The 55875-nt window shown below is 71.0% G+C and carries 53 protein-coding genes, 1 pseudogene and 1 riboswitch (2 of these 55 running past the window's edge); of the genes and pseudogenes, 24 read left to right on the forward strand and 30 right to left on the reverse strand.

Going from position 1 to position 55875, the window contains the following annotated elements:
- On the forward strand, nucleotides 1–85 hold the 3' end of the coding sequence (locus ACZ5L9_RS05900; RefSeq protein ID WP_464534949.1) for a MurR/RpiR family transcriptional regulator. It extends 740 nt beyond the left edge of the window; 85 of the gene's 825 nt are visible here — the last part of the coding sequence; its start codon lies off the left edge, out of view; the stop codon is at nucleotides 83–85.
- A gap of 9 nt (nucleotides 86–94) precedes the next feature.
- Here the strand turns inward: ACZ5L9_RS05900 and ACZ5L9_RS05905 are convergent, their stop codons facing one another.
- From ACZ5L9_RS05905 to ACZ5L9_RS05935, 7 genes are all read right to left on the reverse strand, one after another.
- Complete coding sequence (locus ACZ5L9_RS05905; protein ID WP_464534952.1) at nucleotides 95–706, reverse strand: pyridoxine/pyridoxamine 5'-phosphate oxidase; 612 nt, start codon at nucleotides 704–706, stop codon at nucleotides 95–97.
- Nucleotides 703–1485, reverse strand: a complete 783-nt coding sequence (locus ACZ5L9_RS05910; protein WP_464534955.1) for a creatininase family protein — start codon at nucleotides 1483–1485, stop codon at nucleotides 703–705. The genes ACZ5L9_RS05905 and ACZ5L9_RS05910 overlap by 4 nt, the downstream gene beginning before the upstream one ends.
- Nucleotides 1482–2888, reverse strand: a complete 1407-nt coding sequence (locus tag ACZ5L9_RS05915; protein ID WP_464534958.1) for an FAD-binding oxidoreductase — start codon at nucleotides 2886–2888, stop codon at nucleotides 1482–1484. Before ACZ5L9_RS05915 ends, ACZ5L9_RS05910 begins: the two co-directional genes overlap by 4 nt.
- 82 nt (nucleotides 2889–2970) lie before the next feature.
- Nucleotides 2971–4170: an ABC transporter substrate-binding protein gene (locus ACZ5L9_RS05920; protein ID WP_464534960.1), complete on the reverse strand. Its 1200-nt coding sequence runs from the start codon at nucleotides 4168–4170 to the stop codon at nucleotides 2971–2973.
- 115 nt (nucleotides 4171–4285) lie between these two features.
- Nucleotides 4286–5152 carry an ABC transporter permease gene (locus ACZ5L9_RS05925; protein ID WP_464534962.1) on the reverse strand — a complete coding sequence of 289 codons (867 nt, stop codon included), beginning with the start codon at nucleotides 5150–5152 and terminating at the stop codon, nucleotides 4286–4288.
- Nucleotides 5152–5922: an ABC transporter ATP-binding protein gene (locus ACZ5L9_RS05930; protein ID WP_464534965.1), complete on the reverse strand. Its 771-nt coding sequence runs from the start codon at nucleotides 5920–5922 to the stop codon at nucleotides 5152–5154. Before ACZ5L9_RS05930 ends, ACZ5L9_RS05925 begins: the two co-directional genes overlap by 1 nt.
- A 17-nt stretch (nucleotides 5923–5939) precedes the next feature.
- Nucleotides 5940–7172, reverse strand: coding sequence for an amidohydrolase family protein (locus ACZ5L9_RS05935; RefSeq protein ID WP_464534968.1), 1233 nt, complete (start codon nucleotides 7170–7172; stop codon nucleotides 5940–5942).
- 165 nt (nucleotides 7173–7337) lie between these two features.
- On the opposite strand from ACZ5L9_RS05935, the gene ACZ5L9_RS05940 reads away from it, so the two are divergent.
- Both ACZ5L9_RS05940 and ACZ5L9_RS05945 read left to right on the forward strand, forming a co-directional pair.
- Nucleotides 7338–8279, forward strand: a complete 942-nt coding sequence (locus tag ACZ5L9_RS05940) for a PDR/VanB family oxidoreductase (protein ID WP_464534970.1) — start codon at nucleotides 7338–7340, stop codon at nucleotides 8277–8279.
- 28 nt (nucleotides 8280–8307) lie between these two features.
- Nucleotides 8308–9594: an amidohydrolase family protein gene (locus ACZ5L9_RS05945; RefSeq protein WP_464534972.1), complete on the forward strand. Its 1287-nt coding sequence runs from the start codon at nucleotides 8308–8310 to the stop codon at nucleotides 9592–9594.
- Nucleotides 9595–9612: 18 nt separating this feature from the next.
- Here ACZ5L9_RS05945 and ACZ5L9_RS05950 read toward each other — a convergent pair whose 3' ends face one another.
- The 3 genes from ACZ5L9_RS05950 to ACZ5L9_RS05960 form a co-directional block, all read right to left on the reverse strand.
- Nucleotides 9613–10953, reverse strand: coding sequence for an amidohydrolase family protein (locus ACZ5L9_RS05950; RefSeq protein WP_464534974.1), 1341 nt, complete (start codon nucleotides 10951–10953; stop codon nucleotides 9613–9615).
- A 159-nt stretch (nucleotides 10954–11112) separates the two neighbouring features.
- The gene (locus ACZ5L9_RS05955; protein ID WP_464534977.1) at nucleotides 11113–11322 is read right to left on the reverse strand and encodes a hypothetical protein; all 210 of its coding nucleotides are present in this window, start codon (nucleotides 11320–11322) and stop codon (nucleotides 11113–11115) included.
- 75 nt (nucleotides 11323–11397) lie between these two features.
- Nucleotides 11398–12219 carry a DeoR/GlpR family DNA-binding transcription regulator gene (locus ACZ5L9_RS05960; protein WP_464534979.1) on the reverse strand — a complete coding sequence of 274 codons (822 nt, stop codon included), beginning with the start codon at nucleotides 12217–12219 and terminating at the stop codon, nucleotides 11398–11400.
- Nucleotides 12220–12303: 84 nt separating this feature from the next.
- Between ACZ5L9_RS05960 and galT the strand changes: the two genes are divergently transcribed.
- The 6 genes from galT to ACZ5L9_RS05990 all read left to right on the forward strand — a co-directional run bounded on the left by galT (nucleotide 12304) and on the right by ACZ5L9_RS05990 (nucleotide 17682).
- A complete protein-coding gene (gene galT / locus ACZ5L9_RS05965) occupies nucleotides 12304–13437 on the forward strand; it encodes a galactose-1-phosphate uridylyltransferase (protein WP_464534982.1) in 1134 nt (377 codons plus the stop codon).
- On the forward strand, nucleotides 13434–14621 hold the full coding sequence (gene galK / locus ACZ5L9_RS05970) for a galactokinase (RefSeq protein WP_464534985.1): 1188 nt from the start codon (nucleotides 13434–13436) through the stop codon (nucleotides 14619–14621). Before galT ends, galK begins: the two co-directional genes overlap by 4 nt.
- A 113-nt stretch (nucleotides 14622–14734) precedes the next feature.
- The gene (gene pgm / locus ACZ5L9_RS05975) at nucleotides 14735–16390 is read left to right on the forward strand and encodes a phosphoglucomutase (alpha-D-glucose-1,6-bisphosphate-dependent) (protein ID WP_464534987.1); all 1656 of its coding nucleotides are present in this window, start codon (nucleotides 14735–14737) and stop codon (nucleotides 16388–16390) included.
- A gap of 70 nt (nucleotides 16391–16460) precedes the next feature.
- Nucleotides 16461–16778, forward strand: a complete 318-nt coding sequence (locus tag ACZ5L9_RS05980) for an ArsR/SmtB family transcription factor (protein ID WP_464534989.1) — start codon at nucleotides 16461–16463, stop codon at nucleotides 16776–16778.
- On the forward strand, nucleotides 16775–17308 hold the full coding sequence (locus ACZ5L9_RS05985) for an SRPBCC domain-containing protein (protein ID WP_464534992.1): 534 nt from the start codon (nucleotides 16775–16777) through the stop codon (nucleotides 17306–17308). The genes ACZ5L9_RS05980 and ACZ5L9_RS05985 overlap by 4 nt, the downstream gene beginning before the upstream one ends.
- Entirely contained in the window at nucleotides 17308–17682 is a 375-nt protein-coding gene (locus ACZ5L9_RS05990) for a VOC family protein (RefSeq protein WP_464534994.1), read from the forward strand. Before ACZ5L9_RS05985 ends, ACZ5L9_RS05990 begins: the two co-directional genes overlap by 1 nt.
- Before the next feature lie 40 nt (nucleotides 17683–17722).
- Here ACZ5L9_RS05990 and ACZ5L9_RS05995 read toward each other — a convergent pair whose 3' ends face one another.
- From ACZ5L9_RS05995 to ACZ5L9_RS06025, 7 genes are read right to left on the reverse strand one after another with little or no spacing between them, the layout of a single operon-like run.
- A complete protein-coding gene (locus tag ACZ5L9_RS05995) occupies nucleotides 17723–18856 on the reverse strand; it encodes a sensor histidine kinase (RefSeq protein WP_464534996.1) in 1134 nt (377 codons plus the stop codon).
- Nucleotides 18853–19536, reverse strand: coding sequence for a response regulator transcription factor (locus ACZ5L9_RS06000; protein WP_464534998.1), 684 nt, complete (start codon nucleotides 19534–19536; stop codon nucleotides 18853–18855). Before ACZ5L9_RS06000 ends, ACZ5L9_RS05995 begins: the two co-directional genes overlap by 4 nt.
- Nucleotides 19511–19969 (reverse strand): hypothetical protein, encoded by a 459-nt coding sequence (locus tag ACZ5L9_RS06005; protein ID WP_464535000.1) that lies wholly within the window; start codon nucleotides 19967–19969, stop codon nucleotides 19511–19513. The genes ACZ5L9_RS06000 and ACZ5L9_RS06005 overlap by 26 nt, the downstream gene beginning before the upstream one ends.
- Nucleotides 19969–21147: a molybdopterin-dependent oxidoreductase gene (locus tag ACZ5L9_RS06010; protein ID WP_464535002.1), complete on the reverse strand. Its 1179-nt coding sequence runs from the start codon at nucleotides 21145–21147 to the stop codon at nucleotides 19969–19971. Before ACZ5L9_RS06010 ends, ACZ5L9_RS06005 begins: the two co-directional genes overlap by 1 nt.
- Entirely contained in the window at nucleotides 21147–21815 is a 669-nt protein-coding gene (locus ACZ5L9_RS06015; protein WP_464535006.1) for a methyltransferase domain-containing protein, read from the reverse strand. The genes ACZ5L9_RS06010 and ACZ5L9_RS06015 overlap by 1 nt, the downstream gene beginning before the upstream one ends.
- Nucleotides 21812–22543, reverse strand: coding sequence for a TIGR04282 family arsenosugar biosynthesis glycosyltransferase (locus tag ACZ5L9_RS06020; protein ID WP_464535009.1), 732 nt, complete (start codon nucleotides 22541–22543; stop codon nucleotides 21812–21814). The genes ACZ5L9_RS06015 and ACZ5L9_RS06020 overlap by 4 nt, the downstream gene beginning before the upstream one ends.
- On the reverse strand, nucleotides 22540–23217 hold the full coding sequence (locus ACZ5L9_RS06025; protein WP_464535011.1) for a glycosyltransferase family 2 protein: 678 nt from the start codon (nucleotides 23215–23217) through the stop codon (nucleotides 22540–22542). The genes ACZ5L9_RS06020 and ACZ5L9_RS06025 overlap by 4 nt, the downstream gene beginning before the upstream one ends.
- A gap of 113 nt (nucleotides 23218–23330) precedes the next feature.
- Between ACZ5L9_RS06025 and ACZ5L9_RS06030 the strand changes: the two genes are divergently transcribed.
- Nucleotides 23331–24653, forward strand: a complete 1323-nt coding sequence (locus ACZ5L9_RS06030; RefSeq protein WP_464535013.1) for a hypothetical protein — start codon at nucleotides 23331–23333, stop codon at nucleotides 24651–24653.
- On the opposite strand, the gene ACZ5L9_RS06035 is transcribed toward ACZ5L9_RS06030, so the two are convergent.
- The gene (locus ACZ5L9_RS06035) at nucleotides 24638–25699 is read right to left on the reverse strand and encodes an NAD-dependent epimerase/dehydratase family protein (RefSeq protein ID WP_464535015.1); all 1062 of its coding nucleotides are present in this window, start codon (nucleotides 25697–25699) and stop codon (nucleotides 24638–24640) included. The two genes, ACZ5L9_RS06030 and ACZ5L9_RS06035, sit on opposite strands and share 16 nt — an antisense overlap.
- A complete protein-coding gene (locus tag ACZ5L9_RS06040) occupies nucleotides 25699–26541 on the reverse strand; it encodes an S-methyl-5'-thioadenosine phosphorylase (protein WP_464535018.1) in 843 nt (280 codons plus the stop codon). The genes ACZ5L9_RS06035 and ACZ5L9_RS06040 overlap by 1 nt, the downstream gene beginning before the upstream one ends.
- A 152-nt stretch (nucleotides 26542–26693) precedes the next feature.
- On the opposite strand from ACZ5L9_RS06040, the gene ACZ5L9_RS06045 reads away from it, so the two are divergent.
- Nucleotides 26694–27059, forward strand: a complete 366-nt coding sequence (locus ACZ5L9_RS06045; protein WP_464535021.1) for a VOC family protein — start codon at nucleotides 26694–26696, stop codon at nucleotides 27057–27059.
- A gap of 55 nt (nucleotides 27060–27114) precedes the next feature.
- Here ACZ5L9_RS06045 and ACZ5L9_RS06050 read toward each other — a convergent pair whose 3' ends face one another.
- Genes ACZ5L9_RS06050 through ACZ5L9_RS06060 form a run of 3 tightly spaced genes read right to left on the reverse strand, consistent with a single transcriptional unit; the run spans nucleotide 27115 to nucleotide 31882 of the window.
- Entirely contained in the window at nucleotides 27115–28695 is a 1581-nt protein-coding gene (locus tag ACZ5L9_RS06050; protein ID WP_464535024.1) for a phospholipase D-like domain-containing protein, read from the reverse strand.
- 59 nt (nucleotides 28696–28754) lie between these two features.
- On the reverse strand, nucleotides 28755–30254 hold the full coding sequence (locus tag ACZ5L9_RS06055; protein WP_464535026.1) for an aldehyde dehydrogenase family protein: 1500 nt from the start codon (nucleotides 30252–30254) through the stop codon (nucleotides 28755–28757).
- Entirely contained in the window at nucleotides 30251–31882 is a 1632-nt protein-coding gene (locus ACZ5L9_RS06060; RefSeq protein ID WP_464535029.1) for a GMC family oxidoreductase, read from the reverse strand. Before ACZ5L9_RS06060 ends, ACZ5L9_RS06055 begins: the two co-directional genes overlap by 4 nt.
- A 147-nt stretch (nucleotides 31883–32029) precedes the next feature.
- Here ACZ5L9_RS06060 and ACZ5L9_RS06065 point away from each other — a divergent pair, with 147 nt between their 5' ends.
- From ACZ5L9_RS06065 to ACZ5L9_RS06085, 5 genes are all read left to right on the forward strand, one after another.
- Nucleotides 32030–33292, forward strand: a complete 1263-nt coding sequence (locus ACZ5L9_RS06065; protein ID WP_464535032.1) for a PucR family transcriptional regulator — start codon at nucleotides 32030–32032, stop codon at nucleotides 33290–33292.
- 380 nt (nucleotides 33293–33672) lie between these two features.
- A complete protein-coding gene (locus ACZ5L9_RS06070; RefSeq protein ID WP_464535035.1) occupies nucleotides 33673–34293 on the forward strand; it encodes a superoxide dismutase in 621 nt (206 codons plus the stop codon).
- Nucleotides 34290–34568: a hypothetical protein gene (locus ACZ5L9_RS06075; protein ID WP_464535038.1), complete on the forward strand. Its 279-nt coding sequence runs from the start codon at nucleotides 34290–34292 to the stop codon at nucleotides 34566–34568. Before ACZ5L9_RS06070 ends, ACZ5L9_RS06075 begins: the two co-directional genes overlap by 4 nt.
- 137 nt (nucleotides 34569–34705) lie before the next feature.
- Nucleotides 34706–34924: riboswitch (cobalamin riboswitch) on the forward strand.
- 124 nt (nucleotides 34925–35048) lie between these two features.
- Nucleotides 35049–37526 carry a ribonucleoside-diphosphate reductase subunit alpha gene (locus ACZ5L9_RS06080; protein WP_464535040.1) on the forward strand — a complete coding sequence of 826 codons (2478 nt, stop codon included), beginning with the start codon at nucleotides 35049–35051 and terminating at the stop codon, nucleotides 37524–37526.
- Nucleotides 37523–38560, forward strand: a complete 1038-nt coding sequence (locus ACZ5L9_RS06085) for a ribonucleotide-diphosphate reductase subunit beta (protein ID WP_464535043.1) — start codon at nucleotides 37523–37525, stop codon at nucleotides 38558–38560. Before ACZ5L9_RS06080 ends, ACZ5L9_RS06085 begins: the two co-directional genes overlap by 4 nt.
- A 122-nt stretch (nucleotides 38561–38682) precedes the next feature.
- On the opposite strand, the gene ACZ5L9_RS06090 is transcribed toward ACZ5L9_RS06085, so the two are convergent.
- Together ACZ5L9_RS06090 and ACZ5L9_RS06095 are read right to left on the reverse strand one after the other, a co-directional pair.
- Nucleotides 38683–39498, reverse strand: a complete 816-nt coding sequence (locus ACZ5L9_RS06090) for a HoxN/HupN/NixA family nickel/cobalt transporter (RefSeq protein WP_464536812.1) — start codon at nucleotides 39496–39498, stop codon at nucleotides 38683–38685.
- 5 nt (nucleotides 39499–39503) lie between these two features.
- Complete coding sequence (locus ACZ5L9_RS06095; protein ID WP_464535047.1) at nucleotides 39504–40145, reverse strand: hypothetical protein; 642 nt, start codon at nucleotides 40143–40145, stop codon at nucleotides 39504–39506.
- Nucleotides 40146–40439: 294 nt separating this feature from the next.
- On the opposite strand from ACZ5L9_RS06095, the gene cbiM reads away from it, so the two are divergent.
- The 7 genes and pseudogenes from cbiM (at nucleotide 40440) to ACZ5L9_RS06130 (ending at nucleotide 48144) form a co-directional block, all read left to right on the forward strand.
- Nucleotides 40440–41516, forward strand: coding sequence for a cobalt transporter CbiM (gene cbiM, locus ACZ5L9_RS06100; protein WP_464535050.1), 1077 nt, complete (start codon nucleotides 40440–40442; stop codon nucleotides 41514–41516).
- A 43-nt stretch (nucleotides 41517–41559) separates the two neighbouring features.
- Nucleotides 41560–42435, forward strand: coding sequence for a cobalt ECF transporter T component CbiQ (cbiQ, locus tag ACZ5L9_RS06105; RefSeq protein ID WP_464535053.1), 876 nt, complete (start codon nucleotides 41560–41562; stop codon nucleotides 42433–42435).
- Complete coding sequence (locus ACZ5L9_RS06110) at nucleotides 42432–43334, forward strand: energy-coupling factor ABC transporter ATP-binding protein (protein ID WP_464535056.1); 903 nt, start codon at nucleotides 42432–42434, stop codon at nucleotides 43332–43334. Before cbiQ ends, ACZ5L9_RS06110 begins: the two co-directional genes overlap by 4 nt.
- A gap of 392 nt (nucleotides 43335–43726) precedes the next feature.
- Nucleotides 43727–44071, forward strand: a pseudogene (locus ACZ5L9_RS06115) (relaxase domain-containing protein); the annotation flags it as partial.
- Nucleotides 44072–44180: 109 nt separating this feature from the next.
- Nucleotides 44181–46484 carry an AAA family ATPase gene (locus tag ACZ5L9_RS06120; RefSeq protein WP_464535059.1) on the forward strand — a complete coding sequence of 768 codons (2304 nt, stop codon included), beginning with the start codon at nucleotides 44181–44183 and terminating at the stop codon, nucleotides 46482–46484.
- A gap of 243 nt (nucleotides 46485–46727) precedes the next feature.
- Complete coding sequence (locus ACZ5L9_RS06125; RefSeq protein WP_464535063.1) at nucleotides 46728–46955, forward strand: helix-turn-helix transcriptional regulator; 228 nt, start codon at nucleotides 46728–46730, stop codon at nucleotides 46953–46955.
- Between the two features lie 58 nt (nucleotides 46956–47013).
- Nucleotides 47014–48144, forward strand: a complete 1131-nt coding sequence (locus ACZ5L9_RS06130) for a tyrosine-type recombinase/integrase (protein ID WP_464535066.1) — start codon at nucleotides 47014–47016, stop codon at nucleotides 48142–48144.
- Here the strand turns inward: ACZ5L9_RS06130 and ACZ5L9_RS06135 are convergent.
- On the reverse strand, nucleotides 48115–49878 hold the full coding sequence (locus ACZ5L9_RS06135; protein ID WP_464535068.1) for an ATP-binding protein: 1764 nt from the start codon (nucleotides 49876–49878) through the stop codon (nucleotides 48115–48117). The two genes, ACZ5L9_RS06130 and ACZ5L9_RS06135, sit on opposite strands and share 30 nt — an antisense overlap.
- Before the next feature lie 199 nt (nucleotides 49879–50077).
- Complete coding sequence (locus ACZ5L9_RS06140) at nucleotides 50078–51028, reverse strand: 1,4-dihydroxy-2-naphthoyl-CoA synthase (RefSeq protein WP_464535070.1); 951 nt, start codon at nucleotides 51026–51028, stop codon at nucleotides 50078–50080.
- A 53-nt stretch (nucleotides 51029–51081) separates the two neighbouring features.
- On the opposite strand from ACZ5L9_RS06140, the gene ACZ5L9_RS06145 reads away from it, so the two are divergent.
- On the forward strand, nucleotides 51082–51543 hold the full coding sequence (locus ACZ5L9_RS06145) for a nitroreductase family deazaflavin-dependent oxidoreductase (RefSeq protein ID WP_464535074.1): 462 nt from the start codon (nucleotides 51082–51084) through the stop codon (nucleotides 51541–51543).
- 61 nt (nucleotides 51544–51604) lie between these two features.
- Here the strand turns inward: ACZ5L9_RS06145 and ACZ5L9_RS06150 are convergent, their stop codons facing one another.
- The 4 genes from ACZ5L9_RS06150 to ACZ5L9_RS06165 all read right to left on the reverse strand — a co-directional run.
- Complete coding sequence (locus ACZ5L9_RS06150) at nucleotides 51605–52861, reverse strand: hypothetical protein (RefSeq protein WP_464535077.1); 1257 nt, start codon at nucleotides 52859–52861, stop codon at nucleotides 51605–51607.
- Between the two features lie 55 nt (nucleotides 52862–52916).
- Nucleotides 52917–53528, reverse strand: a complete 612-nt coding sequence (locus ACZ5L9_RS06155; RefSeq protein ID WP_464535081.1) for an ACT domain-containing protein — start codon at nucleotides 53526–53528, stop codon at nucleotides 52917–52919.
- Nucleotides 53529–53620: 92 nt separating this feature from the next.
- Nucleotides 53621–55393, reverse strand: coding sequence for an exodeoxyribonuclease V subunit alpha (gene recD / locus ACZ5L9_RS06160; protein WP_464535084.1), 1773 nt, complete (start codon nucleotides 55391–55393; stop codon nucleotides 53621–53623).
- A protein-coding gene (locus tag ACZ5L9_RS06165) for a UvrD-helicase domain-containing protein (RefSeq protein WP_464536814.1) crosses the window boundary here: on the reverse strand, nucleotides 55390–55875 show its 3' portion. 2823 nt of this gene lie beyond the right edge of the window; only the last 486 of its 3309 coding nucleotides appear in the window; the start codon falls outside the window, past its right edge; the stop codon is at nucleotides 55390–55392. Before ACZ5L9_RS06165 ends, recD begins: the two co-directional genes overlap by 4 nt.

Consider the following 55875-nt stretch of genomic DNA (forward strand, 5'->3'; position numbering starts at 1 on the left):
CGTGCTCGAGCTCAGCGGACGAGCGGGACGCGATCGCGCCTCCGCCATCGCCTCGGCCTACGACCGCATCGGGGAGATCGAGTGAGAGCGGGACTCACCCCGGCCGGCGCTCCACCGACCAGGCGTCGTCCTCCCGGGTGCACAGCAGACGGTTCGACGGACCGTCCACATCGCCTCGCCAGAACGCGATCCGCCGCGGCGTGAGCGTGAAGCCGACCCACGTGGCGGGCGGCTCCAGCCTGGCGTGGGCCCCGGCGAACGCGGCCCAGTCGCGACGCCGCTCCCGCTCGGTGACCCCGGCGGCCGCGGGCTCGTTGAGCCACGCCAGCAGCTGGAGGTAGCGCGAGCGGCGACGGTAGGCATCCACCTGGCCGTCCGCGTCCTGCACGGCCACGTCCCCGCTCACCACGACCTGTCGCGCCCGGCCCGGCCAGATCACCGCCACGCTCGCCCGAGGGTTCGCGGCGAGCTGGGTGACCTTGCGGGAGCGGGCGTCGGTGTGGAAGGCGATGCGGCCCGCGTCGTCGCAGCGGGAGAGCAGCACATGCCTGCTGTCGGGGTAGCCGTCCGCGTCGACGGTGGACAGCGTCATCAGTGGCGTGATGTCGCCGTCGCAGTGTGCGAACCACGCCCGGAGCAGAGCCAGGGGATCGACGACCTCGTCGTCGACCCCCTGGTCGTACCCGAAGGTGTCGTCGGGGTTCACCCCGCCTGCTGATGGGAGAAGCGGGCGATCTCGTGCAGCGACTCGACGGCCTGGGCCACCGAGGCCTCGTACAGCTTCGCGCCGAATGCCGGGGTCGCCTGGGTGGGGTCGCCCACGACGCCGCCGGTGCCGAAGTCGCTGGAGAGCCACCCGAAGCTCACCGGCAGCGCGTTGAAGCCGATGTGACGGAACTCGGCCAGGTGCTCGGGCACCCAGCGCTCGGCGCGGCTGAGGTCCACGAGGTCGGGGCGCATGTGCAGCACGATCGACGTCTCGGCTGCGCCGCCGTGGATCCCGAGGTTGAGCTCGTCGAGTCCCTCGCCGGCGGGAGGCTCGGTGCGGATCAGGGTCGGCATCGAGAACGTCTTGAGGCCGTACACCTTGCGGATCTCGCGCAGCACCACCTGGAGCAGCGCGGTGTTCCCGCCGTGGCCGTTCGCGAAGACCAGCGTGCCCGCGCCCATGGTGTGCACGGCGCGGCCGATCTCCAGGCAGGTCTTGTACATCGTGTCCCAGTCCAGCCAGACCGTGCCGGGGGCCCAGCTGTGCTCGTCGGACTTGGTGTAGGCCAGCGTCGGCAGCCGCCACACGTCCAGCCCGTCGGCGGCGGCCTGCTCGACGGCGGCCTTGCCGATGACGTCGGCCAGCAGGTAGTCGGTGTTCAGCGGAAGGTGCGGACCGTGGTGCTCCACCGCGCCGGTGCCGACCACCACGATCGTGTCGCGGGAGAAGCCGGCGGCGACGTCCGGTCCGGGCAGCTCGACGAGGTCGCGGCTCATGCCATCAGTCCTTCCGCCGCCGTACGGATCGCCTGGTCGTTGACGTGCCCGACGGGCTGGGCCGAGGCGGTGCTGTTGCCGAGCGCCAGATCGTCGGGGGCGCCGAGCTTGCCGGGATTGAGCAGGCCCCGAGGGTCGGTCCGGGCCTTCAGCGCGAGCACGCCCTCGATGTCGTGGTCGACGTACCACTGGTGCGGGCTGTGCACCCGGACGCCGAGCTCCTGAAGCCGGGCGTAGCCGGCGTAGACGTCGGAGGCGCCCGTGTACGGCGCCGCGAGCATGCCGATGGGGAAGAGATGGGCCGCCTCGATGTGCAGCATGCCGCCGGGATAGACCGCGTGGACCTCGTCGATCCGGTCGATCAGCGCCTCGCCGCCGACCTCGACGTGGAACCAGGTCGTCTCCGGGGCGTTGCGCTTCAGCCAGTAGATCGGGTGGTTGTAGGAGAGCATCGAGAGCTTGACCGACTGCTGGGCGCCCTCGCGCACGTCGTGCACCGTGCCGCCGCCCGACGCGACGATGCTCGTCGCGGCCTCCAGCGTGTGCACGTCGAGGATGGCCCGCAGGCTGCAGGCGTCCCCGGGGATGCCCGGGTCGGGGGGCAGCATGGCGCTGATGAAGGCGGGATCGGCCGAGACCAGCCGAGGGGCCGGCTCGAGGGCGCGCAGGGCGCGCAGTGCCGCCTGGGCGCGGTCGAAGGTGGGGAAGGAGGCGTAGAGCGAGCGCCAGTCCTGAGCGGGCTCCAGGCGTACCGACGCCCGGGCGATCACACCGGCGGTGCCGTACGTGTGCACGAACGTCTGGGCATCCTCGCCCTCCACGTGCACCAGGGTCGGCTCGTCACCCGGCAGTGCCACGTCCAGGGCGCTGACGAACCCCATCCAGTTCGACCCGTGGGTGATGGAGCCGGTTCCTCCGGAGCCTCCGGAGAGGAAGCCGCCGATGGTGCTCTGGGCGGTCGAGGGATACATCCACAGTTGCTGGTCGGCCTCGTTGGCCGCCTGCTCCATCGCGATCATGGTGGCGCCGGCCTCGGCCGTGAGGACGCCGTCCGTCACCTCCAGGACGGCGCGCGCCCGGCTGGTGTCGAGCACCAGGCCGCCGTGCATGGGGATGCCCTGGCCGTAGTTGCCGGTGCCCTTGCCGCGCGGCGTGATCGGGATCCCGTGCCGGTACGCCGCCGAGACCACGGCGGCGATCTCCTCGGCGTTCGTGGGCCATGCGACGAGGTCGGCCAGACCGAGCGGAAGCTGCTCGGAGATGATCGGCGACATGGTGGCCTCGTCGACCGAGGCGCGCTCCCGCGTGCGGAGGTCGGCGCTGACGCCGCGCTCGCCGAGCAGCTCGACGAGCTCGGAGTGGAGGGAGGAGAGGGCCCCGGGGGTGACCGCTGGAGTGCTCACTGTGGTCCTTCGGTGTTCGACGTCGTTCGGAAGGGAGCCGGGACCGCCGCACGGGGGGAGAGCGACGGTCCCGGCAGTACGGTCAGAAGCCGAGCGAGATCTTCTGGTCCAGGAACTGGTTGGTGAACAGGTCCTCGGGCTTGAGGCCGGACTTCACGCCGGCGTCCTTGGTCTTGCTGAAGATCGGCACGGCGAGGTCCATGAACTGCTGCACCCGTGCGGTGTCCAGGTCGCCGACATAGCCATCGGAGCCGTCGGAGGCGATCTTGAGCGACTTCATCTGCTCGGCGGCGAACTTGCCGACGTTGGCGTCGTAGGTCCAGCCGTTGTTGTAGGAGTCCACGAGCTTGTCGACGAGGTCGTTGGTCGGCGTCGGGTCCTTGAAGTAGTCGACGTCGGCCTGCTGCATCACCGGGACCAGCTTCTGCAGGCAGGGGCTGAGCTTGTCGAGGTCGCCGGTGCGCACCGACATCGTCTCCGGGTACGGGTTCCAGCCGGTGTCGGCGATGAGCTGGTACTTGACCGGCTTGTCCCAGGCCTTGATCTCGTTCTGGTAGATGTAGGGCTCGGCGGTGGCGAAGCCCTGCTGGCCGGACTTGCCCTGGTCGGTGACGAACTTGGCCGGGGTGCCGTCGTACGAGCCGTCGGTGACGTCCTTGGTCAGGTAGCCGGCGTCGATGAGGTGCTCCATGTAGGCCGCGCCGCTGAAGTAGCGGACCACCCCGCCGGACTTCGCGAGCTCGGCTCCGAGGCCCTTGATGTCGGTGACGTCGGGGTACTTCGCGGGGTCCCACATGACGACCATCGGGGACTTGTCGTTCTCGGCGAAGACGGCCGTGGTGGGCAGCTTCCCGGAGAACTCGACCGCCTCGTCGGTGGAGACGTAGCCGAGCGTGATCGACTTGTCCTGGTACATCTGCGAGCTGACGGTGGAGTAGCCGATGGCCGGACCGCCGGCTCGGATCTCCAGCTTCACGCCAGTGGACTGGCCGTTGGCATAGAGGTCACCGGTGACCGACTTCTTGTTGCTGTCGATCGTCGGGTTCGGGCCGAGCATCTGGTAGAGGTGGCCGTGGTCGGCCTCCGGGTTCCAGTCGGTCTGGACGACCACCGTCGACGGGCACACCCCCGAGAGGTCGACGGCAGCACCGGTCGCGGCCGAGGTGGCGGCGGAGGCGGAGGTGCTGGCGGCGCTGTCGGCGCTGGTGTCGGACGAGCTGTCGCTGCCACAGGCACTGGCAGCGAGAGCGAGAGCGCCGAGAATCGCTCCGGCTGCGGTCATACGCGAAGTGGTGCGCATGGGTTCTCCGTTTCCTAGGGGTGTCGCGGGATGGGGCCGGGGTGGGGCGGGATGTGACGGTTGCGGACGACGTCGGCCGCGGGTGATCGGCGCAGGCTCAGCGGAACGAGTACCAGCGGCCGATCGCGAGCCTCCCGAGAAGCCCGAAGAGCAGGAACACGCCGACGCCGAGGAGCGAGGCGGTGAGGATGGCGGCGTACAGCTCGGGGCCGAGCAGACGCGAGGCGTCGACCTGGATGAGAACCCCGAGCCCCGGGGTGCCGCGCTGGAAGAACTGGTCGCCGACGATGGCGCCGATCACGGAGAGGCCCGCCGCCGTACGCAGGCCGACGAAGATGCTCGGCAGCGCGGCCGGGATCTGGAGCTTCTGCAGCCGCGTGAAGGCATTGGCGCCCTGCAGCTGGAACAGCTCGCGCTGGCCCTGATCGGTGGCCTGCAGGCCGAAGAGGGTGTTCGAGACCATCGGGAACAGCGAGATCATCACGGTGACGATGACGCGCGACTTGAACTCGTAGCCGGCCAGTGCGCCGATCATCGGCACCAGCGCCAGGATCGGGATGCACTGCAGGATGACGGCGTACGGGTAGAGCGCCTGCTCCACCCACTTCGCCTGGGCCATCAGCACGGCCCAGACCACGCCGATGACGATCGCGATCACGAGGCCGGTCAGCGCGACCTCGGTGGAGCGCCACAGCGAGACGAGCAGGTCGTGTCGCGTCTGGGAGTCCAGGAACATGGCGTGGAAGACGTCGTGCGGATACGGCACGAGGTAGGGCAGGCCCTTGTCCGCGTAGTGCTTGGCGGCGCCGTACCAGAGGCCGATGAGGGCGGCGAAGACCAGGAGCACCTTCCACCACGACGCCCGCCCGAGCGAGCCCAGCCCCCTGGCACGCCGGTGCGTCGTCGTCGCGGCCGCGCTGGCCGGCGTCGCCCCGGTCGTCTCCGTTGCTTCGGTCGCGGCCATCAGCGGTGTCCTTCCCTCAGAGCGTGCGAGACCTCGCCGACGAGCTCGGCGAACGCGGGGGTGAAGCGGATGTCCGGGTCGCGGGGCATGTCGAACGGCACGTCGAAGGTGGCGACGACGTTGCCGGGCCGGCCGGACATCACCACGACCTTCGTCGAGAGGTAGACCGCCTCCGAGACCGAGTGGGTGATGAAGAGGCCGGCGAACCGCTGGGCGACGAAGAGTCGCAACAGCTCGTCGTTGAGCCGCTCCCGGGTGATCTCGTCGAGGGCGCCGAACGGCTCGTCGAAGAGGAAGAGCTCCGGGTCGAGGGTGAGCGAGCGGGCCAGCGAGACCCGCATCCGCATGCCCCCGGAGAGCTGCCGCGGCAGGGACCTCTCGAATCCCTGGAGCCCGACGAGCTCGATCGCCCTGGCCGCCTTGGCCGCGCGGGCGGATCGCGAGGTGCGGCCGTCCAGCTCGGCGAGCAGCTCGACGTTCTTGGTCACGTTGCGCCACGGCAGCAGGGTGGCGTCCTGGAACACGTAGCCGATGTGGTCGGTGCTGACCTTGGCGACACCGTCGGAAGCCGTCTCCAGGCCGGAGGCGATCCGCAGCAGCGTGGACTTCCCGCAACCCGACGGCCCGACGACGGAGACGAACTCGCCGCGCTTCACGGTGAGGTCGACGCCCCGGAGCGCGACCGTCCCGTTGGGGAACGTCATCTCGGTGTTCTTGAAGTCCAGCAGCACCCCGGTCGGTGGTGCGGCGGGCTCGGCGGTGAGGGTCACGGGAGCTCCTTCGGCGATCAGGCGGACAACACGGGGACGGCCACGCTGCGACGCAGCTCGGATCGGGCCACCACCCGACCGGCATGGATGACGATCCGGTCGGCCGGGGCGTTGGCGATGGCGTCGAGGAGGTTCTCGGCGCGGACCGCGAGCAGCTCGGCCCGGGCGCCGGGGCGAGCACCGGCCTCGGGTAGCCCCATCACCGACCGCGCGCCGTCGCTGACCAGGTGCCACGCCTCGGTCGGGGCGAGATGACCCGCGCTGATGAGGAGGGAGGCCGTCTCGAACGCGTCGCTGCGACCGACCGGGTTGAACGGGTCGCGGACGTTGTCCGCGCCGGCGGCGACCCGTACGCCCGCATCGATCAGCTCACGCAGCGCCGTCAGGCCGCGCGGTGTCCGGACGGGGTGCTGCCAGCCCTGCAGGTAGAGGTTGGTGATCGGGTTGGCGATCACGCCGATGTCGGAGAGCTTGACCTCCTCGATCATCTCGGCCAGCTCGTCGGCGTGCATGGCGCCGAGGCGGCAGCAGTGCCCGGCCGAGTACTGCCGGTCGCGTCGCAGGCCTCGGACCGCGCGGGCGTAGACGTCGAGCGTGACCGGGCCGTCGAGGCTCTCGTCGGTGTGCAGGTCCATGCCGAGGCCGCGTCGGGCGGCGACGGCGACCAGTCGGCGCACCTCGCCGGCCGGGTCCTCGGCCAGGTGCGGTGCCCCGCCGACCAGGTCCAGCCCGGTGTCGAGCGCCGCCTCGACGTCGGCGTCGCTGGCGAAGGTGCTGCACAGCGCGACGAGCTCGATGTCGAGCAGTCCGGCCAGCTCGTCGCGCACCCGCACCAGCGCCTCGGCGCCGCGGGTGGGTGCGCCGGGGTGGACGTCGACGTGGGTGCGGATCGCGGTGATGCCGTTGGCCACCATGGCCAGCGCCTGGGCGCGGGCCCGCTCGAGGACCGACTCGACCGTCATGGTGGCGGCGTACGCCGTCCACGACGCGATCGCCGAGCCGAGGTCGCCGTGCGGCGGGTCGATCAGGTCGAAGCTCAGCGCCTTGTCGAGGTGCGCGTGCGGCTCGGCCGGGGCGGTCAGCAGCAGGTAGCCCTCCAGGTCGAGGGTGGCGTCCGGGGCCGAGACCGGGACGCTGCCGGCGGGAGCGAGACGGCTGACGACGGCTCCGTCGAGGACCACGTCGCAGCGGCCGCCATCGGCGAGGGTGGCGTGTCGCAACAGCGTCACCGAGTGCGGCAGGAAGGTCATGGAAGGACCGTACGAAACGCTCGTTTCCTCGGTGTAAAGAGCAGTGCCCCGCAATATTTCCGCGTGTTTCCGCGTGTTACCGGCGTTTGAACTTCTGCTGTGACCCCCGCTCGAAGCGGCTCAGATCCTCACTGAGACGTACGTTCCAGGGCTACGTTGAGGGCCATGACCGCGGACCAGATGATTCCCCTGCGCGTCGCCGCGCGCCGCGACATCGCCGTCGGCGTCCTCGAGCTCCAGCTGGCATCCGCCGACGGCTCGGCGCTGCCGCCCTGGCAACCCGGCGCGCACATCGACCTGGTGCTCCCCGACGGCACCGAGCGTCAGTACTCCCTGTGCGGTCCCCGCGCGAGCACCACCTGGACGGTGGCGGTCCTGCGCGAGCCGGCGGGCCGCGGCGGCTCGGCGTACGTCCACGACGCCCTGCCGGTCGGCACCGCCGTAGCGGCTCGGATGCCACGCCAGCACTTCGCGTTCGAGCCCCACCGCCCGGCCCTCTTCATCGCCGCCGGGATCGGGATCACGCCGATGCTGTCGATGATCGCCGCGGCCGAGGAGAGCGGCATCGACTGGACCCTCGCCTATGCCGGCCGGAGTCGCGACACGATGGCCTACCTCGCCGACCTCCTCCAGGAGTACGGCGACCGGGTCGTCCCCTACCCCGCCACCGAGCGGCGTCTCGACCTGCCGGGCCAGCTCGCCGCGGCCCTCGGCGCGGACCGCGTCGTCTACTGCTGCGGACCCAGCCGCCTGATCGAGGAGGCCGACCGACTCTCCCTCGACGCACCCGCGGGATCGGTCCGCTTCGAGCGCTTCGTGCCCAAGGTGATCGAGGCGCAGGAGGAGGTGGCCTTCGAGATCGAGGCCGGCGGCCGCCTGCTCACCGTCCCCCCGGACCGATCGATCCTGGAGGTGTGCGAGGAGGCGGGCATGCTCGTGCTCTCCTCCTGCCGGGAGGGGACCTGCGGCACCTGCGAGACACCGCTCCTCGAGGGCCGGGCGGATCATCGCGACTCGGTGCTGAGCGCCGAGGAGCAGGCCGACGACCGCTCGCTGATGATCTGCGTCTCACGCGCGCTTTCGTCCCGTCTGGTGCTCGACCTGTGACGCCCGTCCGACTCTCCCGGGAGGAAGCATGCTGAGGCTGAGCAACGCCCGAGCCGTGATCGGCGAGGACGGCGGCACCGAGCGGGCCGGCGACCTGGTGCTGCCGAGCATCGCCGAGGAGACGATCGACGTCAGCGGATGCGTGGTGACGCCGGGCCTGGTCAACGCGCACCACCACCTGCTGCAGAGCGCGTTCCGCACCCTGCCGGGCACCCGAGGGGTGGCCATGCACGACTGGCTGCCCGCGATGGCCGCCGCCTACGGGCGTGCCGGGCACGATCCGGAGATGTATGCGCTCGCGGCGAGCGTGGGCGCAGCCGAGGGGCTGCTGTGCGGCGTCACGACCGTCGCCGACCACCACCTCAACTGGCCGCACGACGCCTCCGTCGACGCCACGGTCGAGCTCGCCGCGTCGACGGTGCTGGCAGCGCGGAACGTGGGCCAGCGCCTGGTGTTCGTCCGAGGCTCGGCCCGGGACGACGCGACCTGGGCGGCGGCATCGGCAGAGGCGATCGTCACCGCGCTGGTCCCCGGTGCCTCCGCCGGGGTCAGCGCCGACGGCATGCTCCAGGTCGCCGTCGGGCCGGCGGGGGTGCACTCCGACGGTCCGGAGACCTTCGCGGCGCTGCGCGAGGTGGCGATGCGGCACGGCCTGCGGCGTCGGACCCAGGCGAACGAGCAGGTCGACACCGCGATCGCGCTGGAGCGCTACGGGCGACGACCACTCGACCTGCTCGAGGAGTGGGGGTGGCTCGAGGAGGGCGTCACGATCGCCCACCTGTGCGACGTCACCGACGAGGAGATCGCCCGGCTCGCCGCCGCGGGCGTGTCCGCCACGCACGCGCCGGGGTGCGACGTCCCGATGGGCTGGGGAGTCGCCCCGGTCGCCCGGCTGCTCGCCGCAGGGATCGCGACCGGCCTCGGCACCAGCGGCGGAGGCAGCAACGATGCCGGCCACCTGCTGGCCGATGCCCGACTGGCGATGCAGGTGTCCGGGCTGGTCGGCCCGCAGCTGCCGGCACGCACGGTGCTGGCGATGGCGACGGAGGGCTCCGCTGCCGGCCTCGGCCGACCCGACCTCGGCCACCTGGGCGCGGGCACCGCCGGGGATGCGTGCGTCTGGGACGTGGACGGCGTCGCCGACGCCGGCATCGCCGATCCCGTCGCCGGGCTGTTGTGGGGCTCCCCGGGGCGCCGCCCGCGTCACGTCGTGGTCGGTGGACGGGTGGCGGTGCGCGACTATCGACTCACCGGGGTCGACGAGCACGAGCTGGTCGCCCGGCTGCGCGAGCGCCTCCGGCGTACGCCCGTATGAGGGCCGTCGGCGGGTGGCTCAACGGGCGAGGGCCGACATCGACCGGAGCCCGGCACGGGTCACCAGCTCGGCGGCCAGCGACCGCGAGCGCCGCACGACCTCGGCCACCTCGACCGTCACCACCTCGCCGCCGGCGACGCTGACCTCGCCGTCGACCCACACCTCCTTGACCTCCCGGCTCCCAGCGACGAAGACGACCGCCTGATACGGATCGTGCACGTTGGCCAGGGTCGGCCCCTCCCCGTCGAGGACCACGACGTCGGCCTTCTTGCCGACCTCGAGCGAACCGATCTCGCTCTCCATCCGCAGCGCACGCGCACCACCGATCGTCGCCATCTCGAACGCCTCGCGGGCGTGCATCGCCGTCGCCTGCAGGTCCCGCACCCGGGCCAGCAGCGCGGCGGTCTTGACCGCCTGGAGGTAGTCCTGGCTGTCGTTGGAGGCCGCGCCGTCGACGCCGATCCCGACGTCGACACCGAGAGCGCGCAGCTCGGCGACGGGCGCGATGCCGGAGGCCAGGATGCCGTTGGCGACCGGGTTGTGGGCGACGCCGACGCGGTGCTCGGCCATCAGCTGACGGTCGCTGCGGTCCATCCACACGCAGTGCGCGGCGAGCGTGGGCGCGGCGAAGAGACCCTCGTGCGCGCAATGCCCCACGACGGTGCGACCGGTGCGCTGGTGGGTTGCGGTGACCTCCTCGCGGATCTCCTGGACGTGCATGTGCACGCCGTGGCCGCCCTCGATCGCGTAGCGCATCGTCTCGGTGAACATCGCGTCCGACTGGAGCCCGAGGGCGCCGACGCCGACCCGGAACGTGGAGAGGCGTGAGGCCTTGGCGGCCTCCTGCAGTGCCGCGTGCTCCTCGAACTCCGCGGCGATGCTCGCGCCCGGTCGCTGGTCGCCGGCGCCGAACGACACGACGCCCCGCAGCCGCAGCTCGTCGAGGGCTCGGACCACCTGCGGGGTGATCGGCGCCTCGGCGCCGGGGTCGCAGACGAACATGTCGTTGGCCGTCGTCACGCCCGAGCGCAGCATCTGGATCCCGGCGACCTGGGTACCGACGTACGCGATCTCCGGGGTGTAGTGCGGACGGAGCGGGTTGATCAGGTCGTGGATCCACTCCCACAGCGTCAGGTCGCTGCCGATCCCGGCCACCAGGCCCTCGGAGAAGTGCCCGTGGGTGTTCACGAAGCCCGGGGTGACGATGTCGTGGGCACCCCCGCTGACAGAAGCCTCGGGATGGGCGGCCGCCAGGTGCTGGTACGGCCCGACCGCGATGATGCGGTCCCGATCCACGAGCACGGCTCCGTCCACGATCGGCTCGGGGCTCATCACCCATCCGCCGCGAATGAGATGCATCCTGGGCTCCCTCGGCTCCGCTGGTGGGAGCACGTTCGCTCCCTCACCCGCGACGCTAGGGCGTCTCGCGACCCGTTGGCCGACCCGTCACACGCTGTTTACGCGCCCGGGCGAACGTTTTCGTGGCCGTTACAACCAGAGGCGTGGTGGCCGACCGGCTCAGTCCGGCGGCTCCGGTGAGCCCGGGACCTCGGGCGCGAGGTCGGACCGCTCGCCGTCGTCCCCATCGGCGAGATCGGGGCCGTCCTTCTTCTCCGCGGTCCCCTCCGCGGTGTCCGGATCCTCCGGGGTCGCCTCGTGCCGGGTGCGGGTCTCCAGGTCCTCGACGATCTCGCGGGGATCGTCGGTGCCGTGCGGTGATTCGCTCAACGCGCTCTCCTTCGCCTCGCTGCGGCGGCGCTCGCCGCAGGCAGCCCGGTACCCAGCGCGAGCGGAACGACCCGGCTACCCGGGAGGTCCGGGCACGGGCGTCGCGACGACGATGCGGGGCCCGGACAGGGCCGCGAGGCGGTCGAGGGCCTCGGCGGGCGCGCTCGGATCGGTGATGACGACGTCGACGTCCCGGGCCGTCGCGACCTTGCCGAGCCGGGCCTGTCCGATCTTGCCGCCGTCGGCCACCACGACCACCCGGGAGGCGGCGCGGATCATCGCGCGCTTGATGTCCGCCTCGGGCAGATTGACGTTGGTGATCCCGGCGTCCGCATCGACGCCGTTGCAGCCGATGAACGCCAGGTCGGCGTGGATGTGATCGAGCAGCAGGCCGCCGAGCGGCGCGACCAGCGAGTGCTGCAGCGGACGCAGCGTGCCGCCCGTGACGACGACCTGCAGGCGCGGTACGGCCGGCTCGAGACTCAGCGCGACGGCCAGCCCGTTGGTGATCACGGTGACGTCGTGGAGGTCGTCGCGGCGGAGCAGCTCGCGCGCGACCGCGGCGGCGGTCGTGCCCACGTCGAGCAGGATGCTCATGCCCGGGGCGATCAGGCGGACCGCCTCGGCCGCGATCGCCGCCTTGGCGGCGGCGGCCTCCCGCTGGGCCTCCTCGAACGGGCGCTCCGGCGCGGTGATCGCGGCGGCCGGCATCGCGCCGCCCCTGATCCGCCGCACCGAGCCGCGCTCGCCCAGCGCGTCCAGATCCGTGCGGACGGTCACGGAGGAGACACCCAGGAGGTCGCTCAGCTCGGCCACGGCGACGAAGCCGTGCTCCTCGACGAGCTGCGTGATGCGCTCGCGGCGATCCTCGGCACCGCTCGGCTCGGACTCTGCCACCCGGCAAGAGTCCAGCAACGCCCGACGACTTGTCAATGCGAAAGAGTATTGCTTTCGATATCGAAAGTCGCCTACGCTCCCGCCGTGCCCACCTCCACGCCGCGCCGCCGCACGAGCCGTCTCGCCGACGGCCGCGAGCTGATCTACTTCGACGACCCGGACAGCGCGCTTCCCGCCGAGCGCCTCGATGACGAGCGCGACCTGCCGGCCCGTCCCCCGACGGCGACGATGCGGCAGGACGTCCTGACCGGCGACTGGATCTCGCACGCCACGGCGCGGCAGGGCCGCGTGATGCTGCCGCCCGCGCAGCTCGACCCGCTCGCCCCGCAGTCGGCGAGCAATCCCTCGGAGATCCCCTCGGCGTACGACGTCGCCGTCTTCGAGAACCGCTCGCCGTCGTTCGGTCCAGGTCTGGCGGACCCCGGGTCGGCGACCGACCTGTCGGGCCTCGCGATCGACCGCACCGCCCCGTCGGTCGGTCGCTGCGAGGTGATCTGCTTCAGCCCGGAGCACGAGGGCTCTTTCGGCTCGCTCTCCGCGACCCGGGCACGCACCGTGATCGACGCGTGGGCGGATCGGACCGAGGAGCTGTCGGCACTGCCGGGGATCGCGCAGGTGTTCCCCTTCGAGAACCGCGGCGAGGCCATCGGGGTGACGCTGCGGCACCCGCACGGCCAGATCTACGCCTACCCGTACGTCACGCCGCGCACCACCCGCCTGCTGGCGTCGATCGACCACTACGGGCCGACCCTGCTCGCCGACGTGCTCGCCTCCGAGCGCGCCGGGGAGCGCGTCGTCCTGGCCGGCGAGCACTGGTCCGCGTACGTCCCCTTCGCGGCACGCTGGCCGATCGAGGTGCACCTCATGCCCCATCGCCACGTGCCGGACCTCCCGGCGACGAGCGCCGAGGAGCGTGACGAGCTCGCCACCCTCTACCTGCGGCTGCTGCGGGGCATCGACGCCCTCTACGACGACCCCACCCCCTACATCGCGGCGTGGCACCAGGCGCCGGTGCACTCCCATCGCGACTCGGTGCGGTTGACCCTGCAGCTGACCAGTCCCCGGCGGGGGCCCGACAAGCTGAAGTACCTCGCCGGCAGCGAGGCCGCCATGGGCGCGTGGGTCGGCGACGTCGCACCCGAGCAGCAGGCGGCGCAGCTGCGCGCCGCCATCGCACGGGCCGACGAGGAGAACCCGGTATGGGAGAACCCGGTATGAGTGCCACGACGGCGAGCAGGGCCCGGGAGGGTTTCCGGCGCACGTACGGTCGCGACCCCGACGGCGTCTGGTCGGCCCCCGGCCGGGTGAACCTCATCGGCGAGCACACCGACTACAACGACGGCTTCGTGCTGCCGATCGCGATCGACCACCGCACGTCGGTGGCGCTCGGCGGCCGGGGCGACCGGCTCGCCCGGGTCAGCTCGGACGTCACGGACACCACCGCTCAGCACCCGATCGACGACATCTCGCCGAGCACGGTGAGCGGCTGGTCCGCCTACCCGCTCGGCACCGCGTGGGGCATCTGCGCGGAGGCACTCGGCGACGACCGCGCGGGCATCGGCGGCTTCGACGCCCACTTCGCCTCCGACGTGCCCGTCGGAGCGGGCCTGTCATCGTCCGCGGCGCTGGAGTGCTCGCTGGCGAGGGCCCTCTCCGACGCATGGCGGCTGGACCTCGACGGCGAGGAGCTCCTCCGCGCCACCCATGCTGCGGAGAACGAGATCGTCGGGGCGCCCACCGGCATCCTCGATCAGTCCGCGTCGCTCTTCTCCCGGGCCGGGCATGCGCTCTTCATCGACTGCCGCAGCACCGCGATGGAGCACATCCCCTTCGACCTGGCCGGCGCCGGTCTCACCCTGCTCGTCATCGACACCAAGGTCGCCCACGCCCACGCCGACGGCGGCTACGCCGCGCGCCGGGCATCGTGCGAGCAGGCGGCGGCTGCCCTGGGGGTGAGCGCGCTGCGTGACGCCGATCTCGCCCTGCTGGAGGCCGCCCGCGGTGACCTCGACGACGTGACCTATCGGCGTGCGCGGCACATCGTCACCGAGAACGACCGGGTCGTCGAGACCGTGGCACTGCTGCGCTCGCACGGCCCGCGTGCCATCGGCTCGCTGCTGGTCGACTCCCACCGCTCCATGCGCGACGACTTCGAGATCTCCGTGGTCGAGCTGGACACCGCTGTCGACGCGGCCTTGGGTGCGGGGGCGCTCGGCGCGCGCATGACGGGCGGCGGGTTCGGCGGCTCCGCGATCGCGCTGGTCGACGACACGCGCGCCCACGACATCACCAGGGCCGTACGCGAGGCCTTCGCGGCGAGCGGCTTCGCGGCGCCGGTGATCTTCCCCGTCAGTCCGTCCCAGGGCGCGCGCCGCGACGACCTCCGCGTCGCGGGAGACTGAGGGGCGGGCTCGCCGGTTCCCCGGCAGCCGGGCGGCACATACGGTGTCGACAGGACGCATCCGGGGAACCAGGGCGCCCGATGGACAGATCCGACTCAGTGAAGGGCAACCCGATGACTGATCCACGCGCCGGCACCGCGGCCACGCTCGCCGACCTGGTCGACGTGCCGCAGCTGGTCACCGCCTACTTCACGCGTACGCCCGATCTCGACGACCCGGCCCAGCAGGTCGCCTTCGGCACCTCCGGCCACCGCGGGTCCTCGCTGAAGACGTCGTTCAACGAGCACCACATCCTCGCCACCACCCAGGCGATCTGCGAGTACCGGCGCGAGCAGGGGTACGACGGCCCGCTCTTCCTCGGCCGCGACACGCACGCCCTCTCCGAGCCCGCCTACGCCTCGGCGATCGAGGTGCTGGTCGGCAACGACGTGACGGTGCTGGCACAGGGGGGCTACCAGCCGACCCCGGCGGTCTCGCTGGCGATCATCACCGCCAACCGGGGCAGGACCACGACGGGCTCCATCGCCGAGAGGTCGTCGGGCCTGGCCGACGGCATCGTGGTGACGCCGTCCCACAACCCGCCGACCGACGGCGGCTTCAAGTACAACCCGCCGCACGGCGGGCCCGCCGACACCGACGCGACGGCCTGGATCGCCCGGCGCGCCAACGAGATCATCCGCGGCGGGCTGCGCGACGTGCGCCGGGTCCCGTACGAGCGCGCCACCCGCGCGATCACCTCATACGACTTCCTCGGGGCGTACGCCGACGCGCTGCCCCACGTCGTCGACCTCGACGCGATCCGGACCGCCGGCGTGCGGATCGGCGCCGACCCGCTCGGCGGCGCCTCCGTGGACTACTGGGCCCGGATCGGCGAGCAGCACGCGCTCGACCTGACGGTGGTCAACCCGGTCGTCGACCCGACGTGGCGCTTCATGACCCTCGACTGGGACGCGAAGATCCGGATGGACTGCTCCTCGCCGTACTCGATGGCGTCCCTGGTCGAGCGCCGGGCCGACTTCGACATCAGCACGGGCAACGATGCCGATTCGGACCGGCACGGCATCGTCACGCCCGAGGCCGGGCTGATGAACCCCAACCACTTCCTCGCTGTCGCGATCGACCACCTCTTCGGCGGAGCGCGGCCGGGCTGGCCCGCGACCGCGCGGATCGGCAAGACGCTGGTGTCGAGCTCGATGATCGATCGGGTCGCGGCATCGCTCGACAAGCCCCTCGTCGAGGTGCCGGTGGGCTTCAAGTGGTTCGTCGACGGGCTGCTGGACGGGTCGTTCGGCTTCGGCGGGGAGGAGTCGGCGGGGGCGTCGTTCCTGCGGCGCGACGGCTCGCCGTGGACGACCGACAAGGACGGCATCATCCTGGCGCTGCTCGCCTCGGAGATCCTGGCGACCTCGGGCAAGACCCCCTCGCAGCGCTACCGCGAGCTGGTCGCGACCCACGGCGAGCCCGCGTACGCGCGCATCGATGCCGCGGCGACCCGTGAGGAGAAGGCGGCACTCGCCCGGCTCTCGCCCGACGACGTGGCTGCCTCCGAGCTGGCCGGCGAGCCGATCACGGCGAAGCTGACCACCGCTCCTGGGAACGGCGCGGCGATCGGCGGGCTGAAGGTGACGACCGAGTCGGCGTGGTTCGCCGCGCGCCCCTCGGGCACCGAGGACGTCTACAAGATCTACGCCGAGTCCTTCCGGGGACCCGAGCATCTCGCCCAGGTGCAGGAGGAGGCCAAGGCGGTCGTCACCGCGGCCCTCGGCTGAGCGCAGCCGAGCCCACGGCTCGTGTTATGTACCCTTGACGATACATAACACGATGGTTACGCTCACTGTCGTGGACGCCGTACTCCAGGCGCTGGCCGACCCCAGCCGTCGCACCGTTCTCGAGATCCTGCGCGATCACGAGGCCACCGCCGGCGAGCTTGCCGAGGCCTTGCCGATCGCGCGACCGGGCGTCTCGCGGCACCTGCGGGTGCTGCGCGAGGCCGGCCTGGTCGACGTACGCCAGGACGCGCAGCGGCGCATCTACCGACTGCGCCCCGAAGCGCTCATCGAGGTCGACGACTGGCTGGAGGGCTACCGGGCTCTGTGGCACCACCGCCTCGATGCCCTCACCACCGAGATCGCGCGAGGAAAGAAGGCACGCCGATGAGCAGCACGAACACCAAGGCAACCATGCGGGCGCTCGGCGCGACCCGCGGCGCGGTGCGCGTCGAGCAGGTCTACGAGACCGGTGTCGACGATCTCTGGGAGGCCTGTACGTCGCCCGAGCGTCTCGCGCGCTGGCTGGCCCAGGTCTCCGGCGACCTCAGCGTCGGCGGCATGATCGACCTGACCTTCACCAGCACCTGGACCGGCCCTGCGCGCATCGAGGCGTGCGAGGCGCCCCACCACCTCCTGCTCACCACCGATCCGGGCACCGAGCAGGAAGGGGAGCTGGAGGCGTGGCTCAGCGCGGAGGGCGAAGGGGCCCGCCTGGTGGTCGAGGAGCGAGGCCTCGAGCTCGACAAGCTCCACTTCCACGGGGCCGGTTGGCAGGTCCATCTCGAGGACCTCGGTCGATCGCTGAGCCTGGGCTCCTCGGCGCATCCGGACGGCTGGTCGGCGACGGCTCCCTCGCCGACCTGGAGGGCGCGCTGGATCGAGCTCACGCCCGCCTACGAGGCGATGGCGGTCGAGTGATGTCGGATGCGATCCGTCTGAGCGGCGTCACCGTCAACGCGCCCGACGCGCTCGAGCTCGCACGCTTCTACGCGGAGGTCACCGGCGGTGTCGTCGCCGGGAGCTCGCACTGGGCGACGGTCAGCGGGCCGAGCGGCGCCATCGGCTTCCAGCAGGTCGCCGACTTCCGCGCGCCGGTGTGGCCGGGATCGGAGGTCCCCATGCAGATGCACCTCGACTTCTTCGTCGACGACCTCGCCGCCACCGAGGCCCGCGTGCTCGCCGCCGGCGCGACCCGCCTGGCCTTCCAGCCCAACTCCGATCACTGCCTCGTGTACGCCGACCCCGCCGGACATCCGTTCTGCCTGTCCACCTGGGACGCGCCGCAGCTCTAGCCCGTACGCGGCTGTGCCGCCGTCCGCCGCGCGCACGGAGTCAGACGAGCCCGGGGAGCAGCACCGAGAACCGGCAGCCCCCGCTGCTCTCGACGTTCTCCACCCGCACGCGGCCGCTGTGGGCCTCCACGATGCCCTTCACGATCGCCAGCCCGAGCCCGGCACCCTGCCCGGATGCGTTGTCGGCCCGGGTGCGCGCCTGATCCCCCTGCCAGCCCAGGTCGAAGACCCGGTGCAGCTCGGCGGGTCGCAGGCCTCCGCAGCCGTCGCTGACCGACAGCTCGACGGCGTCCCCGTGTCGGCGTCCGGTGACCTCGACGACGCCATCGGCGGGGGTGTGCCTGATCGCGTTCATCAGCAGGTTCGAGAGCACCCGGGAGAGGCCCGCGGGATCGGCGCTGACCTCGAGACCCGCATCGACGCTCCCGTCGATGCGGATGCTGCGGGCCGTCGCGACCGGGGCGGCCCCGGCGAGCGCCTCGCTGACGAGGTCGCTGAGCGCGAGCGTGGTCGGGTTGAGCTTGAGGACGCCCGCGTGGATCCGGGACAGCTCGAAGAGGTCGTCCACCATCGCGGCCATCCGGTCGACCTCGGCCCGGATCTGCCGGTGGAACCGGTCGGGGTCGGCGGCGATGCCGTCCTCGAGCGCCTCGGCCATGGCCCGCAGCCCGGCCAGCGGCGTACGCAGGTCGTGGGAGACCCAGGACACCAGCTCGCGCCGTGACTCCTCGAGCCGCAGCTCGCGCTGCCTGCTGGTCTCCAGCCGCTGCTGGGTCTCGGCGAGCTCCGCCGAGAGCGCCCGGACCTCGGCCGGAGCCCGGTCGTTGACCGGGGAGGGTGTGCCGAGTTCGAGGCCGCGGACCTGCTCGTGCAGCGCGGCGGACCATCCTCCGGCGGCGCGGCCGACCATCGCCGCGACCGCGATGGCGACGACCGCCGAGACGCTGCTGACCAGCGTCATCACGGTCAGGTCGTGCGGGGAGAGGAACATCAGCTGGGCGATGGCCAGGGCGCCGGCGTACGCGCCGAGGGCGGCCACGACGGCGACCAGCAGCAGCTGCCAGCGCAGCGAGCGCCGGCGGATCAGCCAGGCCACCCAGAGGCCGACCGCTCCCACCGCGAGCGCGCAGCCGAGCGAGACGGCGACGATCTCCAGCGTCGCGCCGGTGGTCATGCGCTCGCCTCCCAGCGGTAGCCCACGCCCCACACCGTCATCAGACGGGTCGGGCGGGTCGGGTCGTCCTCGAGCTTCTCGCGCAGTCGCCGCACGTGGACCGTGACCGTCGAGCGATCGCCGATGCTCCAGCCCCAGACGTGCTGGAGCAGGTCCTCGCGGGTGTACGCGGTGCCCGGATGGCCCACCAGGAAGCGCAGCAGCGCGAACTCGCGGGTGGTCAGCGGCAGTGGCTCGCCGGCGAGGGTGGCGATGTGGCGATCACCGTCGACGACGAGGGCGCCGTCCCGGACGACACCGCCGCTCCCGGCCGAGGATCCCGACGTACGCCGCAGCACGGAGTCGACCCGCAGGGCCAGCTCGCGGGGGCTGAACGGCTTGCCGACGTAGTCGTCCGCCCCGAGCTCCAGCCCCACCACGCGGTCGGCCTCGTTGCCGAGCGCGGTGAGCATGATGATCGGGACGTCGCCCATCGCACGCAGTCGGCGGGTGACCTCGAGCCCGTCGATGCCGGGCAGCATCAGGTCGAGGACGACGAGGTCGGCCGGTCGCTCCCGCATCAGCCGCAGCGCCTCCTCGCCGTCGCCGGCCTCGACGGCGTCGTGCCGGTGGGCGCGGAGGTAGGACGCGAGCACCTCGCGAACCGTCAGGTCGTCATCGACGACGAGCACGCGAGCCATGCGCCATTCTCCCTCGGGATCGGTGGAATCGGTGGACCAGACCCGAGCACGCGGCGCCGACGGCCGCCCCGACGACGATCAGCGCGACCACGAGCAGCCAGCCGCCGACGTAGTCGCGGTCGAGCAGGGTGTGGTTGGGTCCGCCTGCCGCGTAGCCGTCGAGGACGGGGATCGCGACGATGGTCACGGCCCCGGCCAGGACGAGGGCCACCGTCGCCGCGCTCGCCACGGTGCGGGGAAGCGACCGCTCGCCGAGCCAGCCCAGCAGCAGGGCGAGCGGCGCGATCAGGCCGTCGTGCAGGACGACCGCGACCACGGCCCACGTCGCCGCCTGGGCGAGCTGGGCCGGTCGCTGGGTGTGGAGGAGCAGCCATCCGCCGTACGCCATCAGGGCCAGCGCGACGGCGATCAGGCCCGCTCGGACGCGGTCCATCAGAGGGCCTCGATCCGGCTGATCCACTTGGTCTGGAGCGTGCCCGGGCGATCCGGCGCGATCAGCCGCGCCGGGTAGCCGTGATCCAATGAGAGCGGCTCCCCGTCGAGGAGCAGCGCGACGAGGGTGCGCTCGTCGTCCGCGACGTACGCCGGAAGCACGCTGGACCGGTCCGCGCCGCTCTCCTGCAGCGAGTGCACCCGGAGGTCGCGGCCACGCCGGACGCCGGCGCGGTCGAGCAGGGTCCGCAGCGGGACTCCCGTCCAGGTCCCGTCGGCACTCCAGCCCTCGACGCACGCGATCGGCAGGACGTGGGTGGCCTGCGGCAGCGCGAGCAGCTCGGCTCGCGAGAACCGCGCGACGACATCGCCATCCGTCACCTCGCATCGATACGAGCCGCTGGTCGCCGAGGCCACCACACCGACCTGGGTGGCGGTCCGGTTGATCGGGATGCCCGAGCGCCGCGAGCGCGGGGACAGGACCGCGAGGCGGTCGATGCCGCGGATGGTCCCCGCCGTGCCGCTGCCGACGAGGGCCGCGAGCAGCGCGGCACCCCAGGTGGTCCGCAGCAGGCCGCGGCGGCTGATCGCTCCGGCGCGGGTCGCGTGTGGGCGGTCCGCCCCGGTGTCCTCCAGGTCGGCGCCGAGCGCCTCCCGGATGACCGGCAGCTTCACCGCGATATGGATCAGCAGGGAGCCGATCACGACGAAGGCGAGCGCGTAGTGGACCCGCTTGAAGCTGAAGTCCCAGGCGTACCACTGCGCGACGTTCATCAGGCCGATGGCCAGCTCGAGGATCGAGCCGGCCACCAGCACCGCGATCGAGCCGCGCTCGAGACCCACCAGGACGACGTCGCGCAGGCGACGCGGCAACGGCGCGAACAGCTTGGGGTAGACCGCCCACAGCTTGACCAGGAGCAGCGGGATCGCCGCCGTGCCGGTGGCGACGTGGAGGCCCTGGGTGACGCGGTAGAGCCACACCGGGTCGCGGGGGAACGGCACCGGCTGATGGGGCGCCTGCGCGTAGTGGCTGATCAGACCGGTCACGAACGCCATGCCGAAGCAGACGCCCAGCCACAGCCCGACCCGCGCCGCCACGACCGCGCTGCGCAGCCGCGAGGAGAAGGCCTCCTCGCGCGGCACCGGGACGTGGGGCCGGGCCGGGAGCCGGACCGTCATCAGGGCTCCTCGAGGACGACGGCCCACCGCTCGCCCAGCCGTACCTGGTGCGCGACGGCGAGCCCGACCCGGTGCGCCAGGGGCGTGGCGGCGTCGATGCCGACGATCGCCCACGGGAACGGGTCGCTCGTGCCGCAGTCGCAGGCCAGCCGGGCGCGGAACCGTCCGGACCTGGCGCCCGGCGGCCCGACCTCGACGACGATCCGCCCCTGCGGGGCGAGCAGGCCGCGGACGCGGCCGAGCAGGACCGCGGGGTCGCCTCCGATGCCGATGTTGCCGTCGGCGAGCAGGACGGTGTCCCATCGTCCCTCTCCAGGGATGGGCCCGAACACGTCGCGCCTCAGGGCGGGTGCGCCGCGCCGGACCGTCTGGTGGACCGCCTCGTGCACGAGGTCGATCCCGAGCGTCACGTGCCCGCTCCGGCCGAGCTGCTCGGTCATCCGGCCGGGACCGCATCCGACGTCGAGGGTGCTCCCCCGGCACAGCCGCACCAGCGCCCGGTCCTCGGCGTCGGCGGCCCGGGTCCAGTCCGCGACGGGCAGCGGATCCGCGGCCCGCGGGCCGACGGACGGTCCGACCAGGTACGTCGGCTCGCCGCGCAACGCGTGCGCGAACACCTCCTCCGCGGTCAGGTCGGCCGACGGGACGGTGACCGGTGCCAGGCTCATCCGGCGACCTTCCCGATCCGGCGCCGGACGCAGCGCGCGAACTCCGTCGACGGGGCCGAAGCGGCCGCCGCGAGCGCGTCGTCGAGGTGGTCGACGTCGGTGAGGGCCGGCGCCGGCGCGACGGTGAGACCGGCGTCGAGGAGAGCGGTACGGGTGTCCGCGTACGTCGTCGGCGTCGACATGGGCACGTCGGCCAGCGACCTCGCCCGCCGCCCGTCACGCAGCGCCAGCACCCACCAGCCCCCGTCGGTGGCGGGTCCGAGGACCGCGTCGTGGTCCCGGAGCCCGGCGGCGACCGCACCCAGGAGGGCCGCGGTGAGCTGGGGCGTGTCCATCCCGACCTGCAGGGTCGGACCACCGACGTCGGCGTGCGCGGCGGCCAGGCGCCGACCGAGCCCGTCGCCACGCTGGCCGACGATCTCCCAGCCGACGAGCGCCCGGCGGATCTCCGGACCGCGAAGCCCGGCGTCCAGGTCCCCGACGAGCGCGATCCGGCGCGGACCGCCGAGGGCGTTGCCCGCTGCGATGGTGTCGAGCAGGGCCGCGGCCGCGAGCTCGGCGGCCAGGACGGGATCGTCCAGATCGGCGGCCAGCCGGGTCTTCGCCGCACCGGGGACGGGGGCCTTCGCGACGACGAGCAGGGTCGGGGCTCGGGTCGGGGCCGGAGCCGGGGCTGGACTCGGGGTCCGGTCTGCCTCCCGGGTGTCGACGTGGGCGAGCCCGCTCATGCGAGCACCCGCCAGAAGTCGCGGGCCGTCCGCACGGTCCCGCGCAAGGAGCCGGAGACCTTCGACCGGGTCCCGACGGCTCGCGGGAGGTAGCGCACGTCCTGCTCGACGATCCGCCAGCCGGCCCGGGTGGCCCGGTCGAGCAGCTCGACCGGGTAGCCCATGCCGCGGTCGGCGACGCCGAGCTCCAGCAGCGACTCGCGCCGCGCCGCTCGCAGCGGGCCGATGTCGCGCACCTGCAGTCCGATCCGGCGCCGCAGGAGGGCCAGGACGAGCGCGTTGCCGAGGCGGGCGTGCCAGGGCCAGATCCCGCGCCGTGCGGGCACCCGTCGTCCGAGCGCCAGATCGGCCTCGCCGAAGCGCACCCGCGCCAGCAGCGGCACGATCTCTCCCGGATCGAGGGAGCCGTCGCCGTCCATCACCACGACGTACGGCGCGGTCGCCGCCTCGAGCCCGGCGTGGACCGCGGCGCCGTACCCGCGTCGCGGCTCGCTCACCACCCGTGCGCCGTGGGAGCGGGCTACCGCCGCGGTGTCGTCGCGGGAGCCGTTGTCCACCACGATCACGCCGAGCCCCCGCGGAACCCGCGGCAGCAGCTCGCGCAGCGCCGGGCCCTCGTCGAGACAGGGCAGGATGACCTCGCAGTCGGGTGGTGCCGGGGTGGGGAGTGCCATGTCGACCAACGTAGGAACGGCGGGCCGTCGACGGGGCGTCCAATCCTTACGGTCCGGTGACGGCACCGACCGAGCTGATGCCTGACGGCTCCGCGATTCCTAGGGTCACGGTCATGACGAGGGCGCCCTGGATCGGTCTGACGGCCACGCTCCTGCTCATCGGGCTGGCCGTCGTGGTGCCGTGGGCGACCGGCTGGCAGGTCCATGCCCGAGCCGACACCTCGCACGGCGTCGCGCCTCTGCACGCCCTGTGGGACCCGAAGGTCGGGCCGGGGACGGTGCCGGCCCTCGCCCTCGCTGCCGCGGCGGTGTGCTGGGCGCCCGCGCTGGCCGCCCGGCTGACCTGGGGCAGGCTTCTGGCGGCGGCCTACGTCGCCGGTCTCGCGTGGCTGTCCAGCCTGGCCCTGGTGGACGGACCCTCGGGCATCAGCCGGGTGTTGGGGAACCCGGACGAGTACCTGCGCTCGGCACGGCAGGTCGACGACGTGCACGCCCTGCTGACGGGCTACATCGACCGGATCCCTCTCGACGCCGCCGACCACTGGCCCGTCCACCTCGCCGGGCACCCGCCGGGGATGGTGCTGTTCTTCGTCGGTCTGGTCCGGCTCGGGCTCGGGGGCGACCTGGCCGCCGGGCTGGTCGTGATCGCACTGGCCGCCACCCTGCCACTCGCGGTCCTGGTGACCCTGCGGGCGCTGGATCGCGAGGCGGTGGCCCGACGGGCCGCGGCCTACCTCGTGTGGACGCCGGCGGCCGTCTTCCTCGCGGTGTCGGCAGACGCGGTGATGGCGGTCGTGGTCGCGTGGTCGATGGCCTGTCTCGCCCGCGCCACCGCGCGGGGGGCCGCCCGTGGCTGGCCGTGGGCCCTCGTGGCCGGCCTCGGGTTCGGGGCGACGGTGATGATGTCGTACGGGCTGGTGCTCGTGGCCGTGATGGCCCTCGCGGTGCTGTGGGTGGCGCGAGCGTGGTGGCCGATCCCGGTCCTCGCTCTGGTGGCGCTCGGCGTCGTGCTGGCCTTCGCCGCCGGCGGCTTCGCCTGGTGGGAGGCGTACCCGGTCCTGCGCCAGCGCTACTGGGACGGGATCGCTTCGGGGCGGCCCGGTCTCTACTGGACGTGGGGCGACCTGGCGGCGCTGGCGGTGAGCGCCGGGCCCCTCGTGGGTGCCGGCCTCGCCGCGACGTGGGCACGCCGGGGCGAGGACGACGACCCGCCGGACCGGGTCGTCCGGGCGCTGGTCGGTGCCGCCGCTCTCGCGGTGGTGCTCGCCGACGTGTCGCAGATGAGTCGGGCGGAGGTGGAGCGGATCTGGCTGCCGTTCGTCCCGTGGCTGACGCTCGGGCTGGTCGCGCTGCCGCGAGGCTGGCGGCGGCCGGCGCTCGCGGGCCAGGTCCTCACCGCGCTGCTCGTGCAGCACCTCCTCTACACCAGCTGGTGACTCTCGCGCAGGGGCGCGCTGGCGAAGGCGGGCAGCCCGACCTCGGGGTCGATCCGGGCCCGGAAGCCGAGCTCGGCCTCGGCCCGCGCCGGAGAGGCCACGATGTGCCGCACGTCGCCGAGGCGGTAGCCGCCGGTGGTCTCGGGGGCGATGCCCGTGCCGACGCCCAGGAGGGCGGCGACCTCGCCGATCGTGATCGGGTGCCCGGAGGCGACGTTGTAGGCCGCCACGTGCTCGTCGGGTGCCGCCACCGCGGCGTCGAGGGCCGCCACGTTGGTGTGGGCGACGTCCTCGACGTGGACGAAGTCACGGGCCTGGCGCCCGTCCTCGAAGACCTGCGGCGCCTCGCCGCGCTCGAGGGAGGAGCGGAACATCGCCGCGACGCCGGAGTACGGGGTGTCGCGGGGCATGCCGGGCCCGTAGACGTTGTGATAGCGCAGCGCGACCACCGCGCCGCCCGCCTGGCGCGCCCACGCCGCCGCGTAGTGCTCCTGCGCGACCTTGCTGGCGGCGTACGCGCTGCGCGGCTCGAAGCCCGCGTCCTCCGGGACGGGTGCCCAGCCCAGGGCCCCGCCGCAGAGGGGGCAGGGGTTGTCGAAGCGCCCGTCGGCCAGGGCGCTGATCGGTCGCGGACCCGGTCGCTGGCGGCCGTGCTCGGCACAGCGGTAGCGGCCCTCCCCGTACACGACCATCGAGGAGGCCAGGGCGAGTCGGCGCACGCCGCGTGCGGCCATCGCCGCCAGCAGCGCTGCGGTGCCCAGGTCGTTGTGGGAGGCGTAGGCCGGCAGATCGGCGACGGCGACGCCGGCGCCGACGACCGCAGCCTGGTGGCAGACCGCGTCGACGCCCTCGAGGGCAGCGGCCCAGGCCGGGTCGGTGGCGGCGAGGCGTACGTCGAGACGCCGGATGCCCGGCGGGATCGCCGTCGGGCCGTGCGCCTCGGGCAGCATCAGGTCGATCCCGACCACCTCGTGTCCGCCGGCCTCCAGCTCGCGCCGGACGGCGCTGCCGATGAAGCCGGCTGCGCCGGTGAGCAGCACGCGCATCAGGCCGACGCTCCCGCCGCCGCGGGCGCGGCCGTCGGGATGTCGTACGCGAGCTGGAGCCCGGCCGCCCAGGTGTCGCAGGCGCATCCCCCCGGATCGGGGAGGCCCTCGATGGCGGCGGCGAGGATCCCGCCGAGCCGGTCGAGGTTCGCGGCGAAGCGGGCGTAGACATCGGCCTCCCCGACGCCCTCCCCCGCCTCGACGCCGGCATCGAGGTCGGTGACGAGCGCCAGCGCGGCGTAACAGATCCGCATCTCACGGGCCAGCACGGCCTCCGGGTGGCCGGTCATGTTGACCAGGTCCCAGCCCTGCGCGGCGTACCACTGCGACTCGGCGCGAGTGGAGAACCGCGGTCCGTCGATCACCACCATCGTGCCCCCGGACCGCACGCCCTCGCCGGCTCGCGTCAGCGTCGCGCTGACGCGGGGGCAGTACGGATCGGCGAACGGCACGTGGGTGGCACCCGACTCCACGAACGTCTGCACCCGTCCGGTGGTCCGGTCGACGAGCTGGTCGGGCACCACGATGTCGCCGGGAGCGACCCGGTCGGGACGCAGGCCGCCGACGGCACACGGCGCGATGATCTGTCGTACGCCGAGCGCCCGCAGCGCCCACAGGTTCGCCCGGTGGTTGATCCCGTGCGGTGGGATCGCGTGCCCCTCCCCGTGCCGGGGAAGGAACGCGACCCGCCGGTCGCCGACCGTGCCCAGCGTGATCGGCCCCGACGGGTCTCCGTACGGCGTCTCGATATCGACCGACGCGCTCTGCGCGGAGTCGTCCAGCCACCGGTAGAAGCCGGTGCCGCCGATGACGGCGACCAGGGGGTTCTCTTCGTGGTCCATGCCCGTCAACGTGGCAGGACGCGACGGCTCACGACAGGGTGGCGGACGATCCGTCACCGATCGGTAAGAACTGGCCGCTCGCCCCTGCGGCGGCGCAGCGGGTCCGCGCCTGATCGGGTGACCGGACGGCCCGGTCGTGGAAGGGTGGGCCCATGGCGATGACGACGCGGGTGTTGAGCGTGACGATCCCGGTGCCCGACCAGGACCGGGCGCTGGCGTTCTATCGGGACGTGCTGGGCTGCGAGGTGCGCTACGACGGCGAGCCGTGGCCCGGTGCACGGATGATCGAGGTGGTGCCGCCGGGCTCGTCGGTCGGCATCGTCCTGCTGCCGCCCGATAGCGAGATCCCGGTGGCGGTACGGCTCGCCACGACGGACGCCGGCGCCGCCTTCGACCGGGTCAAGGAGGCCGGCATCACGGTGCACAACGACGAGCCGATCACGATCGGGGAGGGCAGCCCGATGTTCTTCTTCGACGACCCGTTCGGCAACGGGCTGGTCTACATCCAGGAGGACTGAGGCGGGCCGGACGGCGACGGATTGCGGGTCCAGCGGGCGTCGCCCGGGCGTCCGCTCAGAATCTGTCGGTCCCGCGCAAACGCGGAGGGCGTCCATCGGGGTCGTGCAGCGTGTCGAGCTGCGGGGTGGCGTACAGGCGTTGGACGGTGGAGAGCCGGGGCAGCGGCAACCGCCGCAGGCGGCCCGGCGGACGCTCGTCCGATCGCCCGGACGCGTGCCAGGCGTCGAGGCGATCGGCGCAGGCGGCGTACGCGTCGTACATGCCAGCGGGATCGAGGCAGTCGTCCATCACCTTCTCCAGACCGTCGACGGCGACGTCGTCGAGGCGGTCGAGGTGCTCGGCGGCGAGCGTGAGGCGAAGGTCGCGCGCGTAGGCCTCGTCCAGCACGACCGCGGTGAGCTCGGAGTCGTGGGTCCACGACCGGCGGCTGAAGTTGTCCGAGCCGGTGCTCGCCCACTGGTCGTCGACGATGCAGACCTTCGCGTGCACGTAGACGGGCGTGCCTGCGCGGTTCTCCAGCCCGTACGCCGCGACCCGGCCCGGCGCGATCCGCATCAGCCGGCCGAGGGCGCGATGACGACCGAGCAGCTGGGGCGTGCGGCTGGCACCGTCGAGGTCGGGGTAGAGCGGGATCACCACGATCAGCCGCAGGTCGGGCCGGCTCCGAAGCTGATCCTCGAAGAGACGCGCCACGTCGTGTCCCCAGAAGTACTGGTCCTCGACGTAGACGATCCGCTCCGCGCGTCGTACGGCCTTGGCGTAGCCACGGGCCACGCTGCGCTCGCCACCGTTGGCGAACGGGTAGTCGCGACCGAAGCGCAGGTCGGGATACGTGCGCAGCAGCTGGACCGTGTGGCCGCCCGCCGGAGGTGGAGGAGGACTCTGCTGGGGCAGCGGATCCGGGGTACCGTCGAGCCCGCGCAGCCGGTCGGCCGCCCGTCGCCAGGGCGCGGCCGAGAGCGGCGCCGGATCGTCCCACCGCTCACGGAAGACCGTCTCGACGTCATGCACGGCGGGGCCCTGGATCGCTACCTGCACGTCGTGCCACGGCGGGTGCTCGCCGTACTCCTCGGTCAGCGGCGTGGACTGCGGGTCGCCACGGTGATCGGCATCATCGCGCCGGTTGCGGGCGAGGTCGATGCCGCCGACGAAGGCGATGTCACGCGTCGGGTCATCCCGGTGCCGGATCACGACGAACTTCTGGTGGTGCGACCCGCCCGCGCGCACCCGCATGTCGAGCAGCACCTCGGCGCCACGCTTCTGCAGCTGCTCGCCGAGGTGGCGGTTCTCGGTGGCGAAGAACCCGGTCTGGTCGAGGTGGGAGCGCCAGACCAGACCGTGCACCGCCACACCTCGCCGATCCGCGCGGGCGAGCACCTCGACCACCTCGCTGCCGGGTTCGCCGGTGAGCCGCTCGTCGGCGTCGCCCTGCCAGTCCGTGAAGAGGACCAGATCCCCCGCCTGCGTTGCCTCGAGTGCGTCGAAGAGATGGCGGAAGTACGTCGCCCCGTGGATGAGTGGCCGGACCAGGTTGCCCGTCGACCAGGCCTCGTCGCCGTCGTGGAGCGCGTCGAGGGTGGTCTGCGGATTGTCACGCTCCGACTTCGTGAGCAGCCAGGTAGCGCGGGAATCCATGGAGTCAGCGTGCCCGACCGCTGGTAGCAGGGGAAGCGTCAGCGGCCCTCGGCCATGGTCTATCTCCGGCCGTGCACGAGCGCGATGATCGTGCCGAGCTTCTCCTCGGTCGCGGCGGTCCGGGCGAACGTCATCAGGGCGAGCGGAGCCTTGAACTTCTGCCGCACGACCGCGTGCGGGTAGCAGAACTCGCGCAGGCCGTCCTCGCCGTGGATCCGGCCGAAGCCCGAGTCGCCGACGCCTCCGAAGGGGATGCTCGGCACGACGGCGAAGGTCAGCACGGAGTTGACCGCGACCATCCCGGAGCGGATCCGGTCGGCGATCGCCCGGCCGTTGCGCTTGCCGAAGACCGAGGCGCCGAGGTGGTAGCGCGAGGCGTTGGTCAGGGTGACGGCCTCGTCCATGTCGCGCACCTTCCGCAGGACCAGTGTCGGCCCGAAGGTCTCCTCGGTGACGGCGCTGCAGTCCTCCGGTACGTCGACGAGCACCGCGGGCTGGACGACCTGGGCGTCGAAGCCCGGCCCGCCCGCGATGACGCGCCCCCCGGCTGCGAGCGCGTCGTCGAGGTGGCGACGGATGACCTCGACCTGGGAGGGCATCGTGATCGGCCCGATCAGCGCACCGGCGTCGGCCCCGGCCCGCAGCGCGTCGACCACCCCGGAGAGCAGCTCGGCGAAGCGGTCGTAGACCTGCTCGTGCACGTAGATCCGCTCCACGCCGATGCAGGTCTGGCCCGCGTTGGCGATGCCGCCCCAGGCGGCCGCCTCGGCCGCGGCCTCGAGGTCCGCATCCGCGTCCACCAGCAGGGCGTCCTTGCCGCCACACTCGGCGACCACCGGGGTCAGGCTCTCGGCGCATGCAGCCATCACGCGCTTGGCCGTGGCGGTCGACCCGGTGAAGGCGACCTTGTCGACCCCGCTGCGGCACAGCGCCGCGCCGGTGCTGCCGTCGCCGGTGATCAGCTGGAGGACCGGGTGCTCGGGCACCACCTGGCTGAACGCGTCGACGAGCCACGCTCCCACGCCGGGCGTGAACTCGCTGGGCTTGAAGACGATGGTGTTCCCGGCCGCGAGGGCGTAGACGATCGAGCCCATCGGGGTGAAGACGGGATAGTTCCAGGGGCCGATGACGCCGATGACGCCGAGCGCCTTGTACTCGACGGTGGCACCGAGGTTGGCGTTCAGCAGCCCGGCCTTGGCGCCGCGCTTGCCGAGGACCTTGGCGGCGTTCTTCCCGGCCCAGGCGAGGTGGTCCAGGACGAGCGCGACCTCGAGGACGGCGTCGCTGTGCGGCTTGCCCATCTCCTCGTGGATGACGCCGGCGAGCTGGTGGATGCGGCGCGCGATCACGCCGCGGAAGCGATCGAGCCGCTTGCGGCGCTCCCCGTACCCGATGCCCTGCCACCACTCGGCTGCCAGCCGGGCGCGTTCGACGGCGGCGTCCACCTCGGACGCGCCGTGGATCGGGTAGGTGCCGATGACGTCTCCGGTTCCCGGGTTGCGGACGTCGAACGTGGCGAGCTCCGCCTGGTCGTCGGTGGGGTGGAGCACGGTCGTCATCGGAGGGCCTCCTCGGCACGGTGGGTGCGGACGTTCTGTCGGGTGGCGGTGCGGCCGCGGAGCAGGTCGGCGGCCTTCTCCCCGATCATGATCGACGGGGCGTTGGTGTTGCCACGGGTCACCTTCGGCATCACCGAGGCGTCGGCGACGCGCAGCCCCTCGACGCCGTGCACCCTGAGCTCGGGGTCGACCACCGCGTCCCCACCCGTGCCGATGGTGCAGGTGCCGACCGGGTGGAACAGAGTCTGGGTCCACTGGGCGATGAAGTCGTCGACGGCCGCGTCGCTGTCGTCGGCGCGCAGGAACGGCGCGGTCAGGAGCTTCGCCAGCGGGCCCTGGTCGGCGATCTCGATCGCGCGCCGGCAGCCGGCCCGCATCGCCTCGAGGTCGGTCCGGTCGGCGAAGTACGCCGGGTCCATCGACGGCTTCCACAGCGGATTGCTGCCGCGCAGCCGCAGCCTGCCCCGGCTGGCGACATCGACCAGCGTGACGCCCGTGGTGAACATCGAGCCGGCGGGCTCCCGCAGGCCGTTGTCGTAGAAGCCCGTGGGGGCGGCGATGAACTGGATGTCCGGCCCCTCGAGGCCGTCGCGGGTCTCGATGAAGCCGCCGGTCTCGCCGATGTTGGACGACAGCGGTCCGCGCCCGGTGGCCTGCCACTGGATCAGGCGTGCGGGGGTCACGTGATCGACGGCGACGTCCTTGCCGCTCGTGCGCCACATCAGCGGCGTCACGGGGTGGTCGTGCAGGTTCTCGCCGACACCCGGCAGATCGACCACGACGTCGATGTCGTGCTCGGCGAGGTGGGCGCCCGGACCGATCCCGGAGAGCATCAGCAGCTGCGGTGAGTTGATCGCACCTCCGGAGACGACCACCTCGGCGTCCGCCCACGCCGTCTGGTGGGCGCCGTCGTGGAGGTAGGCGACCCCGATCGCCCGGGTCCCCTCGAGGAGCACCTTGGTCGCGTGAGCGCCCGTCAGCACGGTCAGGTTGGACCGCTGCCGCGTCTCCTGCGCCAAGAACGCCTCGGCGGTCGACCACCGTCGGCCACGGTGGCAGGTCGCCTGGTAGGTCCCGGCGCCGAGCTGGGTCGCGCCGTTGAAGTCGTCGTTGGCCGGCAGGCCCGCGGCACGGGCCGAGGCGATCCACGCCTGGGTCGTCTCGTGCGTGTAGCGCCGATCCTCGACGTGGAGCAGGCCCTGGTCGCTGTGGAAGGCGCCGGAGCCGCGGGTGTTGTGCTCGGAGCGCAGGAAGTACGGCAGGACGTCGTCGTACGACCAGCCGACCGCGCCGAAGTCGCGCTGCCAGCCGTCGAAGTCGGCGCGGGCGCCGCGCACGTACATCATCGCGTTCATCGACGAGCAGCCGCCGAGGGCCTTCATCCGCGGCCAGAAGGCGCGCTGGCTGCGCAGGCCGGGTTGCGGGGTGGTCTCGTAGTTCCAGTCCCACTTGGTCTTGAAGAGGTTCGGGAACGCGGCCGGCATCGAGATCTCGAGCGCGTCGTTGGCGGGCCCCGCCTCCAACAGCAGGACGGACGTGGCCGGATCCTCGCTCAGGCGGTGGGCGACGACCGCGCCGGCGCTTCCGGCGCCGACGACGATGTAGTCGAATGAGAGCGGGTTCGGCATCGCACGAGCCTCCTGGTTCGGGACGTGACGCAGGCCACATCTGCCTGTTCGGTGAGATTCCAGCACAAGGCGCCTTGCGTCGTCTTGGTATCGACCCCCAGAATCACCCCGTCCGATTGGACTCACGTCCAAGGCGAGGAGGCGTGGATGTCGACCGACCCCACCGCGAGCGAGGCCGCCGAGCTCGCAGCCTGGGTGCGCGCGTACGTCGCCGGAGCGAGCAGCGAGGAGAACCTCGAGGAGTTCGTCGAGCACGTCAACGGCCGGATCCTGGCCGAGATCCCCGAGCTCGCCGGCGATGCGGTCCTCGTCGCGGAGCTGCACGCATCGACGAAGCGGCAGTTCCAGGTCTTCCTGAGCCTGCTCGAGCGGGAGGAGCAGGAGCTCCTGCTCCCGCCGCAGGCCGTCGACCTCGCTCTGTCGATCGCGCGCCGCAACCTCGAGCTCGGCGTCCTGCTGAAGGTCTACCGGGTCGCCTCGGAGGCGGTGTGGGACTTCTTCCGGGAGGTCGCCGCCTCGGTCCCGCCCGACGGACCCGACCGGACCGCGGTGCTGGTCTACCTCTGGGACCACGGCGGCGCCTGGATCAACCAGGCGAGCGAGCACCTCGTCGGTGTCTTCTACGCCGAGCGCGAGTCGTCGTTGCACGGTGCGTTCGCCCAGCGGGGCGAGACCGTACGGGCCATCCTGCGCGGCGATCAGGTGGCGATCGACGACGCCAGCCGGCTGCTCACCTATCCGCTGGGCGGCGCCCACCTCGCGCTCGTGCTCTGGACGCCGACCGAGACCGCCGACGACCTGGTCGCCCTGACCGCCGCGGCCGACGCGATGGCGACGACCGTCGGTGCCCGCCTCCTGACCCTTCCGGCCGGACGCGGCGAGATCTGGACGTGGGTCGCGACCAGGCGACCGCTCACGGACGAGCGGCTTCGCGCGGCGTTGGCCGAGGTTCGCGAAGGCGCCGAATCCGGGGTGAGCATCAGCGCAGGGACGCCCGGCACGGGGCTCGCGGCATTCCGCTCCTCCCATCGCGAGGCCGTCGACGCACAGCGCCACGCCATCGAGACCGAGACCGCGACAGGCACCACCACGCTGTACGCCGACGTCGAGCTCGCGTGTGTCGCGGCGGGGCGCAAGGCGGCCGTCGCCGCGCTGATCCAGCGCGAGCTCGGCGCGCTCGCGGACGCCACCCCGCTGGTGGAGCGCCTACGCGAGACGGTGGCGGCCTACCTCCGTCGCGGCGGCAGCGTCGAGCTGGCCGCCACGGACCTCTTCGTGCACAAGAACACCGTGCGCTACCGCCTCGCCCAGGCCGAGGAGCTGCTCGGCCACCCGCTCACCGAGCGCCGGACCGAGGTGGCACTGGCCCTGGCGTGCCTGCCGCGGTTCGGCCATCTGCCGGCCCTCTGAGCTGCGGAGCCCTGCGAGATCAGTAGTACCAGGGGAAGTCGTCCACGCCGTGATGGCAGCTGACGGAGATGAGCGATTGTGCCCGAAACCCTGGCTCGACCTGCGCAGATGCCGCGATGGTCGTCAACGGTCACAGCGGTTGTTGAGGGACCGCGACGGACGTCCTGCGGACTCTCTGCGGACTCGACCTGCCAGGCAGCGTGCGTGCCCGTTCGCGCTTCCTGTCGTCGGCCCCAACGTCACCAACCCAGGTTTCGCCGACCCTGGGCGCTCGTGCGGCGTTGTCCGATGTTCGAGCCTTCCAAGGCCACCACAGCGCTCAGGGAGGCGAGTTCTCTGTCACTATTGCAAATGATTCGCAGTAGCGACAGGCTTGCATCATGGCCGACTACTCGCTCCCTGACCTCCCCTACGACTACGCGGCGTTGGAGCCCTATATCTCCGGCGCGATCATGGAGCTGCACCACGACAAGCACCACGCGACCTATGTCAAGGGCATCAACACCGCGGTGGAGCAGCTCGCGGAGGCCCGCGAGGCCGAGTCCTTCGGAGGCCTCTCGGCGCTGGAGAAGAACCTCGCCTTCCACCTCGGAGGCCACGTCAACCACTCGGTGTTCTGGCCCAACATGAGCCCGGACGGTGGGGACAAGCCGACCGGCGAACTCGCTCAGGTGATCGAGGAGTACTTCGGCGGCTTCGACAAGTTCCGCGCCCACTTCGAGGCCAACGCTCTCGGCGTCCAGGGATCCGGCTGGTCCGTGCTGACCTGGGACATGGTCGCGCAGCGGCCGTACATCATCCAGCACTTCGACCACCAGGGGAACGTGCCGATCTGCATGGTCCCGCTGCTGATGCTCGACATGTGGGAGCACGCGTACTACCTGCAGTACAAGAACGACAAGGCGACGTTCGTGAAGCAGTGGTGGAACGTCGTGAACTGGGCCGACGTCCAGGCCCGCTTCGAGAAGGCCCGCCATCAGACGCCCGGGCTGATCCTGTGAGCGAGTCTTCGCGCCGCTCCGAGCTCGCCCCCGTCGTGGCCGCCGCGCAGCGGGTCGCCGGCATCGTCGCCGCTCGCAACCGGGGCGACGCCGACGGCGCGCGGCAGCTCCTGGGATCCTTCAGCGACGAGCGCGAGCTCGCCGGGGGTGCTCTTCTGGTCGCTGAGCTCAGCCTCGGCCTGCTGCAGAAGGAGACCGGGGAGAGCCTCGAGCAGTGCATCCACGATCTCTGTGTCCAGATGGAGCACGCTCTCGCCTCGCCCCCGGCGAGCTGAGCCTCGACCGCCGCGATCACCGGATCCTCGGGCGTTTCGGGACTCTGGCGTGGTGGGCGACGTGCCCGCTGCGTGACCCGTCGGCGACGACGTGAGACATCCACATGTTGGGAGTTGCACGGATGTAGTTCCCATATATAGTGGCTGGCGTAGCTGGTTCTGCGTGTCAGCCGGACACGTGGAGGCAAGAGGGAACCCGGTGCGAATCCGGGACTGCCCCGCAGCGGTAAGTGGGAACGACCGCCGTCACAAGCACTGGATCGCAGATCTGGGAAGCGACGGCCAGTAGGCGTCCGACGTAGTACGCGTCGGATGTGCCCGCGAGTCCGAAGACCTGCCAGCGCACCACACCCGTCGGGTGTGGTGGTCCGAGGCCTCGTGGGAAGGCTGACGCCAGACCCGCGAGCCCGTCGTGCCTCGCAGGCCAGTCGTCTCCTCCTCCCGGCACGGACCTGAGTCAGATCTCGCGAGGAGAGAGAAGTGACGGTCATCGACACCCCGCTGCCCACCATGCCGGCCGAGCCCGTACGCCGCGCCACCATGCAGGTGCTCAAGCGCAACGGCGACACCGAGAGCGTCGACGTCAACAAGATCGTTCGGGCCATCGACCGCGTCAGCGGCGATCTGCCCGACGTCGACCCGATGCGGGTCGCGACCCGCACGATCAGCGGCCTGTATGACGGCGCGACCACCGCCGAGCTGGACCGGCTCAGCATTCAGACCTCCGCCGAGATGATCGGCGAGGAGCCGGAGTACTCCCGCCTCGCCGCGCGCCTGCTGGCCGCCTATATCGACAAGGAGGTCCGCAACCAGGGCGTCGCCTCCTTCAGCCAGTCCGTCAGCCTCGGTCACGCCGAGGGCCTGATCGGCGACGAGACCGCACGCTTCGTCAAGGACAACGCCCGCAAGCTCGACTTCGCCATCGACCTCGAGGGCGACAACCGGTTCGAGTACTTCGGGCTGCGCACCGTCTACGACCGCTACCTGCTGCGTCACCCCACCTCGCGACTGGTCGTCGAGACCCCGCAGTACTTCATGCTCCGTGTCGCCTGCGGTCTGGCACAGAGCCCGGCCGAGGCCATCGAGTTCTACCGGCTGATGTCCTCGCTGGCCTACCTCCCCTCGAGCCCGACGCTGTTCAACTCCGGCACCCGGCACAGCCAGATGTCGTCGTGCTACCTGGTCGACTCCCCCAAGGACGAGCTCGACTCGATCTACAGCCGCTACATGCAGGTCGCGAAGCTCTCGAAGTTCGCCGGCGGCATAGGCATCGGCTTCTCCCGCGTCCGCTCCCGCGGCGCGCTGATCCGCGGCACCAACGGCCAGTCCAACGGCATCGTGCCCTTCCTGCGGACCCTCGACTCGTCCGTGTCGGCGGTCAACCAGGGCGGACGGCGCAAGGGCGCGGCGTGCGTCTACCTCGAGTCGTGGCACCCCGACGTCGAGGAGTTCCTCGAGCTGCGCGACAACACCGGCGAGGAGGCGCGCCGTACGCACAACCTCAACCTCGCCAACTGGATCCCCGACGAGTTCATGCGCCGCGTCGAGGCCGACGAGGACTGGTCGCTGATCGACCCCGACCAGGCACCCGAGCTGGTCGACCTGTGGGGCACTGCGTTCGAGACCCGCTACCGCGAGCTCGAGGCGGCGGGTCGTGTCGTGCGTACGGTCAAGGCCCGCGACCTCTACGCCAAGATGATGCGGACCCTCGCCCAGACCGGCAACGGCTGGATGACGTTCAAGGACGCCTCCAACCGCACCTGCAACCAGACCACGGATGCGCCCGGCGGCCCGACGGTGCACCTGTCGAACCTGTGCACCGAGATAATCGAGGTCTCCTCCGACACCGAGACCGCCGTGTGCAACCTCGGCTCGATCAACCTCGCCCAACACGTCGTCTCGACCGGCTCGACCACCATGCTCGACTGGGACAAGCTGCGCGCCACCGTACGGACCGCCGTCCCGCTGCTCGACCGCGTGATCGACATCAACTTCTACCCGAGCACCGAGGCGGCCGCCTCCAACCCGCGCTGGCGCCCGGTCGGCCTGGGCCTGATGGGGCTGCAGGACGTCTTCTTCGCGCTGCACCTGCCGTTCGACTCCGCCGAGGCGCTCGAGCTCTCCACCCGCATCCAGGAGGAGGTCTACCTGACGGCGCTGGAGGTCTCCGCCGACCTGGCCGAACAGCACGGCGCGCACCCCTCGTTCTCCGAGACCCGGGCCGCGAAGGGCCAGCTGCAGCCCGACCTGTGGGGCGTCACCCCGAACCAGACCGAGCGCTGGGCAGCGCTGCGCGAGCGGGTCGCGGCCACGGGCCTGCGCAACTCGCTGCTGATCGCGATCGCCCCGACCGCGACGATCGCCTCGATCGCCGGCGCGTACGAGTGCATCGAGCCGCAGGTCTCCAACCTGTTCAAGCGCGAGACCCTGTCGGGCGAGTTCCTGCAGATCAACACCGCGCTGGTGCGCGAGCTCAAGTCCCGCGGGCTGTGGACCCCGGAGATCCGCGAGCAGATCAAGCGTGCCGAGGGCTCGGTCCAGGGCATCACGACCCTGCCGGAGGAGCTGCGCGCCGTGTTCCGTACGGCCTGGGAGCTGCCGCAGAAGGCGCTCATCGAGATGGCGGCGGCCCGCTCGCCTTACATCGACCAGAGCCAGTCGCTCAACCTCTTCATCGCCGGCCCGACCATCGGGAAGCTCTCCTCGATGTACCTCTACGCGTGGAAGAGCGGCCTGAAGACCACCTATTACCTGCGCTCGCGCCCCGCGACACGGATCCAGCAGGCGACCGTCGCCGGCGCCAGCACCGCCACGTCCGCCGGTACGGCCGCGGTCGTCGAGCCTGTCGAGACACCCCGACCCATCTCGACAAGCTCGACGTCCACCTCTACCTACACCGACGAGGAGGCACTCGCGTGCTCCCTCGAGAACCCCGAAGCATGCGAGGCCTGCCAGTGACCACCGACATCACCACCACCACCGGAACGACCCAGCAGCTGCTGCTGGACCCGGGCCTGGACCTGACCCTGCGCCCGATGCGCTACCCGCACTTCTTCGAGCGCTTCAAGGACGCCATCAAGAACACCTGGACCGTCGAGGAGGTCGACCTGCACAACGACCTCAAGGACCTCGCCCGGATGAGCCCGGCCGAGCGCCACCTGATCTCGCGGCTGGTCGCGTTCTTCGCCACCGGCGACACCATCGTGGCCAACAACCTCGTGCTCAACCTCTACCAGCACGTCAACTCCCCAGAGGGCCGGCTCTACCTCTCGCGCCAGCTGTTCGAGGAGGCCGTGCACGTCCAGTTCTACCTGAACCTGCTCGACACCTACGTGCCCGACGAGAAGGAGCGGTTCGAGGCGTTCGCCGCGGTCGACAACATCCCCTCGATCAAGGCCAAGGCCGACTTCTGCTTCAAGTGGATCGACTCCCTGGGCGACCTCAAGGAGCTGCGGACCCGCGAGGACCGCAAGGCGTTCCTGCTCAACCTGATCTGCTTCGCCGCGGTCATCGAGGGCCTCTTCTTCTACGGCGCCTTCGCCTACGTCTACTTCCTGCGCTCACGCGGTCTGCTCAACGGGCTGGCCTCCGGCACCAACTGGGTCTTCCGCGACGAGTCCATGCACATGGCCTTCGCCTTCGACGTGGTCGACACCGCTCGCGCCGAGGAGCCGGAGCTGTGGGATGAGGACATCGCGCAGAAGGTCCGCGAGATGCTGATGGAGGGCGTCGACTGCGAGGCCCAGTTCGCCGAAGACCTCCTCGGCATGGGCGTCGCCGGCCTCTCCACCACCGACATGCGCGCCTACCTCGAGTACGTCGCCGACCGCCGCATGGAGCGCCTCGGCCTGCCGATCATCTACGGCTCGGCCAACCCACTCGCGTTCATGGAGCTGCAGGACGTCCAGGAGCTCTCGAACTTCTTCGAACGCCGCGTCTCCGCCTATCAGGTGGGCGTGACCGGCAGCGTCGGGTTCGACGAGGAGTTCTAACAGACCGCGCGGACGGGCGGTGGGGCGCCCGTCCGCGCTCGTCGCCGTTCAAGGCAGCCGAGCGCAGAGATCCGGCGGCGCGTGCCATCTACCGCAGCGCACCCTGGGGCGGTTCTAGGTGCTTACGCCGAGACGAGACCGGAGACGGCCATCGAGGTGAGGCCGAGGCCGAGGACGGTGACGCCGGTCGCGGCCAGAACGGGCGCCACGCGGCTAGCGAGGTGCAGCACCGCTCGAGACTCTGCTGCACGGACGACCAGGTTGCGGCCGGTCAGGGCGAGCAGGCCGACGCCGAAAAGGACGGCCGCGAGGCCGACCCCGAAGCACATCACCAGCACCAGCCCGAATGCGGCGTGGCCGGCGAAGAAGCCGGTGACGAGGACCAGGAACGCGGAGGGCGACGGCGTCAAACCGCCCGAAATGCCGAGCATGATCAGGCCAGGTCGGGTGGTTGCCGGTGCGTGGCCGTGGCCGTGGCCATGACCGTGGCCATGTCCATGACCGTGCCCATGACCGTGTCCGTGGCCGTGACCGCCGCTCCCGTGCCGGCTGGCGAGATGGCGTCGGACGAGCCAGATCCCGAGTCCGATGGTGAGCAGGCCCGCAATCAGCTGCAGGCCGGTGGTCAGTCCCTTGAGGTCGACCAAGTCACTGAGTGAGAAGAACGTCCAGGCAACCGCAATCACCAGGACGGAGAACGTGTGCATCACCGCAACGCTGAGTCCCAGCCAGGCAGCGTCCCGCACCCGCCCCTCACCTCCGACGAGGTAGGCGGCCGCGAGCGACTTGCCGTGGCCCGGCGCGATGGCGTGAGCGGCGCCTGCTGCGAAGGCGACGAGGATCGCGATCGGCGCGAAGCCGGGGGCGTTGACCAGATTGACCAGCCGGTCACCGAGCCCCTGAGTGTCGAGGGTTCCGGTGATGCCGAGGATCGTCATGACACTCACGCGACTCGCTCCTTCTGATTGCGGCGCCGACGCAACACGGTGATGGCCAGGGTGAAGGCGATGCCGATCCCACCCACGACGGACAGCTGGATCGCGGCGCTGCGTCCAGTGGAGGACGTGGTGCCGGTGGGAACGCTCGTGGAGCTCGCCGACCACGCGTGGGACTCGTGGCTGATGTCGTACACGGCGCGTTGCCCGCCCGGTCCGGTTGCCAGGGTTCGATACGCGGGATGCAGATCGGTGAGCGTACGAAGCACGATGTCCGCCTTCTCGACGGCGGCCGGACATCGGAACTGCAGGGTCACTCCCTCGCGCACCAGGGACGTGATCGGGAGCGCTTTGCCGACGCACGTCCCGCCCGCGGACGTCACCGCGATCCGACGGAGCAGATAGTCGGGCAGCTCGGCGGCGCTCGTGAGCTCGCGTGCAGCCTCGGCGGAGTCGGCGAGGGAGGGAAGTCCGCCGTCGTACGACGTCTTCGCCCCGGGTAGCCCGAGCTGGTCTCGCAGCAGCGCCAGGTCGTCGATAGCGCCGGGCCGCCACTGCACCTGCACGACGCGAGCATCGGTGTCCGCGACCGAGATGGTCGCGGTCTGAGGGTTGCCGAACGGATGAGCGCCCGCTGGTCCGGCGACCATGACGGTGAGCGTCGCGACGAGACACGTACCGAGGGCCGACCGCAACAGCAATCGCGATGAGACAGGCACGGCGGCGGATCCTTCAGGTGCGTGACGGCGACCGACGTACGGTCGGCGAAGACACTTTGTCGGCGCCAGGCGACCGCACTTCGCCGCCAAAGTGAACAGAACCTGACCGACAGCAGAATCCGTGGCCCCACGTGTTCATCCCTCCTTATTGCAAGCAGGTCGCAACAAGCACGTGGTGGCGATTAGGCTGCAGCCTGCTTGTTACCTGACTTGAGAGGCGTTCTCGTGCACATCCCCGACGGCTACTTGAGCCCGTCCACCTGCGCTGTCGGCTACGCCGTCGCGGTGCCCACCCTGGTCATCGCGAGCAAGCGGGTGAGCAAGGTGGTCAAGACCCGCAACGTGCCGATGCTGGCGGTGTTCTCCGCCCTCTCGTTCCTGGTGATGATGTTCAACGTCCCGATCCCGGACGGCACGACCGCGCACGCGGTCGGCGGGGTGGTGATCGCCATCTGTCTCGGGCCTTGGGCAGCAGTCATCGCGGTCTCGGTCGCGCTCCTCTTCCAGGCACTGCTGTTCGGCGACGGCGGGGTGCTCGCCTACGGGGTCAACGTCGTGAACATGGCGATCATCCTGCCGTTCGTCGGATACGGCGTGTATCGCCTCATCGCCGGCCGCGCGCCTCTGACCAGTGCTCGGCGCGTCGCCGCCGCAGCCATCGCGGGCTACGTCGGCATCAACGCCGCAGCCCTCGCCGCCGCGATCGAGTTCGGCATCCAGCCCGACCTGTTCACCAGCGCGGACGGAGCACCCCTGTACTCGCCGTACCACCTGAGCCAGACCATTCCGGCGATGGCGCTCCCGCACCTGACCGTGGCCGGCTTCTGCGAGGCGATCATGTCGGCCGCGATCGTGGCCTACCTGCAGCGAGCCGACGTCACGCGCCTGGTGCCCAGTCACCCCGGCATTCCCCTGACCGCCGACGACCAGGCGCCGCGCCCGGCCAGCACCCTGACTCCGGCCCGTGTCGCACTCGGCTTCGTCGGCCTCATGGTGCTGCTCTCGCCTATCGGCCTGCTCGCCCCAGGGGGCGCGTTCGGCGAGGACGACCCCGCCGACCTCAACCTGGGCGACCTTGGGCTCAACGCGGTCCCCACCGGCCTGGAGAAGTACACGGGATTCTGGAGCCACACCCTCCTCGGCGGGTACGGATTCAGCAGCGGCGACCACGCCAACCTGGCCTACATCCTCTCGGCGGTGATCGGGATCGTCATCGTCGGCGCCGTCATCTTCGCCATCGGCACCGTCGTGCGCCTGCTCTCCGCGCGGGGCCAGGACCGCGCCGCTCACCCCGTTGCCTGACCAGACCGCCACTCCCACGTGGCTCCTTTCGAGCAATGTCGCGATGTGCCCGTGCGGGTGCATCGGGAAGCGGTCCAAGGGCTCGTTCGTCGAGAAGACCCTGGTCGGCGGATCGGATCTCCTGCGGCAGGCGATGTTCAGCGACGACCTCGCCCGACGCAGTGACCTGCTGCAGCGTCTCGACCCACGAGCCAAGCTCGTCTCGATGCTCCTGCTCCTGGTCGCCGCCGGGTTGGCCCACCACGTGGAGACGCTGCTCGTCGTCTACGTCGCGGTGCTGGTGCTCGCTGCCGCCTCGCGGGTCCCGCTCGGCTTCTTCATCAAGCGGGTGTGGCTCTTCATCCCGATCTTCACGCTGATCGTGGTGCTGCCGGCGACCCTCTCAGTCGTCACCAGCGGTGACATCGTCGTGCAGCTGTGGACCTGGCACGGTCACCCCCAGGGGCTCACCGCGCAGGGGCTGCGTTCGGCCGCACTGGTCGTCACCCGGGTGGCGGTCTCGATCTCGTTGGTGGTCCTGGTCACCGTCACGACTCCGTGGAACCGGCTGCTCGCCGGCCTGCGGGCCTTGGGCGTGCCGCGGATGTTCGTCCTGGTCGTCGGCATGGCCTACCGCTACATCTTCCTGCTGCTCGACTCGGTCACCGACATGTACGAGGCACGCAAGGCCCGCACCATGGGAAAGGTCAAGCACGACCGCAGTGCCCGGGCGTTCCTCGGGGCCAGCGCGGGCTCCCTGGTGGGCAAGGCGAACCAGCTCTCCGAGGAGGTCCACCAGGCGATGGTCGCGCGCGGCTATCGTGGCGAGGCGCGGGTACTCGACACGCTGCGCTGGCGCCGACCCGACCTGCTCACGCTCAGCGGCGCGGCACTCGCGGCCACCCTCATCATCACCATCGACCGGATGCTCGGCCGATGACCAGCACGATCCAGGAGCCCGTCATCCCCACCGCCCACGCCCCTGCGGGCGACCAAGCGCCCCTGCCCGAGGATGCCCCCGAGGGTGCGATCTTCGTCGCCCGCGGGCTGCGCTACTCCTACCTCGACCGCTTCCCTGCCCTTGCCGGGGTCGACCTCGACGTGATGCCCGGCGAGATGGTCGCCCTGCTCGGCGCCAACGGCTGCGGCAAGTCGACCCTCCTGAAGGTCCTCGACGGGCTGGTGTTCCCCAGCGAGGGCACGCTCCACGCCTTCGGTCACCTGGTGACGGAGAACAACCTCGAGGACGAGCAGTACGTCGAGGGCTTCCGCTCGCGGGTCGGCTTCGTCTTCCAGAACTCCGACACCCAGGTCTTCTCCCCCACCGTCCGCGAGGAGGTCGCCTTCGGCTGTCTCCAGCTCGGCCTGCCCCATGAGGAGACGCGAACCCGCGTCGATGACGTCCTCGCCATGCTCGGCATCGCCGACCTGGCGGACCGCGCACCCTTCCAGCTATCCGGCGGACAGAAGAAGAAGGTCGCGATCGCCTCGGTGCTGGTGATGAACCCCGAGGTTCTCCTCTTCGATGAGCCCACCGCCGCACTCGATCCGCGCTCGCAACAGTGGCTGGCCGCGCTCATCGTCGAGCTCAACCGGGCAGGCAAGACGATCGTGTACGCCACCCACGACCTCGACGTCCTCGAGCAGATCGCGACCCGCTGCGTGGTCTTCTCCGAGGACCACCGCATCCTCGCCACCGGCACGCCCGCCGAAGTGCTGGATGACACCGAGCTGCTGCTCGCAGCCAACCTCATCCATGAGCACAGCCACGTCCACCTGCGCGACGGCAAACCGATCGAGCACAGCCACCCGCACCCACGTGGCGGACACCACCATTGACCGGAATGGAACCATCGGGCCGCGCCGAAGGCGGTCGCTAGACGGCGATCGCCGGGCACCCCGAGGTGACGGCCGCTGATTGACCAGCGCACCAGAACAGTGCTCTCGTCAGGCGAGCCAGTGCCCCTGCCCGCCTTGTTCAACCCTCACCCTTCTACCGCCACCGCTCCCTACATTCCACTCTCCATCACTCTTCAACACCAACCATCTCCGCCTCTCCAAACTCCTCCTTCCGCCCTGCCTCATCCCCTTCAATCCCAGCGGCACGCATGCTACGAAGAATGGTATGGATGAGGCGCGGAACTGGCCTCTGACCTGCAGATATTCGGTTATCGATGGTAGTTGACGGCTACCGAATTCGGGCTGGCCGGACGGGAGTGAGGGGTCCGGCGATGCATGGCGGGGTGAAGTTCTACCGGGGTGCGGCGAGAGCCGCGCGCGACTACGTCGAGCGCGATCGCTCGCGGGCCGATGACTACTACCTCGGCGAAGGCACCGGGATCGCCGAACGCCTGATCGCCACCCCCGACGAGGTCGAGCCCGCGGGCTCGATGGACGGCGACACGTATGAGAAGTGGGTCGCCGGGATCGACATCGAGACCGACCGCCCGAAGGGCAGGGTGTTGAAGGACGGTCACGCGTTGCGGTTCGTCGAGGTCACCGTCAACGGGCCGAAGACGTGGTCGCTGGCCGCGGCCCTGCATCCCGAGATCTCCGATGCACTGGATGCGGCGCAGGATCGGGCAGCGTCCGAGATCGTCGGCTGGGTCGCCGGCCACGCCACCACCCGGGTCGGGCCGCGCGGGGCGCCAGGTCCAGGTGCCGGTCGAGCGAATCGAAGCCGCGGTGATCCGGCACTACACCTCGCGGGCCGGGGACCCGCATCGTCATCTCCACCTGCAGATCAATGCCCGGGTCTTCGCCGCCGGCGGCTGGCGCGGTATCCACTCGGTCGGGGTCCGCGACAGCATCGAGGCGATCAACGGCATCGGCCATGCTGCGGTGGCCTGCGACCCGCAGTTCCGTCGGGTGCTGGCTGCTCATGGCTTCACGATCGATCCCGAGTCGTGCGAGATCGTCCAGCTCGAGCCCTACGTCGGGGCGTTCTCGGCCCGCACCGCGCAGATCCACCGCAACGTGGATCGCTACGAAGCCGAGTGGCGTCGTGACCATCGCGACGAGGAGCCCGGCCCGAGGCTCCGGGAGGCGTGGGATCGACGCGCATGGGCGACGGCGCGACCGGACAAGGTGGTCCCGAAGGACGGCCGCGAGCTCATCGAGCGGTGGAACGAGGAGCTGCACGACCTGGGCTACCGCGACCCGAGCGGTCCGGTGGTGCTGCAGGGAGTACGGGCGGGATGGGTCGATCGCGACGCCGCCGCCGAGGTAGTGGTCTCGCTGCTCGGCGCCCAGAGCTCGGCCTGGAACACGGCCGACATCCGCGGCAAAGCCGAGGTCCTGCTCGCCCAGACGTCACTGATCGCCGATCGGGACACGCGGGTCGAGCTGGTCGAGGACGTCACGGCCCGAGCGGTCGCGCTGTGCACTCCGCTCCTCGCGCGGGTCGATGTGCCCGAACACGTTCGTACGCTCACCTCAGCGCGGGTGCTGGCCGTGGAGGACGAGTTGATCCACCGCCTCGCTACCCGGTCGACACGACCCGCCGCAAGGACCCGGCTACCGGGCACCCGGGGAATCACACGAGTCGACCCGACCCAGGCGGCGGTCGTCGGGACGCTCGCCGGTGATGGAGCGTTGGTCGTGGTCGAGGGCGCCGCCGGCGCCGGGAAGACCACCGCGCTACGTGCTACCCAGCAGCTCCTGGCGCGGCGGGGTCATCGTCTGGTGGTGGTGACCCCGACGCTGAAGGCGGCCCAGGTCGCCGCCGCCGAGACCGGAGCTGACGGGCACTCCGCGGCGTGGCTCATCCACCAACACGGCTGGCGCTGGGACGACGAAGGCAACTGGACCCGTAACCCGCACTCGGACCCGGCCGCTGCCGCCCGCCTTCGACCGGGGGATCTGATGCTGGTCGATGAGGCCGGGATGCTCGACCAAGACACCGCGACCGCACTGCTCACCATCGCCGACGAGGCCGGCGCACGGATCGCGCTCGTCGGGGACCGACACCAGCTCCCCGCCGTCGGTCGCGGAGGCGTGCTCGACCATGCCGACACCTGGGCGCACCCGACCGCTGTCGTGACCCTGGAGAAGGTGCACCGATTCACCGATCCCGCCTACGCCGCCCTCAGCCTCAAGATGCGCAGCGGCACCGACCCCGGTGCGGTGTTCGACCAGCTTGCCGCCCGCGGTCAGATCGTCGTGCATCCGTCCGAGGTCGAGCGCAACGAGGCGCTCGCCGAACACGGCGTTCGCGGAGATCTCGTCATCGCCGATAGCCGGGAGCAGGTCCGTGACCTCAACGCAGCCATCCGCGACCGCGAGCACGAAGGAGGGCGCGATGGCGAATGCGTCATCACCAGCAGCGGCGATCGGATCAGCCTCGGCGACCGCGTCGCGACCCGTCGCAACGACCCGGACCTCGGGGTCGCGAACCGGCAGACCTGGACCGTCGCCGGCATCAGCCACACCGGCGGGCTCGTACTGCACGGTGGGGGCCGCGATCGCGAGATCCCGGCCGACTACGCCAGCCAACATGTCGAACTGGCATATGCGACCACCGTCTATGGCGCCCAGGGCGAGACCGTCGACACCTCACACGTGGCGGTCAGCGAGCACACCGGCGCAGCTACTGCATACGTCGCCATGTCTCGCGGCCGCGAGAACAACACCGCCCACCTCGTCGCCAAGATCCTCGACGACGCCCGCGCCCAGTGGATCGACGTCTTCAGTCGCGACCGTGCCGACCTCGGGCCCGCCCACGCACGCCGCCTCGCCGGCGAGGCGATCGACCGCTACGGCCCCACCGCGCCCCCACGACACACTGCCTGGAGGTCCGTACCGGTGCCCGGGCAACCCACGACGACCACCGATCGCGGCATACGTTGTAAAGATCCCCTGCGCGCCTCCTTCGTCTATCAGCGACCACGGGCGTGCCTCCCCACCACCACGGGCGATCTCGCGTTCAAATCCACCGGTGCGTCGAGGATTTCTCGAACTTTCTTCCGCGGCCGAGGCGCGTGCCGCTGACCTGCACAAACGCCTCGTCGCGGCTTGTGCGCCTCCCGCGCGCCTCACGACGCGCCTCCCCCGATGGCACGAAATGTGGCTACGTAGCCCGTTCATGCCTCAGCGATACCAGTGCACGTTCCGACCCGACCACAGGCAATCGACGAGACGACCACGGGCGTCCTTTGCCACCCGCACCCGGATTCCACCGGGCGATCACTACCGGAGTCATCAGCAACACCCAGTCACCGAAGGAATTGAGCCATGACCACTCAACCCATTCCGAGCCCCCGCAAGGGCCTCGGCGACGAGATGCTCACCATCGACGAGGCCTCTGACCTGATCCGCGTCCCCGTCAACACCCTTCGCTACTGGCGCCAGCTCGGCAGTGGCCCGCGCAGCTTTCGGCTCGGTCGCCACGTCCGCTACTGGAAGACCGACGTCGTCCTCTGGGTCAGCGAGCAGGCAGGCCGTCCACAACACCACGACTGATCTCCGACGTTGTCGGCGGACGCGCGCATCATGGAGAGATCTCGGAAGGAGCAGGACGATGGCGGGAAGCATTGCCAAGCGGCCTAACGGCAAGTGGCGAGCCCGGTACCGGGACGAGGCCGGGCGGGAGCACGCCCGTCACTTCGAGCGAAAGGTCGACGCGCAGCGCTGGCTCGACGAGACGGCATCGTCTGTCCTCACCGGCACATACGTCGATCCAGCCGCCGGCCGGATCACCTTCAAGAAGTTCTACGACGACTGGTCGAAGCGCCAGCTCTGGGTGCCGTCAACAAAGGCGAACGCTGACCTCGCAACCGGATCCGTACCCTTCGCGGATCTGCCCCTCAAATCGATCCGTCGCTCGCACGTCGAATCTTGGGTCAAGGCAGTGTCGGCCCAGTGGGCTCCGACCACGGTCAAGACACGGTTCGTGATCGTTCGCTCCGTCTTCCGGGCGGCGGTCGCAGACCGCGTCATCACCGCAGATCCATCGCTCGGCGTCGTACTCCCCCGGCGCCGCAAGGCCGAGGCGGCAATGCGGATCCCCACCGTCGAGGAGGTGGGGCTGCTGGTCGCGAACGCCGACAGCCCACGCGTCTCGACTCGCAAGGGCTTCCGGGCGTACGTAGCTCTCTGCGCCTTCGCCGGCCTCAGGAAGGGCGAGGCGGCAGCGATCCAGGTCGGGGACATCGACTTCCTTCGTCGCCAGTTGACTGTCTCGCGGCAGCTGCAGCGCGACGGGTCGAGCTACGTCGTACGCCCACCGAAGTACGGCTCAGAACGTGTCGTCTACCTGCCCGACGATCTCGTGACGATCCTGAGCGAACACGTCGCTGCGCACCTCGAGGACAGCGAGCCGAGCCGCTGGCTCTTCACGGTCGGTGACGAGCCGATGTACGACAACGCCATCACCTGGCGCTGGCGGGCGACACGGGACTCAGCCGACCTTGCGCACGTCCGCCTCCACGACCTCCGCCACTTCTACGCCTCCGGCCTCATCGCCGCCGGCTGCGACGTGGTCACCGTTCAGCGAGCGCTCGGGCACGCTTCAGCGACAACGACGCTGAATACATACAGCCACCTCTGGCCGACGGCGGAAGACCGCACCCGCAACGCAGCCGCACGCCTGATCGCTGCGGCTCTGAACGCGCATCGGCGTTCAGAGATCTTCACCATCCCCGAAGAGTGACCCCTGCATCGCCTTCGCGCCTAGTCGATACCGCGTGTTTTTACTTCCCCGGCCCGGCTCCGTCGGTTCAACGCTGCCTTCGGCCTTCAAGGTCCGCAGCCAGTGCTCAGCTGTTTTTGGATTGAGACCAAGGAGATCACTGATCTCGGACTTCGAGAGTTCGTGGTGAAGCGACAGGAGATCAACAATCTGCCGACGCCGATTGGGTCGGACACGACGTACGCGCGGGTGCGCTGCGAACTCCGACAGTGTGTAGCGAGCCCCTCCGCGAGTCCCCGTCTGGGTAACGAGTTCGCGCGCGACCAAGTCCTGTAGCTCGAAGGTCGCCACTCGGCTATCAGTGATTCCGGTCGCCGCTCGATAGCGAGCGTTGTCCATTACGTCTCCTCGCCGCATGAGTGCGAGAGCAGTGCACTGTGAGTCACGAAGGCCCTCGCGCCCAAGCAACTGCAGCCAGGCGACAGTTTCGTCGTCCAACAGCGTGTGGTTAGGAAGGAGTACCTCGAAGGCAGTCGTGCTGTCTTTAAAGCGTGGCGGACTCATGCCTGCGTGGCGCAGGGCGGAGAGCATTGCACGGATCCCCGATCCGCGATTCTCACAGACGGTTCGATCCTCATCCTGGACCTGGACCTCCTCGAGAAGCTTCATCAGCAGGCTATTCCGAGCCGACGAACGACCCTCCTCCCCAAGACGATCAATATCGACCGCGCCAAACAGGCCACCGGGGTTCATAATCCGCAAGCGATCCGGATACATCTCGATCTGCACCTGAATGCCCCGCGATCCCGGACTCAGGTCGCGATGGACCAGCGCATTCACGACGGCCTCGCGAAGCGCTTCAGGCGGGTACTCCCACATGTCACGACGCCCGTCACCAGTAATCAAGGCGCGGCGACTCATATTTCTTCGAATGACTCCGAGCACTTCGGACACCATCGAGGGGATCGGCCCATCAAGACTGACGTTGTCAAGGAACCGCACGCCGGCCTGAGTACTCTCGCCGGTTGTCGTCGGGTAGTGCACGAACGTGACGTTCAACTGCGGGAAGAACTGCTGGGGGTAGCGGCCGAGCGCAAGGAGTCCAGCCATCGTGGGATGCTCAAGCCCGCCGGTGCCACGCGCTGCAACCTTCGTCATTCGCAGAATTACGTCCGCAGGCTCGTCGCCGAAGATCCGCGGGTTGTTAAGTCGCGCACGTTGCGTGAATGCTGCTACGGAAACCGGATCCAAGTCGTCAATTGTCGCTTCAACGACCACCTCGTGGTCGAACTGTGGCTGACCACGGTCGGCCATCACTTGCTGAACCTCTTCCGAGGTAAGGCGGCGGTCTCCCTCTCCCACCCGGATATAGCTTCCGCGTTCCTTACCAAGAGCGCGGACATAACACGGCTTCTGGCTCTTTGGCAATTCAGGGATGTCCGCCAGGACAACGGCTTGGCCGTCGACTTCGGCGATCTCGATCTCGGGCACGAGGGGAGGAACGATGTCTTCTCTGCACATCGAGGCCAGGTCCGCCATCATTTTTGCGGGATCAGCGAGACCAACGATGCTGAATCCAGCGGCTTCGTCGATCCCCAACAGGATGGTGCCACCGCCAGGTGTGTTGGAGAAGCTAGAGAGCGTCTCTCTCACACTTTTCGGGAGCCCGCCTTCGGCGCGCTTCGCTTCAACAGACGTCGCCTCAGCCCCGAACTTGCGAAGCTCCGCGACCAGCACCTCGGCATCAGTTGCCATCGGTCATCCTCACTCTCACCTTCTTAGGATGATAGCGACAAAGCCGAGGATGACTGACCGCGAGCCGAGGATCTGGGTCCGTCCTCCTAAGTTTCCTCCTAACTTGGGAGGACGGTAGGAGGAGACGCATACCGCGCTTGCGGACTCGATGCGGACTGCCACGCCTCAGACAGGATCTGAACTGGGGAAACTCGTCAGATCAGTAGTACCAGGGGTACGGGCTCCAGTCGGGCTCGCGCTTCTCCAGGAACTGGTCGCGGCCCTCCTGCGCCTCGTCGGTCATGTACGCCAGCCGGGTGGTCTCGCCGGCGAAGAGCTGTTGGCCGACCAGGCCGTCGTCGAGGAGGTTGAACGAGTACTTCAGCATCCGCTGCGCGGTCGGGGACTTGCCGTTGATCTTGCGGCCCCAGTCCAGGGCGGTGGCCTCGAGCTCGGCGTGTGGGACGGCGCGGTTGACGGTGCCCATCCGGACGCCGTCCTCGGCGGAGTACTCGTCGGCGAGGAAGAAGATCTCGCGGGCGAACTTCTGGCCCACCTGGCGCGCCAGGTAGGCGCTGCCGTACCCACCGTCGAAGCTGCCCACGTCGGCGTCGGTCTGCTTGAACCGGGCGTGCTCGAGCGAGGCGAGGGTCAGGTCGGAGACGACGTGCAGCGAGTGGCCGCCACCGGCCGCCCAACCGGGGACGACGCAGATGACGACCTTCGGCATGAAGCGGATCAGCCGCTGGCACTCGAGGATGTGCAGCCGGGAGAGCTTGGCCTTGTCGATCGGGCTCGGCGTCGAGGCGCCGGTCGCGGCAGCGTCGTACGTCGCGCCCTGCTCCTCGTACTGGTAGCCCGCCTTGCCCCGGATCCGCTGGTCACCGCCGGTGCAGAACGAGTGCTTGCCGCTCTTCGGCGACGGGCCGTTCCCGGTCAGCAGCACGCAGCCCACGTCGGCGGACATGCGGGCGTGCTCAAGCACCCGGAGCAGCTCGTCGACGGTGTGCGGCCGGAACGCGTTGAGCACGTCGGGACGGTCGAACGCGATCCGTACGGTGCCGTGCGCCTTCGCGCGGTGGTACGTCAGGTCGGTCAGGTCCTCGAAACCCGACACCTCGTCCCACTGCTCGGGGTCGAAGGTGTCACTCACGCCGGGAAGAGCACTCATGCCGGGAGGCTATCGCCCTGGAATATCGCGCCGCGGATGGGCACTGTGGAGACATGACTGATCTTCTCGAAGGCGAGTACCAGCCCAGCCCGGCCGATTGGGTGCGCACCCAGGTCGAGCTCTACGAGTCGACCGGCGGCAAGGAGGGGTGGTACCTCCAGGACCGCCAGGACTGGCCGATCGTCGTGATCACCTCGAAGGGCGCCAAGTCCGGCAAGCTGCGCAAGAACCCCGTCATGCGGGTCGAGCACGACGGCTCCTACCTCGCGGTCGCCTCCAAGGGCGGAGCACCGGAGAACCCGACGTGGTTCAACAACTTCGTCGCGCACCCGGTCGTGCAGCTGCAGGACGGCCCCGAGCCCGCGCTCTACCGGGCGCGGCTGATCGAGGACCAGGGCGAGTACGACGCGTGGTGGGAGCGAGCGGTAGAGGTCTACGAGCCGTACGCCGAGTACAAGCCGCGTGCCGAGGCGGCGGGGCGTACGATCCCGCTCTTCGTCCTCGAACCGGCCTGACCCCGAGGCGGGACGTCATACGCTCCGAGCCCCATTGCGGAGTCGGGCGTATGACGTCCGCTCACCACCAGCTGCCGGTGCGGGCGCCGACGTACCAGAGCGCGCCGGTGCCGACCACGGCGAGGAGCCACGCGCCGAGGCGGGTGCCGGCGAAGCGGGTGGCGTTGAGCTTGGCGATGACCGGGCGCTCGGCGAAGCCGCGCAGTCCGCGGTGGCCGCGCAGGTCCCAGAACCACTCCGGCGCGACCTTGCCGAGCACCGTGACGAGGCGCTGGAACTCGGCGGTGCTCAGCCCGGCGATGTAGGCCTGGTTGGTCTGGTCGAGGCGGACGACGCTCTGCAGCGTCGGCCGGTTGTCGTCGTCGCGGACGCTCAGTCCGTTGCTCGTACGGTCGGCGACGTCGGGGTTGCTCCGGTGCCAGTCGCGGTCGCGGATGATGTCGTCCACTGCGGTCTTGCGCAGGTCGGCGTCGGCCGGGCTGCGGACCGGCGCCTCCTCGTGACGTACGGCTTCGCCGGGCGTCTCGGCCGGCTTCGGGGCCTGCTGCTCGGTACGGGCCCTCGCCTCCCAGGCATCGGGGTCGGCGAGCGCCCACCGCGCCTGCAGCTCGGCCTTGGGCGGCAGCTTGACGCCGTTGTTGATCTCGCGGAGCACCTGGTAGGCGTCGCGGAAGTCGATGCCGGTCTTCTTGAGCACCACGATCATCCGATCGAGGCCGGCACCCTCGCTCTGCGCGCGAGCCGCCGGCGTCTGCACGGGTGCGTCGGGAGCGCCCTCGGCCTCGTCGGGCTGCTCGGTCACCACTCCCCCGGTCACCACGCCCTCGGCCACCGGCTCGGCGCCCTCGGGCAGGACGGGCAGACCCGGAATGCCGGGCTGCGGGGCCGTGGGCTGACCGGGCTGCGCGGTCGCATGAGCGACCGGGGTGTCGCCCTCGCTCGACGGCGCCTCCTCGACGCCGTCCTTGATGTCGGCACCGTCGAACCGCTTCGGCTCGGGCGCGCCCTTGGTCTCGAGGGTGCGCTTGGTGGTGATCCAGCCGCCGACGGCCTCGAGCTCCTCGGCGGCGTCGCGCTCGCCGAGCTCCACCAGGATCGCCTCGTCGTTGGCCGAAGGCTGGCTCTCGGCGCCGGGGCCACGGCGACGTGCCGCCCGGTTGACCGTCCCCGCGGTGCCACCGGCTGCTGCGCGCGTCGCCGTCGACGCGGCGTTCTCGGCGTCGGTCTGGCCGGTCCCGTCGGCGAGAGCACGCTCCGCGTCGCGCAGGGCACGCTGGATCGCCTGGTTGGCGCCGCCCCCGAGCGCAGGAATGCTCATATCGCGAGGATCGGCCACAGCCTGCGCGACCTGAGCGGTCGGGGGCGAGCCGGCGTCAGTCGCGGGCGATCGAGGCGGCCAGGCCGACCAGGTGGCCGAGACGGGCGAGCTCGGAGTCGAGGAAGTCCGGGCCTCCACGGCGGCCGATCACGACGACCTCGTTGCCGTCGATGCGGGCGCCGGCGTAGACGGTCTCGTCATCCGCGCCGCTGACGTCGAGCCGGGCGGTCCGCTCGATCTCGACGAAGGGCAGGTCCTCGGGTGCGCCCGACGTGGCCTTCCCGGGACCGGAGACGCGGTGGACGCGTACCGCCCAGTCCGCACGGAACGTCAGGGGAAGCACCTCGACGAGCCGGTCGAGCGCCTCCGACGGGGCCTCGGTGAGGTCCTCGACGGCCTCGAGGTCGAGGAAGAGGTTCCCGCCCGCCGCGTAGCGGCTGATCCAGATGACCTCGACGTCGTCGAGTGCGTTGCAGGCCGACACCACCGAGTCCGGCATCGCGCCGGGGGACATCTCCAGGAGGACGTCGTCGATGGCGGTGCCGTCGTGGTTCTTCTCGACGATCTCGATCGCCTCGATGTCACCGCCGGACTCACCGATCGCGCTCGCCAGGCGTCCGAGCGAACCTGGGACGTCGGGGATCTGGACGCGGAGCAGGTACGGCATCCCACGACTGTAGCGGGGACAGGTATCGCTCAGGGTGCTTCTCGCGCGCCGGCGCCGTCGCGCAGCGGGCGCTTCACCGTGCGAGGAGCACCCTAGGTCTCGTCGGCCACGAGTCGGTCACGCAGCCCGGTCGCGCGCTGGGCCCGCTGCTCGACCGCGGCCAGGATCGCCTCGCGGGTGCCGATCACGGTGACCTGTTCCTGCGCGCGGGTGACGGCGGTGTAGAAGAGCTCACGGGTCAGCAGCGGCGAGTCGGCCGGCGGGAGCAGGACGCTGATCTCGCGCGCCTGGCTGCCCTGGCTCTTGTGCACGGTCATGGCGTGCAAGGTCTCGACGTCGCCCAGCCGTGAGGTGGCGTAGGCGTTGCCGCCCGCGATCTGCACGCTCAGCGTCCCCTCGGGGCCGGCGACGGTGACGCCGGTGTCACCGTTGAAGAGGCCGACGCTGTAGTCGTTGGCGGTGATCAGGATCGGGCGGCCGGCGTACCAGTCCCCCAGCCAGGCCCCGGCGTGCTCGGCGAGCGCATGGTCGACCTGACGGTTCCAGTGCTGGACGCCCCAGGGTCCGTCGCGATGCGCGCAGAGCAGGCGGTGCCGGTCGGCGGCGGCGAGGGCACCGGCGACGTCGCCGGCCAGGGCCCGGTCCCGCAGCTCGACCGCATGGTCGGTGAGCCGGGTCCGGAGGGAGGCCATCGCTGCCTCGTCGCCGGGGTCGACCCGGCGCAGTCGTGGGCCACCGGCGTCGAGCAGCGCGAGCACCCGCTCGGCGTCGCCCGTGCGGAGTGCCGCGGCGAGCTCGCCGATGCCCTCGCCGAAGCGGTGGGTGGTGCGCAGCGCCGCGACGGCGCCCGAGCCGCGGCCGGTCAGGCCGGCGACCAGGTCCGCGAGGACCGCCCCGGCCTCGACCGAGGCGAGCTGGTCGGGGTCGCCGACCAGGATGAGGCGGGTATCGGGGCGGACGGCCTCCAGCAGGCGCGCCATCATCGTCAGCGAGACCATCGAGGTCTCGTCGACGACGATCACATCGTGCGGGAGCTTGTTGCCGCGGTGGTGCGCGAAGCGGGTCGACGACCCGGGCCTCCAGCCCAGGAGGCGATGCATCGTCGAGGCGCTCAGGCCGGCGAGCCGGGCACGGTCCTCGTCGGTGAACCGCTCGTCGCCCTGGGCCTCCTCGACGGCCTCCTGGAGGCGCGCGGCGGCCTTGCCGGTCGGCGCGGTCAGCGCGATCCGGGGCACGGTGCCTCGCCGAGCGGCGCCGGCGGCGATCAGGGCGAGCAGGCCCGCGACGGTGGTCGTCTTGCCGGTGCCGGGGCCGCCGGTGAGGACGGTCGTCCACTGGCCGGCGGCGGCGAGCGCGGCGGCGCGCTGCTCGGCGTACCCGGAACCGGGGAAGAGCCGCTCGGCGTGCTCGGCGAGTCCGGCGCCGTCGACCGACGGCGGGACGCTCCCCTCGCGGGCCAGGAGGTCATCGCGGACCTGGCCCTCCTCGCGCCAGTAGCGATCGAGGTAGAGCAGGTCGCGCTCGACCCGGATCACACCGGCCCCTGCGAGCGGGCTGGCGGCGACCCGCTCGAGCCAACCCGCCGTCGGCCAGGCGAGGCCCTCCGCGAGATCGGGCTCGGTCGCCGCCAGGTCGCCGAGCGAGACGCAGACCGAGCCGGCGCGCGCGGCCCGTACGGCGAGTGCGACGGCGAGCTGGACGTCGCCCTCGACGCCGCCGACGAGCGCCGAGGTACGCGCGGCGACGTGCACGTCGGCGGCGGTCAGGATGCCCGCGGTGTTGAACGCCGCCAGCACGCCGGTGGCGCCGCGGGCGAAGCGGGCGTCAGCCGGGTCGGTGGTCTCGTCGGTCCAGCGCTCGATCATGCGCCCGCCCCCTCGGGCACGGTGCCGTCCAGGAGGTCCGACAGCGCCGTGACGAGGGCGGCCGGCGGCTGCCACGAGAAGACGCCGGCGGGGTGCCCGTCGACGAGTGGCGTCTCGGGGCCGCACATGCCACGGACGTAGAGGTAGAGCACGCCACCGAGATGGGTGGCGGGGTCGTAGCCGGGCAGCCGCCAGCGCAGGTAGCGGTGGACGACCACGGCGTAGAGGAGCGCCTGGAGGGGGTAGTGCGAGTGCAGCATCGCGGCGGCGAGGTCGGTGTAGTCGGCCGCCGTGGCGCCGAGGAAGTTGGTCTTGTAGTCGACGATCAGGAAGCGGCCGTCGGGGAGGCGTAGGACCACATCGACCGAGCCCGAGAGGTAGCCCCGCAGCGGCTGGTCGCCCAGCATCGGGCGCTCGAGCCGATCGGCATAGTCAGCCAGCGGGTCGCCCGCAGGCAGGTGGGCGCGCAGCAGCGGGGCCAG

It is taken from the genome of Nocardioides sp. JCM 18998 (genome assembly GCF_055391535.1).

Coding starts and splice junctions, on each gene's coding strand:
- ACZ5L9_RS06135 (WP_464535068.1), bottom strand. CDS start 49,878: ATGGCAACTGATGCCGAGGTGCTGGTCGCGGAGCTTCGCAAGTTCGGG.
- pgm (WP_464534987.1), top strand. CDS start 14,735: ATGACTGATCCACGCGCCGGCACCGCGGCCACGCTCGCCGACCTGGTC.
- ACZ5L9_RS06025 (WP_464535011.1), bottom strand. CDS start 23,217: ATGGCACTCCCCACCCCGGCACCACCCGACTGCGAGGTCATCCTGCCC.
- ACZ5L9_RS06130 (WP_464535066.1), top strand. CDS start 47,014: ATGGCGGGAAGCATTGCCAAGCGGCCTAACGGCAAGTGGCGAGCCCGG.
- ACZ5L9_RS06060 (WP_464535029.1), bottom strand. CDS start 31,882: ATGCCGAACCCGCTCTCATTCGACTACATCGTCGTCGGCGCCGGAAGC.
- ACZ5L9_RS05910 (WP_464534955.1), bottom strand. CDS start 1,485: ATGAGCCGCGACCTCGTCGAGCTGCCCGGACCGGACGTCGCCGCCGGC.
- ACZ5L9_RS06070 (WP_464535035.1), top strand. CDS start 33,673: ATGGCCGACTACTCGCTCCCTGACCTCCCCTACGACTACGCGGCGTTG.
- galK (WP_464534985.1), top strand. CDS start 13,434: ATGAGTGCCACGACGGCGAGCAGGGCCCGGGAGGGTTTCCGGCGCACG.
- ACZ5L9_RS06020 (WP_464535009.1), bottom strand. CDS start 22,543: ATGAGCGGGCTCGCCCACGTCGACACCCGGGAGGCAGACCGGACCCCG.
- ACZ5L9_RS05920 (WP_464534960.1), bottom strand. CDS start 4,170: ATGACCGCAGCCGGAGCGATTCTCGGCGCTCTCGCTCTCGCTGCCAGT.
- ACZ5L9_RS06150 (WP_464535077.1), bottom strand. CDS start 52,861: ATGAGCATTCCTGCGCTCGGGGGCGGCGCCAACCAGGCGATCCAGCGT.
- ACZ5L9_RS06055 (WP_464535026.1), bottom strand. CDS start 30,254: ATGACGACCGTGCTCCACCCCACCGACGACCAGGCGGAGCTCGCCACG.
- ACZ5L9_RS06015 (WP_464535006.1), bottom strand. CDS start 21,815: ATGAGCCTGGCACCGGTCACCGTCCCGTCGGCCGACCTGACCGCGGAG.
- ACZ5L9_RS05935 (WP_464534968.1), bottom strand. CDS start 7,172: ATGACCTTCCTGCCGCACTCGGTGACGCTGTTGCGACACGCCACCCTC.
- ACZ5L9_RS05925 (WP_464534962.1), bottom strand. CDS start 5,152: ATGGCCGCGACCGAAGCAACGGAGACGACCGGGGCGACGCCGGCCAGC.
- cbiQ (WP_464535053.1), top strand. CDS start 41,560: ATGTGCCCGTGCGGGTGCATCGGGAAGCGGTCCAAGGGCTCGTTCGTC.
- ACZ5L9_RS06005 (WP_464535000.1), bottom strand. CDS start 19,969: ATGGACCGCGTCCGAGCGGGCCTGATCGCCGTCGCGCTGGCCCTGATG.
- ACZ5L9_RS06040 (WP_464535018.1), bottom strand. CDS start 26,541: ATGGACCACGAAGAGAACCCCCTGGTCGCCGTCATCGGCGGCACCGGC.
- ACZ5L9_RS05990 (WP_464534994.1), top strand. CDS start 17,308: ATGTCGGATGCGATCCGTCTGAGCGGCGTCACCGTCAACGCGCCCGAC.
- ACZ5L9_RS06000 (WP_464534998.1), bottom strand. CDS start 19,536: ATGGCTCGCGTGCTCGTCGTCGATGACGACCTGACGGTTCGCGAGGTG.
- ACZ5L9_RS06140 (WP_464535070.1), bottom strand. CDS start 51,028: ATGAGTGCTCTTCCCGGCGTGAGTGACACCTTCGACCCCGAGCAGTGG.
- ACZ5L9_RS06110 (WP_464535056.1), top strand. CDS start 42,432: ATGACCAGCACGATCCAGGAGCCCGTCATCCCCACCGCCCACGCCCCT.
- ACZ5L9_RS06090 (WP_464536812.1), bottom strand. CDS start 39,498: ATGACGATCCTCGGCATCACCGGAACCCTCGACACTCAGGGGCTCGGT.
- ACZ5L9_RS06065 (WP_464535032.1), top strand. CDS start 32,030: ATGTCGACCGACCCCACCGCGAGCGAGGCCGCCGAGCTCGCAGCCTGG.
- ACZ5L9_RS05995 (WP_464534996.1), bottom strand. CDS start 18,856: ATGACCACCGGCGCGACGCTGGAGATCGTCGCCGTCTCGCTCGGCTGC.
- ACZ5L9_RS05940 (WP_464534970.1), top strand. CDS start 7,338: ATGACCGCGGACCAGATGATTCCCCTGCGCGTCGCCGCGCGCCGCGAC.
- ACZ5L9_RS06030 (WP_464535013.1), top strand. CDS start 23,331: ATGACGAGGGCGCCCTGGATCGGTCTGACGGCCACGCTCCTGCTCATC.
- recD (WP_464535084.1), bottom strand. CDS start 55,393: ATGATCGAGCGCTGGACCGACGAGACCACCGACCCGGCTGACGCCCGC.
- ACZ5L9_RS06145 (WP_464535074.1), top strand. CDS start 51,082: ATGACTGATCTTCTCGAAGGCGAGTACCAGCCCAGCCCGGCCGATTGG.
- ACZ5L9_RS06045 (WP_464535021.1), top strand. CDS start 26,694: ATGGCGATGACGACGCGGGTGTTGAGCGTGACGATCCCGGTGCCCGAC.
- ACZ5L9_RS05985 (WP_464534992.1), top strand. CDS start 16,775: ATGAGCAGCACGAACACCAAGGCAACCATGCGGGCGCTCGGCGCGACC.
- ACZ5L9_RS06095 (WP_464535047.1), bottom strand. CDS start 40,145: ATGGTCGCCGGACCAGCGGGCGCTCATCCGTTCGGCAACCCTCAGACC.
- ACZ5L9_RS06125 (WP_464535063.1), top strand. CDS start 46,728: ATGACCACTCAACCCATTCCGAGCCCCCGCAAGGGCCTCGGCGACGAG.
- ACZ5L9_RS06155 (WP_464535081.1), bottom strand. CDS start 53,528: ATGCCGTACCTGCTCCGCGTCCAGATCCCCGACGTCCCAGGTTCGCTC.
- ACZ5L9_RS06050 (WP_464535024.1), bottom strand. CDS start 28,695: ATGGATTCCCGCGCTACCTGGCTGCTCACGAAGTCGGAGCGTGACAAT.
- ACZ5L9_RS05945 (WP_464534972.1), top strand. CDS start 8,308: ATGCTGAGGCTGAGCAACGCCCGAGCCGTGATCGGCGAGGACGGCGGC.
- ACZ5L9_RS06010 (WP_464535002.1), bottom strand. CDS start 21,147: ATGACGGTCCGGCTCCCGGCCCGGCCCCACGTCCCGGTGCCGCGCGAG.
- ACZ5L9_RS06035 (WP_464535015.1), bottom strand. CDS start 25,699: ATGCGCGTGCTGCTCACCGGCGCAGCCGGCTTCATCGGCAGCGCCGTC.
- ACZ5L9_RS05950 (WP_464534974.1), bottom strand. CDS start 10,953: ATGCATCTCATTCGCGGCGGATGGGTGATGAGCCCCGAGCCGATCGTG.